At 35.1% G+C, this 41,971-nt stretch carries 30 protein-coding genes and 1 tRNA gene; 10 read left to right on the forward strand and 21 right to left on the reverse strand.

What is annotated here, in order from left to right; all coding sequences use genetic code 11:
* Together BM088_RS20825 and BM088_RS20830 are read left to right on the forward strand one after the other, a co-directional pair.
* On the forward strand, positions 1 to 313 hold a 313-nt coding region (locus BM088_RS20825), incomplete at its 5' end, for a transposase (protein ID WP_143085129.1).
* A gap of 249 nt (positions 314 to 562) precedes the next feature.
* Positions 563 to 1,528: an integron integrase gene (locus BM088_RS20830; RefSeq protein ID WP_091985804.1), complete on the forward strand. Its 966-nt coding sequence runs from the start codon at positions 563 to 565 to the stop codon at positions 1,526 to 1,528.
* 71 nt (positions 1,529 to 1,599) lie between these two features.
* On the opposite strand, the gene BM088_RS20835 is transcribed toward BM088_RS20830, so the two are convergent.
* The 5 genes from BM088_RS20835 to BM088_RS20855 are packed head-to-tail and all read right to left on the reverse strand — an operon-like array spanning position 1,600 to position 20,366.
* On the reverse strand, positions 1,600 to 3,189 hold the full coding sequence (locus BM088_RS20835) for a PfaD family polyunsaturated fatty acid/polyketide biosynthesis protein (RefSeq protein ID WP_177208121.1): 1,590 nt from the start codon (positions 3,187 to 3,189) through the stop codon (positions 1,600 to 1,602).
* Positions 3,190 to 3,241: 52 nt separating this feature from the next.
* Entirely contained in the window at positions 3,242 to 9,052 is a 5,811-nt protein-coding gene (locus BM088_RS20840; RefSeq protein WP_091989348.1) for a hotdog fold thioesterase, read from the reverse strand.
* A complete protein-coding gene (locus tag BM088_RS20845; protein ID WP_091989351.1) occupies positions 9,052 to 11,463 on the reverse strand; it encodes a PfaB family protein in 2,412 nt (803 codons plus the stop codon). Before BM088_RS20845 ends, BM088_RS20840 begins: the two co-directional genes overlap by 1 nt.
* On the reverse strand, positions 11,456 to 19,558 hold the full coding sequence (locus BM088_RS20850; RefSeq protein ID WP_091989355.1) for a type I polyketide synthase: 8,103 nt from the start codon (positions 19,556 to 19,558) through the stop codon (positions 11,456 to 11,458). The genes BM088_RS20845 and BM088_RS20850 overlap by 8 nt, the downstream gene beginning before the upstream one ends.
* Before the next feature lie 16 nt (positions 19,559 to 19,574).
* Positions 19,575 to 20,366: a helix-turn-helix domain-containing protein gene (locus tag BM088_RS20855; protein ID WP_091989358.1), complete on the reverse strand. Its 792-nt coding sequence runs from the start codon at positions 20,364 to 20,366 to the stop codon at positions 19,575 to 19,577.
* 306 nt (positions 20,367 to 20,672) lie between these two features.
* Here BM088_RS20855 and BM088_RS20860 point away from each other — a divergent pair, with 306 nt between their 5' ends.
* Together BM088_RS20860 and BM088_RS20865 are read left to right on the forward strand one after the other, a co-directional pair.
* Positions 20,673 to 21,467, forward strand: a complete 795-nt coding sequence (locus BM088_RS20860) for a 4'-phosphopantetheinyl transferase family protein (protein WP_091989361.1) — start codon at positions 20,673 to 20,675, stop codon at positions 21,465 to 21,467.
* A gap of 83 nt (positions 21,468 to 21,550) precedes the next feature.
* Positions 21,551 to 21,790, forward strand: a complete 240-nt coding sequence (locus BM088_RS20865; protein WP_091989364.1) for a hypothetical protein — start codon at positions 21,551 to 21,553, stop codon at positions 21,788 to 21,790.
* Positions 21,791 to 21,868: 78 nt separating this feature from the next.
* On the opposite strand, the gene BM088_RS20870 is transcribed toward BM088_RS20865, so the two are convergent.
* A complete protein-coding gene (locus tag BM088_RS20870; protein ID WP_091989367.1) occupies positions 21,869 to 22,432 on the reverse strand; it encodes a GNAT family N-acetyltransferase in 564 nt (187 codons plus the stop codon).
* Complete coding sequence (locus BM088_RS20875; RefSeq protein ID WP_091989370.1) at positions 22,413 to 23,600, reverse strand: MFS transporter; 1,188 nt, start codon at positions 23,598 to 23,600, stop codon at positions 22,413 to 22,415. Before BM088_RS20875 ends, BM088_RS20870 begins: the two co-directional genes overlap by 20 nt.
* A 97-nt stretch (positions 23,601 to 23,697) precedes the next feature.
* On the opposite strand from BM088_RS20875, the gene BM088_RS20880 reads away from it, so the two are divergent.
* Positions 23,698 to 24,576: a LysR family transcriptional regulator gene (locus tag BM088_RS20880; protein WP_091989373.1), complete on the forward strand. Its 879-nt coding sequence runs from the start codon at positions 23,698 to 23,700 to the stop codon at positions 24,574 to 24,576.
* A gap of 29 nt (positions 24,577 to 24,605) precedes the next feature.
* On the opposite strand, the gene BM088_RS20885 is transcribed toward BM088_RS20880, so the two are convergent.
* From BM088_RS20885 to BM088_RS20900, 4 genes are all read right to left on the reverse strand, one after another.
* The gene (locus BM088_RS20885) at positions 24,606 to 25,817 is read right to left on the reverse strand and encodes an EAL and HDOD domain-containing protein (protein WP_091989376.1); all 1,212 of its coding nucleotides are present in this window, start codon (positions 25,815 to 25,817) and stop codon (positions 24,606 to 24,608) included.
* A gap of 111 nt (positions 25,818 to 25,928) precedes the next feature.
* Positions 25,929 to 27,200 carry an Ig-like domain-containing protein gene (locus BM088_RS20890; RefSeq protein ID WP_091989379.1) on the reverse strand — a complete coding sequence of 424 codons (1,272 nt, stop codon included), beginning with the start codon at positions 27,198 to 27,200 and terminating at the stop codon, positions 25,929 to 25,931.
* Between the two features lie 13 nt (positions 27,201 to 27,213).
* Positions 27,214 to 27,732 carry an outer membrane beta-barrel protein gene (locus BM088_RS20895; protein ID WP_091989382.1) on the reverse strand — a complete coding sequence of 173 codons (519 nt, stop codon included), beginning with the start codon at positions 27,730 to 27,732 and terminating at the stop codon, positions 27,214 to 27,216.
* Positions 27,733 to 27,857: 125 nt separating this feature from the next.
* Positions 27,858 to 28,682, reverse strand: a complete 825-nt coding sequence (locus tag BM088_RS20900; RefSeq protein ID WP_091989385.1) for an arylamine N-acetyltransferase family protein — start codon at positions 28,680 to 28,682, stop codon at positions 27,858 to 27,860.
* Between the two features lie 174 nt (positions 28,683 to 28,856).
* Here BM088_RS20900 and BM088_RS20905 point away from each other — a divergent pair, with 174 nt between their 5' ends.
* Both BM088_RS20905 and BM088_RS20910 read left to right on the forward strand, forming a co-directional pair.
* Entirely contained in the window at positions 28,857 to 29,786 is a 930-nt protein-coding gene (locus tag BM088_RS20905; protein WP_091989388.1) for a M14 family metallopeptidase, read from the forward strand.
* A 220-nt stretch (positions 29,787 to 30,006) separates the two neighbouring features.
* Entirely contained in the window at positions 30,007 to 30,459 is a 453-nt protein-coding gene (locus tag BM088_RS20910) for a hypothetical protein (RefSeq protein WP_091989391.1), read from the forward strand.
* A gap of 59 nt (positions 30,460 to 30,518) precedes the next feature.
* Here BM088_RS20910 and BM088_RS20915 read toward each other — a convergent pair whose 3' ends face one another.
* Together BM088_RS20915 and BM088_RS20920 are read right to left on the reverse strand one after the other, a co-directional pair.
* Positions 30,519 to 30,830, reverse strand: coding sequence for a hypothetical protein (locus BM088_RS20915; RefSeq protein ID WP_091989394.1), 312 nt, complete (start codon positions 30,828 to 30,830; stop codon positions 30,519 to 30,521).
* 12 nt (positions 30,831 to 30,842) lie between these two features.
* Positions 30,843 to 31,655: a class I SAM-dependent methyltransferase gene (locus tag BM088_RS20920; RefSeq protein ID WP_143085130.1), complete on the reverse strand. Its 813-nt coding sequence runs from the start codon at positions 31,653 to 31,655 to the stop codon at positions 30,843 to 30,845.
* Between the two features lie 119 nt (positions 31,656 to 31,774).
* Between BM088_RS20920 and BM088_RS20925 the strand changes: the two genes are divergently transcribed.
* The gene (locus BM088_RS20925) at positions 31,775 to 32,644 is read left to right on the forward strand and encodes a GNAT family N-acetyltransferase (protein WP_091989396.1); all 870 of its coding nucleotides are present in this window, start codon (positions 31,775 to 31,777) and stop codon (positions 32,642 to 32,644) included.
* A gap of 128 nt (positions 32,645 to 32,772) precedes the next feature.
* Here BM088_RS20925 and BM088_RS20930 read toward each other — a convergent pair whose 3' ends face one another.
* The 3 genes from BM088_RS20930 to BM088_RS20940 all read right to left on the reverse strand — a co-directional run bounded on the left by BM088_RS20930 (position 32,773) and on the right by BM088_RS20940 (position 36,412).
* Positions 32,773 to 34,575 carry a M56 family metallopeptidase gene (locus BM088_RS20930; protein WP_091989399.1) on the reverse strand — a complete coding sequence of 601 codons (1,803 nt, stop codon included), beginning with the start codon at positions 34,573 to 34,575 and terminating at the stop codon, positions 32,773 to 32,775.
* A 10-nt stretch (positions 34,576 to 34,585) separates the two neighbouring features.
* Positions 34,586 to 34,969 (reverse strand): BlaI/MecI/CopY family transcriptional regulator, encoded by a 384-nt coding sequence (locus tag BM088_RS20935; protein WP_091989402.1) that lies wholly within the window; start codon positions 34,967 to 34,969, stop codon positions 34,586 to 34,588.
* A 78-nt stretch (positions 34,970 to 35,047) separates the two neighbouring features.
* Positions 35,048 to 36,412, reverse strand: coding sequence for a hypothetical protein (locus tag BM088_RS20940; RefSeq protein ID WP_091989405.1), 1,365 nt, complete (start codon positions 36,410 to 36,412; stop codon positions 35,048 to 35,050).
* Between the two features lie 275 nt (positions 36,413 to 36,687).
* Between BM088_RS20940 and BM088_RS20945 the strand changes: the two genes are divergently transcribed.
* Complete coding sequence (locus tag BM088_RS20945) at positions 36,688 to 37,089, forward strand: hypothetical protein (RefSeq protein ID WP_091989408.1); 402 nt, start codon at positions 36,688 to 36,690, stop codon at positions 37,087 to 37,089.
* Between the two features lie 46 nt (positions 37,090 to 37,135).
* On the opposite strand, the gene norR is transcribed toward BM088_RS20945, so the two are convergent.
* Positions 37,136 to 38,710, reverse strand: coding sequence for a nitric oxide reductase transcriptional regulator NorR (gene norR, locus BM088_RS20950; RefSeq protein ID WP_091989411.1), 1,575 nt, complete (start codon positions 38,708 to 38,710; stop codon positions 37,136 to 37,138).
* Between the two features lie 159 nt (positions 38,711 to 38,869).
* On the opposite strand from norR, the gene BM088_RS20955 reads away from it, so the two are divergent.
* Positions 38,870 to 39,349 carry a YcxB family protein gene (locus tag BM088_RS20955; protein ID WP_091989413.1) on the forward strand — a complete coding sequence of 160 codons (480 nt, stop codon included), beginning with the start codon at positions 38,870 to 38,872 and terminating at the stop codon, positions 39,347 to 39,349.
* Here the strand turns inward: BM088_RS20955 and BM088_RS20960 are convergent.
* The 4 genes from BM088_RS20960 to BM088_RS20975 form a co-directional block, all read right to left on the reverse strand.
* Positions 39,342 to 40,124, reverse strand: a complete 783-nt coding sequence (locus BM088_RS20960) for an amidohydrolase (protein WP_091989416.1) — start codon at positions 40,122 to 40,124, stop codon at positions 39,342 to 39,344. The two genes, BM088_RS20955 and BM088_RS20960, sit on opposite strands and share 8 nt — an antisense overlap.
* On the reverse strand, positions 40,112 to 41,266 hold the full coding sequence (locus tag BM088_RS20965) for a methionine aminotransferase (RefSeq protein ID WP_091989424.1): 1,155 nt from the start codon (positions 41,264 to 41,266) through the stop codon (positions 40,112 to 40,114). Before BM088_RS20965 ends, BM088_RS20960 begins: the two co-directional genes overlap by 13 nt.
* Positions 41,267 to 41,363: 97 nt before the next feature.
* Complete coding sequence (locus tag BM088_RS20970) at positions 41,364 to 41,744, reverse strand: hypothetical protein (protein WP_091989418.1); 381 nt, start codon at positions 41,742 to 41,744, stop codon at positions 41,364 to 41,366.
* 139 nt (positions 41,745 to 41,883) lie between these two features.
* A tRNA-Leu gene (locus BM088_RS20975) sits at positions 41,884 to 41,969 on the reverse strand.
* Positions 41,970 to 41,971: the final 2 nt, after the last annotated feature.

Genomic DNA, 41,971 nt, shown 5'->3' on the forward strand with positions numbered 1-41,971 from the left:
CCTCCCTGAATTAGGTTACATTAGTAGTAAACAAGCAAGCAGCTTAGTCGGTGTGGCACCTATGAATCGGGAAAGTGGTCGCTATCAAGGTATGCGAAAAATACAAGGAGGTAGACATCAGGTAAGAACTGTTTTGTTTATGGCTATGATGTCCGCCATTCAAACTAATCCGGTATTTAAAGCTCATTACCAAAAATTACTTGCCGCTGGGAAAGCAAAAAAAGTAGCGATCATCACCTGTATCAGAAAGATGGTAGTGATCTTAAATTCAATGCTCAGAGATGGAGTTATGTGGGAAGCACCAAAAGTTTAAAATTAGCTATTGACGCCATAGTCTCTTAATAGACCGATTTATTCCGTGTTTAAACACGGACTTTTTCCGTCTATCATGATTTTTAATAAATCTAGAATACATTTATTCAGCCATAATATCAAAGACTTTGACTACTTTTTTGTCTTTTCACCCTGCGTGAAAGACGGATTTTTTCCGCCTATCAAAGACATATTTACAAAAACAACTAAACTGTATAAATATACAGTTATAAATTAATGAGTATTTTAAATGTATCAGTCAGCTTTCTTAAATAGTATTTATGAATTTATGCTTACTCGTCGCTACGCTAAACGAACCATTGAAGCTTATATTTATTGGATCAAGCGCTATATTATTTATAACAATAAACAGCATCCATCAGACATGGGAAACCGAGAAGTAGAACTTTTCTTATCATATTTATCAAATACCGAAAACGTTGCCCCAGGAACACAAAGCATCGCCTTAAATGCATTAGCTTTTTTATATAAAGAATTATTAAAAAAACCTCTATCTTTGAAACTCAATTTTAAAAAATCAGCACGTCAGCCCAAATTACCTATTGTATTAACAAAACCTGAAACAGCATTATTACTACAATCAATCGCATCTCCTTATTGGCTAATTGCTAATTTATTATATGGAAGTGGTTTAAGATTAATGGAAGCCGTGAGATTACGTATCCAAGATATTGATCTTGATTACATGTCTGTATTGGTTTGGCAAGGGAAAGGCGGTAAAAATCGCAGAGTAACTTTAGCTGAAGAAATTGTTGAGCCCATTAAACTACAAATTGATGTGTGTAAGCAATATTTTGAATTAGATAAAAATAATCAAGACTATCAAGGAGTCTGGCTACCCTTCGCACTTAGCAAGAAGTATCCTATGGCAGAAAAAGAGCTTGGTTGGCATTATCTATTCCCCTCATCTAGATTAAGTACTGATCCCTATAACAATGTTATTCGTCGACATCATATTGACGAAACAGCATTACAAAAATCAGTCAAAAAAGCAGCCAAATCAGCTAATATTGATAAAAATGTCACTTGTCACACTTTACGACATTCATTTGCAACGCATTTATTACAACGTGGCGCTGATATTCGCACTGTTCAAGAACAGCTTGGCCATACAGATATTCGCACCACTCAAATTTATACCCATGTTATTCAAGCAGGTGCAAACGGAGTTCGCAGTCCATTATCAGACTTATAAATTATCAACATAATAAAAAAACCAGCTATAAATCAGCTGGTTTTTAAATTTATTAATCTGCTACTCGCTAATTAATCATCTGTACGATAACTAGCAAGTTCAGTTGTAAAAGTAACACCTTGTGATTTAAGCATGTTCACACGTTGTAGGTAAGCTGCACCTTTTAGCATATGTAATGCCACATCTACTGCACCGCGACGTGTAAAGTCTTCTAAGTATGTGCCTTTTACCCAGCTATTAAATGCACCTAAACTTGGGCCAGCCCAAATTTGGTAATCCATTTCACGGCCTTTTTCACCAATATTCGACCAACGAGATGATAAACCTAAGTACCAACGGAATATCAATGCCATTTTACGTTTGGGGCTGCTTTGTGCACGGGCTAACATTTCAGGATCACGCTGTTGAAAAAATGACTCAGTGCCTGCCCATACATCATCTAAATTAGAGCGGAAAATTTGCTTTTCAATTTTTAAACGCTCATCTGCTGGAATATCTTCAATTGAGTCATAAGCCACATATAAGTCGTATAGTTTTTTAGCGCGCATAGCAAACATAGAGCCGCGTTTTACAACTTGCAGTTTTACGCCCATTTCAAACATATCAGCAGCTGGGGCCATAGTTACATCGGCCATTTCAACATTAGCTAATAATTTACGCGTATATTCAGAAGCGCCCGCCTCTACACATGCTTGGTTCACTGAACCTAAAACAATATAAGCTGCGCCCATATTAAATGCAGCAAGTGCTGCTTCAGGCGTGCCAATACCACCACCTGCTCCAACGCGAAGTGCTGGAGAGAAGTTGAACTTAGCTTGTACTTCATCACGTAATGCTATGATAGTAGGTAATAAAGTTAAGAATGGTCGATTATCTGTATGACCACCAGAATCGGCTTCAGCTGTAATATCATCAGCCATAGGCACCAATTGAGATAAATCAGCTTGTTCTTGAGTGATTTTACCTTGTGCTAATAGCTTATCTAGTAACTTTTTAGGTGCAGGCTCCATAAAACGGCGGCCAACTTCTGTACGCGATACTTTTGCTATTACCTTGTGGCCAATATTCACTGAGCCATCTGCATTTTTAGATAAACCCGCAACACGATACCAAACAATGTGCTCAGTTAAACCTAAGTAAGCTGATGCTTCTACAGTTTTTACACCTAATTTTAAAAAGCGCTCTACTGCACCACGTTCAAGTGCTTCTTCCGCTGGTGCATGAATTAAATTTACTGCATATGGGCCATTTGGTAGCTCTGCTTGAATACGCTTAATTGACTCTTCAATAACATCGGGTACTAAACCTGCGGCTCCAAATGAACATAAAAAACCTGCTTTACCTAAAGCAACCACTAATTCTACTGATGCGATGCCATTTGCCATCGCGCCACCATGGTATGCGTATTTCACGCCATGCTGTTTTTTATAAGCATCATCGCCTAAATCTTCTGGATTAAGCTTTTGTGCAAAAGCTAATACATCTTCAGAGCCTGATGTTGATATGCTATTTGTTATGCCCGCTTGTGCGCCATTTTTTGCCACATATACTGGATTAGATAAATCCATTAAAGCGGCTTTTATGGCACTGCTTTGAGTTTGAATAGTTGAGTTATCAACTTTCCATGCCCAATCAATATTATTGTTATTTATATCTAACATAGTTATTCCTAAAATAGTAAAGCACTAAAACGCTGTTCTAGTGCTCAATTAATTACGCTTCGATAATGCTTAAAACAATATCTTTCACTTCGTAGATACGTAAGCCATCTTTAGATAAGTTAGCATCGCCCACTAAGCGTACTTCACCATCTGTTTTAATAATGTCAGTAATATGTACATCTAAAGACATTTGTTTGTTGATTGGTGTAATTTGACCTCTGTACTTCCATTTGACTAAGGTAGTAGGTGCAATAAATCTTGGGTTTGCAAAGCCTTTACCTAAATCATTTTTAAGAGCATAAGTTTGCATTAATTCTATTATTGCTTCTACACCTAAAGAACCAGGCATTACCGGATCTTGATGAAAGTGATAGCGGAAGAACCAATCTGTTGCATCTATCTGACGCTCTCCATGAACATAAGCAACACCCGCTTTACCACCGCCTTCAACAATAGAAACCGTATCAATAAAGTTCATTTGGCCACCCGCTAATTTGTAATGCGGTTTACCTTGTGGTGCTTGATAAAGAGCTAAGTTTTTATTAGTTAAATCGAGTTTCTCAATGTGTGATACTGGTGTTTTATTATCTTCAAACCAAGCATGGGTGATTTTACCATTATCGATACCTAACTGATTTGTGAGTGCATCTGCACCAAAGTAACCAAATACGGCAGTACCTTTATAAAATACTTCATCTTCGACTAAAAGCTCAAACGTAAAGCTTTGTACTATCATGCCACCGGCCATTGTGGTGCTTAATAATACTGATTTATTAACAATCGTTTTGCCACGTAAATCAATTTGTTTAACTAAATCACCGCTGCCATCTAGGTTACGGAAAAACAGGTCTTTTTCAGGGTATTTTAACGTTGTGCCCATGTAACCTGAAATAAAACCATTTGGTTGTAATGCAATTTCCATAATTAATGAATATGGCATCCAGCTTTCGTGGCTATTTTTAGTAAAGTACCATGCGTCTTCAGGCACATAATACTCAGCAATACAGCTTGAAGGGTTTTTAAGATCTAATCGCTTACCTTTTACTTCAACAACTTGCGTTACTACCTGTAAATCACCACAAGGTGTACGTGGTGGAATTCGGCCTTTATACACATCAAAGTCAGGACCAAAACAATTAGAAATATTACCTGTTGCAAATTCAAACATGTGCCAAGGGGTAAATGGTGCTTGATTTGGTACACGGTTTTGCCCTGCAACAACTGGCGCTTCAAAATGCTGAATAGGTGTTACACCTTTTTCTTTTGGTGCAGTTAAATCAGACTCAACACGCATTAATGGACGTTCAGGATTTTTAAAAGGGTTTATGCCTCTTTCATCTAATTGGCTTTCATCAATTTGACTTTGTTTGGCAACTTCAACACTTGTAGGTTTAACTTCAAGTAACTGTGTATTATCCGGTAAAGTTACTGGGTAGGGAGAGTTTTCATCTTGCTCTGTGATCATCACACATAAGTTTTTAAAATCTACTACCACTTTGCCATCAAGAATAATATCAATGTTCGCTTTCATAAATGGGTATGGTTTCATACCCATTTCTGTTACTTCCATGCGATAAGTCAGAGTATTATGTTGTGGTATAACTTGACCACGACAACGTACTGTTTGCGACATACCTGGCATAGGCTGAAAACGTGCATTATTTACATTAATATGCATGCCTAATTTCAGCATAAAGAACATGGCCATTTGACCACAACCTTCACTCATTAAAGAACCAGCCATTACTTGATCGTCTTTAAAATGACACGGGAAATACCAATGTTCTGGATCTAAATCTTTTTGACCTTCAAGTAAACCTAAGCCCCAATGACCGCCATGGGTATCAATTTTTGTGATACGTTCAATCATTAAGAATTTTTCTGACGAAAATTTCAATGAAGGGTTACGACCACCTTGGTTATAATTATCACCAAAACACCCTGCAACGTCACCATTAACCAATTTCATCATTTCAGTGTAATCAAATGTCGCTTGGTTATTATGCATTAGCGGCTCAAAGTACGACTTTTTAGCATTGGTTAATTGTGCTTTGTCTTTATCGTTATGAATAACACCTTTGCCGTCTGCAAGTTCTTCATCAGTGAAGAAGCCTGCACAACCATTACGCATAATAAGTACTTTTTTATCGCCAACATAACAATCGTAGTGGAAGAAAAACAATAACTGATCGCCATTTTTAGCATACGAATCGATATGAATTTCGTAGCGTAATGTTTCACCACCAAAGGCCATTTCTTCTAAGAAGGTTAATTCACAATCTAATAAACGATAAACGCGTTCGCCTTTTGCTTCAAAATCAATACCGATATATGAAATTAATAATAAATCACATTGACCTGATTCAACTGATACTGACCAAGGGATTTGGCCATCAATTAAAAATGGTGCATCTGTCGGAATATCATATTCAGTACACATATATGATTTTTTATATTCGTTTACTTTTGCATCTAGCTCAGTAACACGACTTACTAATAAATAATCTGTAGTAGGTAGGCGTACACGGCGAGAGTAGTTATCGATAATGTCGTATTCGCTACCAAATACTTTGCCGATATCCCCTTCTGCAAACTCAACTAAATCAGCAGTATCCCAAATGATATTTTTAGGTTGATTAAAACGCTCTTGAAGTTGTAGTGGCGGATAACTGTAACCCGCAGGACCTTTTATTTGAAAACCAGATGCAACTTCTTGCGCTACAGGTGCTAATGGCACTTGCTCTGGTACAACTGATAAAACAGGCTTTTTAGCAACAGTATTAACTTGACCGCCTGAAGCTAGTTTTGCCTGTATTTCTACTAATTGAGAAATATGCTGTTGTGCAGCTTGGCGCGTTTTCAAAAATGCTTCATGAGTCGCTGATTGCTGGTAAATTTCTTTACTCGCTTTACTACTCACGTTTACTGTATTCGCAATTTTTTTCGTATTTGATTGAGTACTTTTCACAGTTGCTCCAACGTTAGCAGTTTGTGCAATAACAGGTTTAACTTCTGCAACTGCTTTAATCGTATTTATCTGCTTAGGGGGTAAATTACTAATATCTACAGGACACGAAATAGGTGCCAATGTTTTAGTAATAAGATTCTGTTTGATTTGTGCAATAACGGCCGAATCATGTGATGTAATTGACTCAGCAATTTTTTGGCCGCCTAAGCTAATTTTTTTAATCAACTGAGGGCGTTTTTTAACGGGTGCTACGGCACTGCTTTGATAAGTTGTATTTGTGCCAGATAACACGAGATGTGCACTAGTCGCATCTCTACCTAGGCCACTAATTGCAATACGCGATGATTCTTGCTTATCTAAAGCAAGTGCTGATTTAATAATACTGGCAACACCAGATGCATTAAAAGTATGACCTACATTTGACTTAACACTGCTGATGTTATTACTTGCAACTTGTGTTGCATAAAGTGAATTAAAAGCAGCTTGCTCTGCGTTATCTTCAGCTATAAAACCACTTGCATGAGCTTCTACTTTTGAAATATCTGATGCAGATACATTGGCAGCTGCAAGTGCTTTTTGTGCCGCATTAAGTACTGAGTTTTCATCAATACCTGCAGAAAAACCGATACCATCAATGGTTGCATAGGTGTTTTGTGCATGTACTTTTGATTGCGGTTTAACTACAAAGGCACCTGCGCCTTCACCGACTAGCCAGTGGTTTTTATTAGCTTGTCCATCTTTTGATACAGGACCGTAATGTTGGCGTAATGTGATATTTTCAGCAGAGCCTGCTAAATCAACACTTGCAATAATAACAGCATCAATATCGCTAGTTTGAAACAAGTTTTGCGCTAATTCAACACAACGATATACTGAATTTTCTTCAGCTGACAATGTGAATGCCGGGCCAGAAAAATCCCATAACGCTGAGATGCGTGACGCCATAATATTACCAATAAAACTGGTATATTGATTAAGCTGTGCAGCAAATGCCACACCATCTTTGGCGATATTAGTCAGCTGCGTTTGTTGCTCTGATGTAAGCTCTATCCCTTGCTGTTTTAAGCTGGTTTCAATTTGCGTTGTTAAATTTACACGACCACGATATTGATGCAGTTCAAGCTCAACACCCATAGCCACTAAAACAGCAACATTTGACCCCTCTTTTAACCCTGCATCTTTTGCCGCATTATCTGCCACTTTCATCATCATAAGTTGCTGAGGAATTAAACAGTCTTGCTCGTTAGGCGGCACTTTAAAGCGTAAAAAGTCGATATCAAAATCTTCAACGTAACCACCAATTGGCGCTTTTTCTAACTGTAACGCCTGCATTACTTGGTTATCAGTTTCGATACCTTTCCAGCGATTTGTTGGCAACGCTCTAAATGTATTGTTATTAGAGTCTATTACTTTTTTAAATTCACTGAGATTTTGCGCATGACCAAAATGCGCATCCATACCAACAATAGCTAAAGGTTCGCACTTTTTAGCAACTTCTTTAATAGGCTCTAAAACTTGCGTTGGTTCTTGTAAAACTAAATGTGCATTTGCACCACCAAAACCAAATACACTGACACCCGCAGTTCTTGGCTTTTGCGCGCCATTAACTTGCGTATCTGGCCAAGGCGTTAATTCACTTGGCATTTGTTCGCCAGTTAAATAACCATTTTTAGAGCTAAGTGGTTCATTTAAATTAATTGTGGCAGGAATTTGCTTTTTATTAAGCGCCCAAATTGCTTTGGTCATGCCCGGCATACCTGCAGCCGTTAATAAATGGCCCAAATTAGATTTAACAGAACCTAATAGCGGTTTATTATCATAACGACTAAAGAAGGTATCCATTGAACCTAATTCAACTTTGTCACCTTTTGGTGTGCCCGTTGCGTGACATTCAATGTAATCAACATCTTTAGGGTTTACGTCGGCATTTTGATATGCGCGTTCATAAACTAAAACTTGGCCTTTGGTATTAGGACTTAAAACAAACTCCCCTTTACCATCGTTTGATAAACCACCGCCTTTAATAATGGCGTGAATTTTATCGCCATCACGTACCGCATCACTATGACGTTTTAAAACCATCATGCCCGCGCCTTCACCGGCAAATAAACCTTGTGAATTTTTATCAAACGGTGCGTGTATGTTATTCGCTGGGTATGCCTGAAATATAGAAAAACCCATATTTACAAACATAGGATCAGAGCCTGATACTGCGCCCGCTAACATCATGTCAGCTTTGCCTGTATGTAAATAATCACACGCAAGTTTTACTGAATAACATGAAGATGCACATGCTGCATCCAGTGCGAAGTGTGAACCACCTAGGCCTGCAGCTTGTGCTAATAACGCAGCAGGATAACCCGCTACTAATGCATTATCTGGATGCACATCTGCTTTTGGCTGGGTAAAATGACTCAGTGAAAAATCTTTATGTACTGTTTGTTTTAACGCGTTATCAACAACTTGATGATATAGCGGCATAAATAAATGGTTTGATGATTTAGTTGGAAAAGATAAGTTTCCTAAAATCAAACCACAGTTTTCAAGTACATTACTGCCCCAATAACCCGCATCTTTTAATGCTTGTTTCGTCACATAAAGTGACCATTGGTTTAAGTCATCAAGTTGTTCTAAATATTGTGGGCTAAGTGGGCTATTTTCTTGTAATACATCATCTGCATCAAAGTGAAAGTCACGTATATAACCGCCATGAATACAATAAAACTTATCTGTATCGCCTTTGTTACCATAATATTTAGCTGGATCTACACCCATTTGTTCGCTATTTGCTTTTGAGCGACAATCTTGTTGTTCTAGCAATTTTTGCCAAAATTCTTCAGGCGCTTGTGAACCTGGGAATAAATTAGCAATACCGACTACTGCAATATTTTCCATTATAAATCTCTTGTTTTATTCACGATTATCGAACCATGGAACAAATGACCCAATTCCATAATGACACCATGACTTATCAACTTTGCTACAGCGCGCATATACGTCAGTTCATCACTTGTGCCTTTGGCATTGACTGGCACTGATAAATGATTTGAATCTGCATTTTGAGTAACGTCAGTATCTAAAATTTTATCCACCCAACTAGATAATGAACGCCCAGGTCCCATTTCAATAAATACTTGTGCGCCTTTATCGTGCAAGGTATTTACTAAACGCGGAAAATCAACGCGATCACACAAGCATTTAGCAATGCTGGTTGCAATTGCTTTGCTACGTTGTGGAATAGGTAAATAACATGAACTTGAATACATTTTGGTTTTGATGCGTTCTGTCACATCCATAGTATACAGGCCTGTCATAGCATCATATTCAGAATTCGCTGGCGCACTATGTATTGCATTGGCCATGTTCAGTGCCATTGCACGAACACCCAGTTTTTTGATTACTTTTTGACATGCAGGCGGATAACCTGCAACTAATAAGCTGTCTGGTGTATTAACTATGGTGCAGAAAACTTGAGACTCATCAACACTTGCTAACTCAAATTCCTCAACAGTGGCTTTAATGGTATAAGTCTCCCAAATCACTTCTGTTTCAGAAGACGTTTTTGGCATATTCCATTGGTCACGTAAAGTCAGTAAATCACCACATAATTTATTATTAAAAGTATCTGATGCAGCTAAGCGTGCACTCATTAAACCTGGTTGTTGCCAACAGCCTAATGCAGCATACATGCTGACTTCACCCATACTATAACCAGTAGCAAAGTCGGCTTTCACGTTAAATACATTTTCAAATATTTTAGTGAAAACACATGCATAACCCACACCCGCCTCAGCAATATCAGCTAAACTGCCACGTAAAGCTAAATCTCTTTGTTTCAGCGCTTTAAAACCTAAACGATTAATGCTGCGAGGGTTCAGCAACCTATCTTTTAGTGTTATCGCAATATCATCTGCAAGTGCGGCTACACCTTGATATATTTGCGGGAATATATGAAATAAATCACGGCCTAAACCCACATAAGTTGCACCTATGCCTGGGTACATGAAGGAGATATTATCTCCCGCACCGACTGGTTTTGCAGTAAAATAACTGCCTTTAGGTGTTTTCCAATCACTATTATCTAAAAATGCTTTTGCTATACCTTGCTCAGCTAATGCGATTTCTTTACTTAACTCATCGAAAGACTCAGCCAATAATACAACAGAAAATTGCTTTTGAGCATCAAACTGCGCAAAACATGACTTAGCAAGTTCATTTATCTGCACAGATGATTGGCTATTTAAACTCGCTACATTGTCTAATAGTGACTTTTCATCATCAGCCGATAATAAAAATACTGATAAATCACTATTTGCGATAAAGCCATTATTACGTACATCTTCAGCAGGAAAACGCTCACCCGCTGTTAATGGCGTAGCCGTTAACAAGTTTTCTTCTAATACAATATGACAATAGCTACTTACGGTTTGACAACTATAAGCTGCGATATGTGCACTGCCATCTGTATTTGGATACCAAGGACGAGACTCTGTTGGTATATAAAAAGCAGAATCTTGATATTGAGATAACACATCAGACTGAACATTTTGCCAACCGCTTATCGCAGGAATATATCTTTGTTGCAGTGAAATAATACATTTTAACAAACCGGCTAATTGTGAGAACGCATCGCCCTCACCTGTCACACTTTTAGTACAACTTAATGCGGTATTTAATTTTGTATCAGTTTTATAAGCGCGTAATAAACCTTGTTCTTCAGTACTTGCTAACGCTTTATCGGCATTTGCAGATACTTCAAGTAAATCTACTTGCTCAGCCGTAACATTTGCTTTTTCAAGCGCTTGGGCTGTTGTGTGAGCAATATCAGCACCCGTAGCAAAACTTTTTATGTTGGCATAAGTATACAAAGCATTTTTAATTGCAAAGTCACTTGGTGCAATTAAAACACTCACTATGCCTTCTACTTGATTATAATGCGTAAAGCTTTCATCAAACGCCATTGTTGCCGATAAATTGCCTTGTTCAATAGGTGAGGATAATAAATTAACCCCAACTAAAACAACAAGTTTATTTGCATTAACAAAATCTTGCGTTTGCGCTAAAGCAAATGATAAATCAGTGGTTTTTGACAGCTCAATGATATTAAGCTCATCAATATTTAACTTATTCGCATTTGCTAAACGTAAAACAGATGATGTTACAAGTTCAGATTTAACTGAACTTGTCGGTAAATTTACTTGCTTAGCTGCACTGCCTTGATAAAAAGCACGTTCAACTAAATCTATATTTGAATAACCACCAAAATTGGCATCTAATCCAAGGATAGATAAATTTGTATTAAACATTTTTATCCTCGCCAGTTTTTGTAAAAAGGTTATTCAAGTTTTCGCTGATCGTTACTTCAGCTGATTTAACTTGCGCTAAAATCTGCTTTTGTTCTGAAATTAAAGCAATATCTGCCACTAACTTAGATGCTGTTTGTTCTACCACTTTTAAATCAATGTAAAACGCTTCACCTAACATCACTTCACGGTTAACCTGCCAAGCTAATGTTTTAGAAGGCAAACTGCCCATTCCAAGCTGCTTACGAACCCAAACTAACATCGCCTGATACACTAAATCATTTGCAAATATATTGTGACTTGTACTGCCGGGCTGTACAGGAAGCAAAAACTCTCCCTGCTTAGATTGCGCAATGCTTGGCACTGAACACCCTAATAATAACGATGAGTCATCACAAGAAATCACATCTGTGATCCCTTGCAAGCTTTCGCCATGAAATAAAGTGCCATTTAGGTAAAGTGCTGTAGCTTCATCTGAAATATCAGATTTCAATACAGGTAGTTCTAAAGCTGATACAGGTGTTTCATTACGGCTTCGAACAAGTGTTAACTCAGCGCCATAATGAAATACTGTTTTGCCATTTGAACTGCCATTAGAAACAGTGCTCGATATTTTTGCATCAAGCTTTAAAGTATCAGCACTCTGGGCTAATACTTTAAAATCAATGTTAACTTCATCAGCTTGCGTACCATCAAATACTAGCCCTTTAAACAATTTATAGTTTTCAAGACCTTGATAATGGTAACCAGTATAAAGTGATATAGCAGCTTCACTCATCCAAGCAATCGCACATACAGTTGGCAATACTTGATTGCCACCTATTACATGATCAGCTAGAAATGCATTCGTAAAAGTACCGTTAGTCGTTTTTAATGCTTTTGTTAAACGACTAACTTGTGGCTTTTTTACATCAGTACCTTCAACTTCAGGCGCTTGATCTTTCGACAAGTCATTACCAACAAGAATTTGTGCACAACGATTATCTGTTGTAGCCAGTTCACTTACTAATAATTGCGCTCCAGCATCTAGCGGTATGATATATACACCTCTGGCATCAAACATACGTTTAAGCTCAGGCGTTACCATGCCACCATCCCAAGGACCCCAGTTAAAGCTTAATACTTGAGCTTGTGGATTTAACGCTTTAAAACGGTAAGCTGTTTTATTTAAGATATCGTTAGCAATTGAATAGTCAGACTGTCCCGGATTACCGTAAAAGCCTGCAGCAGATGAGAACAATACTAAATGCTTAATATTTGATGCCTCAGTTACAGACAATAATGATGTTAAACCATCAATTTTTGTACGGTATACCGCATCAAATTCAGCTAATGTTTTTTGCTCAATAAATTTATCAGCTAATACACCTGCACCATGAATTATGCCTGTCACCTGTAATGAACCATCACCAAGTTTTGCAAGTGCTGGTTTTACAGCAGTTTGTACGCTTTCACTATTAGTCACATCAGCAGAAACGTATTGTGCTTGGCCACCAGCTGCTTCAATAGCAGCTAATGTTTGCGCAATTTCACGATTTGCCAATACTGGGCGAATAAACTGAGATACTTTAACCGGTGTTGGTTTATCACCCGCATCGATTAAGGCTTGCATCGCTGCTTTTTTTAGCGCTACTTCATCTTTAATTCCATTTGCCCAACTAGGTTCATTTACATCAAAAGATGAACGTCCTAATAAAACAAATTTAGCTTGGTATTGTTTTGCAATTTCAATCACACAATGTGCTGTTACGCCCTTTGCACCACCACTCACTAAAAATACAGAGTCTTTATCTATGCTATTGCCAGATGTCAGTGCGTAGCTATCAGTTACTTCACCTATTAAAGTTAAACGGCCAGTTTCGTCATAACCCACTTCACTCAGTACAGTATCTACATCAGCTAATTCATCAGTGATAATGTTTGCAACTGTTGTTGCTGATAAGCTTGATGCCACATCAATTGCGCGACAGAATACGCCAGCCTCACTCCACTCATGAGATAATGTTTTAACTAAACCGTTTAAACCACCTTGGACTAAATCAGTATGTTTACTAACAACAGCGCCATCATTTGATTCAAAACCAATTTGTCCACCTTGGTGTGTTACCACCATAAATGAAGCACGTGCTACTTTTGCAGCTTTAACGTTGCATAATTTCGCTAAGATGAAAGCTAACTCTAAACCTTGTTTTGACGCTTGTGGATAAACAATGCTGTCAATTGTTGATTCTGGATGTAAATAAATCACAGAATCTAATTGCGCGTTTGTTGCAATAATCTCACTAACTTGAGCTTCATCAACACTTGAAATAGCAATTTCATTTACCCTACTTGGTAGTGTTTTACTTGATTGTGTCGTAACCCAGCTAGGATTTACAACAGTCACATTCCAGCCACTGTTAATTAAATTTTCACTTAGTTCAACTGCTGCATCAGTGCCATCATTAACGACTAATGCATTTGCACCTTTTGTATTCTGGCTAATTTTATTTACCGCTGTTAGCCGTGAAATTGCCACTGTGGCACTGGGTGCACCTGCAACTTTAACTACATCACTTACTTGCGCTTCAGGCTTTTTTACAGCAGATACCTCTGACGTTGTGCCACCCGCTTTACTTTGCATATGCGTTACGATTTCACCTAAAGTACGCAGCTCTGCTAAGTCTTCTGGGTTTAAATCTGGTAAGTCAGTAATTGTTTCTTGAACCGCACCTAAAATTTCAACACGTTTAATTGAATCTATACCTAAGTCTGCTTCCATATCCATTTCAAGTTCTAGCATTTCAACAGGGTAACCCGTTTTATCTGCTACGACGCTCATCATTACAGACTGCACTTTACCCAAAGAAAGGTGGTTCAAATCAATGCTTGGTGCAGCTTGTACATCAGCATTTGCAGATGAAGCAACTGGCGCTGCTACTTTAGATTGCATGTGCGATACAATCTCACCTAAAGTGCGAAGTTCTGCTAAGTCTTCTGGGTTTAAATCTGGTAAGTCAGTGATAGTCTCTTGAACTGCACCTAAAATCTCAACGCGCTTGATAGAGTCAATGCCTAAATCAGCTTCCATATCCATTTCAAGCTCTAGCATTTCAACAGGGTAACCCGTTTTCTCTGCTACCACTGTCATCATCACAGATTGAATGTGATTTAAGTCAATACTTGGTGTAGCTTGTTCTGCTTGTACGACTGGCGCTGAAACAACAGCTGGTGCAACTGCTACTTTAGACTGCATATAAGAAACGATTTCACCTAAAGTGCGTAGCTCTGCTAAATCTTCAGGGTTTAAATCTGGTAAATCAGTTATGGTTTCTTGTACAGAGCCTAAGATTTCAACACGTTTGATAGAGTCTATGCCTAAGTCCGCTTCCATATCCATTTCAAGCTCTAGCATTTCAACAGGGTAACCCGTTTTCTCTGCTACCACTGTCATCATCACAGACTGCACTTTACCCAAAGAAAGGGGGTTCAAATCAATGATTGGTGCAGCTTGTTCGACCGGCGCTGAAACAACTTCTGATGTCGTTACAGGTGCAGCTGATACTTTAGATTGCATATATGAAACGATTTCACCTAAAGTACGTAGTTCTGCTAAATCTTCAGGGTTTAAATCTGGTAAGTCTGTAATTGTCTCTTGAACAGAGCCTAAGATTTCAACACGTTTAATAGAATCTATACCTAAGTCTGCTTCCATATCCATTTCAAGCTCTAGCATTTCAACAGGGTAACCTGTTTTGTCTGCTACCACTGTCATCATCACCGATTGTATATGGTTTAAATCAATACTCGGTGCCGCTTGTGTAACTGGTGATAAAGTAACAGCTGGGGCAGCAGATACTTTAGACTGCATATAAGAAACGATTTCACCTAAAGTACGCAGCTCTGCTAAATCTTCTGGATTTAAATCTGGTAAGTCAGTAATTGTTTCTTGTACAGAACCTAAGATTTCAACTCTCTTAATAGAATCTATGCCTAAGTCTGCTTCCATATCCATTTCAAGCTCTAGCATTTCAACAGGGTAACCAGTTTTGTCCGCTACCACTTCCATCATGACAGATTGCACTTTACCCAAAGAAAGGGGGTTTAAGTCAATGCTTGGTGCTGTGTTAGTGTCAGATTCAACTAAATGTAATGCAGGTGCACTTGATACAGTCGTTGGTGTCGCAGCTTGTGCTTTTGACTTCATATAGTCAACGATTTCGCCTAGTGTACGTAACTCAGCTAAATCTTCAGGATTTAAATCTGGTAAATCAGGGATCATTTCTTGAACTGAACCTAAGATCTCAACACGCTTAATAGAATCGATACCTAAATCGGCTTCCATATCCATTTCAAGTTCTAACATCTCAGCTGGGTAACCTGTTTTATCGGCTACCACTTCTAACATTACAGTGTTTACTTTATTTAAGTCAAAAACGGCAACAGTTTCAACTTGAGTTTTAACTACTGGAGCAGCTGTTACAACTTCTGGTGCAATAGCAACCGCTGTGGCAGCTGTTTGTACTGGCGTAATGCTTTTTGCAACAGTTTTAACGGGTGCTGGCGTAACAGGTGTATTAACTTTGGCTACAGGCTTAACTGGTACTGATTTAGCAGTCACAGGCACAGTTGCTTTTGCAACAGGAGCCGTTGTTACTGTTTGTTTAATATCTACTGAAACAGGTGGTGCTTCTTGTACATCATTTAGCATTGCTGACATATTGTCAGTTTGATTATTTAGGTATTGCTCATGAACACGTAATGTTTCTGATTGGAACTCATGATACATGCCTAAAGTACGATCTAAGCTTTCAGGCAATTCGTTACCTGTTTGTGCTTCAAGTACATTTTGGAAAGTTTTAGCATACTCTTGTGGCCCTTGCATATATTGTTCATGCACATTTAATAGTTGCTGTTGATGCTCAACAAACTGACCTACACTTCGCTCAATGCTAGACGCTAATTCATCTGCGTTAGGTGCTGAATTTACAGCGTTTGGCGTACTTGTGTGACTGCCATCTGCTTGTACGTAAACAATTTTCTCAACTACTTTTTCTACTTCAACAATCTTTTCTACTATTTTTTCTACAACTTTAGGTTGTGGTACTGCGACTGGTTGCGCTTTAGCTTGCTTGATTGTCCAACCATCGGTTAATGCATCATCAAATGCTTTTTTAGTTTTAGGGCTTACGTAAGATGCACCCGTTAACTTCATTGCTAGAGGTGACATTTTAACAGCTTGTGTAGGACGTTTAATTGCTGAGTATGGGTCAATCTCTTTTAAATCTAGGCCTAATACCAACATCTGCATTGCAGCTTGGCGCATTTGTAAATCTGCAGATTTTTTAGGATTAGCATTTATTGCAATTGCCGTTACATCAGACTTTTCAGTCAAAATGTTTTCAACAAGTTTTGTTAAAACATTTTTAGGACCAAATTCGATAAAGATACGACCGCCCGCGTCATATAAATTATCAATTTCTTCATTAAAATGAACTGATTCTAAAATATGGTTTTTTAAGCTCTTTTTAATCTCAGCAGCTTTATTTGGGTGGGCTTTACCTGTGCCATTAGCAAATACAGGAATACTAGGCTTAGTAAATTTAGCGCTATCAATTGCTTTTGCAAATGGTTTTTGTGCATGACCAACAAGCGGCGTATGAAATGCAGCAGAAACTGGTAAAGGCACAACTTTATAACCTTTAGCTTTTAGTTCGCCAATTGCAATTTCAATTTGACTCGTTACACCCGCTACAACTACTTGATTATTTGAATTGTAATTAGCAATTGAGATATCTTTTATGTCTTTAATATCATCAGCTACTTTAACTGGGTCGCCTACAACCGCAATCATAGTACCTGGGTCAAAAGTACCTGTATCAACGTTTTCATCCGTCGGTGCTGCCATTGCTTGTCCACGACTACGCGCTAACATCATGTAGTCATTATCATTTAATACGCCAGCAGCCCACAAAGCTGTTAACTCACCAAAACTATGACCTGCAGTGAAGTCTGCAGCAAAACCTGCTTGTTTAAATGTATTGTATAAACCAACACTAAAACAACCAATTGCAGGTTGTGCGTGTTGTGTTAAACGTAATGCTTCATCTTGTGCTTTACGATCCGTATCATTAAATACTGGAATTGGGAAAGTAACATTTGATAAATGAGATAAACCAGCAGATGCAAATTGTGCATCCATATCTGCAGCACTTTGCATCACACTTGGGAAGTTACATGCTAATTCATTGCCCATATTCACATACTGTGAACCTTGACCTGAGAATAAAGCAACCACTTTACCTTTTGCATCAATACCCGATTGGCGATAATAAATGCCTGTTGGTACAGACCATTCAACGTCACCCACTTTAGCCTTAAATTGTTTAAGCGCTGCGTTGATCATATCAATTGCTTGACTTGCATTTTTTGCAACAAAACCACAACGCGCCAATTCTGTAGCTGGCTTAGTAGCTGCACATTGGATAACTAAACGATTGAATGCAAAAACTTGCGCATCTGCATCAACTGATAATTGTGTTAGATGTTCATTTAATTGTGCAACAATGCCAGCTTCATTTTCAGCAGTCACTAAAATAGACTGTGGTACTGCCGTGATACGGTATTCGCCTTGCGCTTTAGGTTGGTATTCTTCCAATACCATATGGTAGTTAGTACCACCAAAACCAAATGAGCTTACACCCGCTCTACGAGGCAAACCATCTTCTCTTGGCATCCAAGGTCTAGTTTGGCTGTTTAAATATAGCGGGCTGTTTTCGATATCTAAGTTGGTATTTGGTTGATCAATATGAAGTGTGCCTGGCAATACTTTATGATGTAATGCAAGAACAGCTTTGATCATACCCGCAGAACCTGCAGCAGCTTTAGTATGGCCCACTTGTGATTTTACTGACCCTAACGCAATATGTTGCGTTTTATCATTATCAGCACCAAAATGTTTTGTTAATCCAGCAAATTCAGCGGCATCGCCCGCTTTAGTACCTGTACCATGCGCTTCAATTAAACCACAGGTTCTTGGATCCCAACCTGCATCGTCATAAGCACGTTTTAATGCTTTTGCTTGACCATCTGGACGAGGTGCATAAATAGATTTAAAACGACCATCTGAAGAAGTACCAATACCTTTAAGTACAGCATATACTTTATCGCCATCACGTTCAGCATCTTCAAGACGTTTAAACGCCATCATACCAATGCCTTCACCTATCATCATGCCTTTTGAATCATCGTCAAATGGACGGATATCATCATTAGTTGTAAATGCAGGTGTTTTAGAAAATGACATATACATAAATGGTGAGTTATCACAACAAACACCACCTGAGATCATCACTTCTGATCTGTATTCTAATAAGTCTGAGATTGCCAATTTAATTGCAGCTAAAGAGCCAGCACAAGCAGCATCAACAACACAGTTAGTGCCACCAAAATCAAAACGGTTCGCAATACGACCTGAAATCACGTTTCCTAACATGCCTGGGAATGAATTTTCTTCCCAACCGATATAAGCTTTTTTGAACTTTTCGATGATCATCGCACGATCATCGGCATCAACGCCTGAGGCTTTTAATACCTTTTCAAGTACGGGTCCTTGTAAACGTGACGTCAATGGAGAAATTTGCTTTTGACCACCGCCTACACCTAAAGTGATACCCACTTTATCGCGGTCATAACCTGAACCATCACCTATGCCTGCATCATTGAGTACATCACGGGCTACCACTAAAGATAATAACTGAGCGATATCAGTTAATTCTAAAATATTTGGCGGCAGACCAAACTCCATTGGATCAAAGTCAATTTCAGGTAAAAAACCACCACGTTTGCAGTAAGTTTTATCTGCGGCAAATTTATCTTCAGAGTAATAATCGTCAATCGCCCAACGATCAGCTGGCACATCTTTGATTGAATCAACAGATTCAAAGATATTATCCCAATATTGATCTAAGTTTGTTGCATCAGCAAATACTGAAGCCATGCCTACAATGGCAATTGGACATTCTTGTAAACGGGAATTAAATTGTTGTTCATCAACTAGTGCATCAACGTCTTTAACCGTTTTTGCTAAAGCAGGTTTTGCCTGGCTTTTATTCGACATTCTATTATTACTCCAATTAAGATTCGGTTGCGTTTTGTACATTAGTATCTGAATCTAGTTCTGCATCTAACATGCGAAAACGGCTTAAAAATTCGGTATAGTTTCCAGCCAAAATACGGCGGATATGAAATGGGGCTTTAGTAAGTACATGACTCATATAACGGCTGGCTGCGGCTTTTTCATCGCCATCATAAATATCGACATAAACCCATCCTGATGCGGGATCATTTGCAATTAATAAACGGCGCTTAGTTGTTTCATCATCAAATTCAGGTAATTGTGTTACCTTTACTTGCACCACTTCATCTTCTGATAAAGATTGTGTTTGATTTAAAACTTCACGCATGGCTTCAGGTGAAACATCAGACAAGACAATATTCTTTTCTTCTAAATTCTGTATAGGTACTTGAATGGCAGCATGATTAGGGCTATCAGCATCGGTTGCTTCCCCACTTTGATCCATGTCTGCTAATCTTGAAACACCGTGGCGCTTTAAACACCTTTGTAAGCCCGCTCTAGATGTTTTCACATTAATAAACTCTTTACTCACAGCAAGTAATTCATCTAATGAAAGTAAAAGTCGAGTTCTCAGTTCAACAACAACATATTCTTGCGCTGGGCTTAAAGTAGTATTGAGTTGTTTTGGTGTATGAGATTCATCATCCACTGTGTCACGTTTTCGCCATTTGCGAACGGTAGATTCAGATATTTTAAGTAAGCGCGCTAGAACAGCAGTGGGTAAATCAGACTCATGAATAAATGCACGCATTTCAAGCGTTGTTGTTGCATTTGCATGTTGTTTTGGCATTCCATTGTTCTTTTTTATTTAATTGACCGCGATAATATACACAGGTTTCAAACCCAGTACAATCACCCGATACTCTATTTAACTTCAATTTAAAATAATTGAATACAAGATGACTTAGATCAAGCAAAAAAGTACTACACATTGAGCTTTTACTCTATAAATTATTGTTTTTAGGTAAAATAGCTTAGCGCATTGCATCATTATTGAGGTTTTAATAATAAACAATATGATAAAATCATATTATGTAGAATATATAAAAAAGCAAACTTTTGAGGAACAACGTGGTGATACTGATAAGGAGATTTAATGCATAACTCGATACAAAAATTAAGTTTAGAAAAAAATGAAATACATCTATGGTATGTTTATCCGAATAAAATTAAACAAATCGATTTATTAAATGCATATCACGCATTATTAACGCCAGATGAAACACAAAAACAACAAAGGTATAAATTTGAAAAAGACAGGCATAGTGCATTAATTACTCGTGCTTTTGTGCGTGACTTATTATCTCAATATGTACAAATAAAGCCTGAAAGTTGGCGCTTTGAAAAAGGTGAATATGATAAACCTGAAATAAAAGATCCACCATTACCTTTGAGGTTCAATCTGAGCCACACCGATGAACTCATTATTTGTGCAGTAACATTACAAGACGATATAGGCTGTGATGTAGAAAATATGACACGTGATAATGATGTTTTAGGCATAGCTGATAGATTTTTCTCTAAAAAAGAGTCTGAGGAGTTATTTTCCTTACCATTAACACAACAAAGAAATCGATTTTTTGACTATTGGACTTTAAAAGAGTCTTATATTAAAGCCTGGGGATTGGGGTTATCAATCCCATTAAAAGACTTTAGTTTTGATATTGGTGTAAATGAAAATAATCAGGTTAATCACAATATACAACTCAGTTTTGCACAACACCGTATTGACCATGCTAATGTTTGGCGTAGCTGGTTATTTTATCCAAATGATAAACATCGCATTGCACTTTCTGTACGCGCTAAAAATAATAATCAGAATAGTCAGTATAAAATGCGTTTTTTTAATTCGACTCCTTTAATCTCATATAAAGAATCCACAGGGTTTTAATGGGACTTTCTTTGTTTAAAATCAAAAATTGAAAACTGAGTTAATATATAGTTCCATATATTAACTCGATGAAAGTTATCAATATGAAACCTAAAACACCATTTCAAAAAATCTCTTATGTTTTTTCAATCTTATTTTTTATCGGTGCTGCACTTTGCACACTTTGGATAATAATATATGGGGAAAGCACAAGCAGTGTTTATAAAGCAAGTTTTGCAGCATCGGCTTTTTTTTGTTTCACATCAGCCCTTGTATTGATCACTATGGCAAAAGCTAATCTACCTAATTTAAAGTTTGATACCAAAGATAAAACTAACCTCTAATACGCTCATCAGTCGTATCTAAAGCATTCTTTGATAGGTATCCATTTTAATATGATACCTATCAGGTTAAATTTGCAACTAGGCTGTTTTTTCATCGCTTCTTTTCATTATCAGCTCAAATTCTTTTACTAAAAGAGCATAGCTATAACCATCAAACCATTTATCTACCACTTTAAAATGGTCACGATAAAGCGCTTCTCTCTTCATGCCCAGTCTTTCCATTAAACCCCAAGAAGCATTATTCTTTGTAATACATACAGCAGTAATTTTATGCAAATCCAATTGCTCAAAAAGATGTGTTATTAAGGCACTGACAGCTTCATAGGCATAACCTTTTTTTTGATAATTGGTATTAAGCCTATAACCTACTTCACCTATATTACTGCCTATATTCGTATGCTTATACATTAACTCACCAATTAATTTACCTTGTGATTTAAGTTCTATCGCTAACCCCAACTTCTCATGCTCATTCCCTTGCCAAGGTTTAACTGCTTGATCTAATCTCTCTTTCGTTTGTTCAAACGTTAAAGGTTCTGATATAAATTTACTGACACTTGCGCTACCTCTATGTTCATAGCTATCTTCCAAGTCATTTAATTTCATATTTCTAATGATCAACCTAGGTGTTTCGATATACATATTTAACCTTATTATTATTTGTTTTTTTCAAACTAAACTTCATTAATAACCAACATAAAAGTAGAACAAATGAAAATGCGATATATATAAGAGCAAGTGATAGATAACTCGTAATGAAAAATTTATTAATAAAGATTGCCAATATAGAGAAACATAAAAGCTCAACGGCACCAACCAAGGCACTTGCGGCTCCGGCATATTTTTTAAATGACGTCACAATCAAATGGATACAACATGGGTAGTAAGTACCAAATGCAACCATCAATAAACTATAACTCAAAAGCGCTGAAAATAAGCTAAATGGCATTGCATATAATACAATGCCAGAAGCTAATATTAAGGGCCAAAATACAAGTAATATCTTGTTATAGGAAATATATTTTTGCAGTATTTTTGCCAGCAATGTGCCCAATACTAACCCTGCCGTAGGGATCATCATGGCTTTTCCATACTCAGCAGCTGATAAGTTAAATTTTTCTTGTAGTTCAAAAGGAAAATAAATTTGTGATGTTAAATATAAAAAAGTGGGGATCCATTTAAACATCGCAATGCTGATAAATTTTTGTTGAATCAACAATTGCATGTAATTGCGTAATGTATTTTTGAGTTTAAATTCTACAACCCCAGTTTCATGTTTTGCTAAAAATACATATCCAATAAACCAAGTTGTTATGAAATAAACGGTCAGTACAAAAAATAATATTTGCCAATCATAATGTGTGGTGATCAATCCACCAAACCAAGGTGCAACAACAGCAACTAAACTTGCAGCAATAGACAAACTTGCTGTCGCACTTTTTAAAGCTGAACCTTCTAATTCTGAACCGAGTAAAATTCGACTGATCAACAAAGGTGCTGCGGCACCAAACCCTTGTAATACACGTCCTAATGCAAATATATTTTCATTAATAGCAAGACCTGCAATACATGTTCCTAGAATAAATGAGATTTGGCCTACTAAAAATACTTTTCTATTGCCAAACGAATCACATAAAGGCCCTACTATTAATTGTGAAAATCCCAAGCTAATAAAATAATACATCATAACTTGTTGTAATTGACTTTTACTAATATCTAAGGCTATTGCGATATCAGGCATCGCAGGTAAAAAAATTTGACTGGCGAATTGTGAACAAGATAAAAATAAGATAGCTAAAAAAAGTGGCATTACCTTCTCCTAAAATTGATATTTAGCACTATATTATTTATCTCTTGGAATAAAAATGCTGTAATAGGCAAAACATTACTTCCAAATAGGAATTAATATGGACTGGTTAACTGCCACAAAAAGTTTCTGTGCCTTGGTAGAACATAAAAGCTTTACACAAGCTGCTAATTCAATTGAAGTAACACCTTCAGCTGTAAGCAAACGAATTGACTGGCTAGAAAAGCAATTGGGATTAAGTTTATTTATTAGAACAACACGCCAGGTAAACTTAACCGAAGCAGGTCATGGGTTTTTACCTCGAGCAAAAAGCTTCATAAATCAATTTAATGTCATGGTAAGTGATACACAGCAAGAGGCTTCACATCCAAGAGGCCTCATAAAAATTGCAGCGACTCTCGCCGTTGGCAGTACATTATTAATGCCACATATAGAAGCTTTTTTAGCAAAGTATCCCCATGTTAAAATTCAATTAAATGTTCTAACACCCGGTGAATTACCAGATCTGGAACATGATTTAGTGTTAACTCGAAAACATGAAGAGTTTGATTCCACGGCTCATAAAGGCACTAAATTAGTTGACTATCAAATGAGTCTATTTGGTTCACCTGAATATTTAACAACACACCCTAAAATAAATTCCATTACAGACCTATCACACCATAAAATGCTATTAAGTAACTATTATAGAAAGCAAGGTGGACTTGAGCTTGAAAATGGCGATTTTTTTGAATTTACAAATTTTAATTTTGTCACAGATCATCTTGAAGCTATTTTAATCGCGGCAAAACAAGGCATGGGTCTCATATTTATTCCTGAAAACTATATACAAAGAGAAATAAATAAACAGCAATTAATTCCTATTTTACCTGATATCAAATCAGCAAAAAAACAGCTGTGGCTATTTTTTCCTAATACAGCGTTCATGCCATTAAAAACACGTTTATTTATTGACCATTTGAAATCTCAATTAAAATAAATTCACATGAATACAATTTTGAGGGGGACCTAAGATGTTTTATAACTATTAGCCCAAGAAATTGATTCTGTGTAATATTTAGCAAGAGAGTCTTCATCTAAGTTTAGTTTTTCACAGGCTTTTTTCATTGCCCACCAACTTGCTTTTTCATAAGCTTTTTCAACTTCTAAAATATTAAGGAGTATATTATTTTTTCCTAATAGCGCATCTTTGATATTATCTGATATAGGTAAAGTCAGTAATATATCTTCCATTGGTTTATCTAAAATTGCATCTATCAACGAAAATAAACCTAAGATAAATGCATTATTACTCATGCCAGGTGATACTTTTATTGCGATAAGTTCACAAAACCTTGCCCTTACAATTGATAACTCCGTTAACTCAGAAGGTTTGCTCTGTGCAAGATGCGCCGTAATTATCATACAAACAAACTTTTTAACGCGCTCTTCTCCTAAATAAACCAAGGCTTGCCTAAGAGAGCCTATCTCTTCTTTTACCGAAAATAAACCAGAGTTTATAAAACGTAATAATTTATAAGACAACGCCGTATCATGTTCAAAATGACTCGCTAATTTTTCATAATTCATGTTTTTTCGTAAAACTTCATTATAAAGTGCAAGAATAGCAGCCTGGCTATTATCAACATCTTTTTGTTCTATGATCTCTGGTTTACAAAAAAAATACCCTTGATAATAATCAAAGCCCATTGCTTTTGCCTGTAAAAACTCATCATTTGTTTCTACTTTTTCTGCAAGTAATTTTAACGATTTATATTGCTTTAGTTTTTCAATTAATGGCGCAACTGTATCTAATGGGGTTTCCATGATATCAATTTTAATAAGACGGCAAATTTTAATGAAAGGTAACCAAGGTTTACTGTAAACAAAGTCATCTAATGCAAGTTTATAGCCTTTATGAAATAAGGTTTTACACGCTTCATAAACTTGCTCTGTGGGTCTAACATCTTCTAAAATTTCAATGATAACTTGATCAGGCGGTAGTAAGCTGGGAAGTAAATCTAGGAGTGCTTTTTCAGGGAAGTTTATTAATGCTTTTTTTCCAGATGTTATGACTTTAATACCTTGATTAAATTGACTATCAAGTAAAAGTTTGGCCGTAGCCTGATTGCTTTCAATATTGGGAAATGCATTACTCAGTCCATCTCTAAAAAGCAATTCATATGCAACAACATGTTTTTTACGATTAAATATTGCTTGCCTTGCAGTGTAAACTTTCACTCAAGCTCCAGAGGCTTTTGCAATTGCCCAATCTACAAAACTGGACAATTGCGCTATGTATTATTCAATAATATAAATCATAGTTAGCATATTGCTTTTTGGCTAAAAATTTTACTCAATAATAATTTTTACAAATTTAGTTATACCATCATAACTGACTGTTAATACAAGCTCACCAACTGCAGACTTGCTTGTTAATTTATATTTCGCTGCACTGGTACCCATAGACACTAACTCTTGTGTTAATAATGTTGTATCACTAAAGTGCCAATCAGCAAACTCTGATATATTTACTGGAGCAGTCGTGTTTTTAAAACCTGCCGTGACGGTTAATTCTATCGACTCATTTGCTTTTAGTGTAATCGTTTCTGCGCCATCGTTTATTGTCAACGATTCAAATGTTTCTCCTTTTATTTCAACTGTTGCAATGCCATTTACACCACCACAACTTGCATATAATTGTGAAACACCCGGTTTTAATGCGACTAAACTTCCTTTGTTTACTCCTGAAGCTGTAATACCAGCTAAATTAGCCGTACGTAGCTCCCAGTTAATATTTGTATCTATATCAAAAAGTGTTTTTGAAATAGTGCTTACTAGTTTTGCCTGAGATTTCACTTTGACCCTATCGCCTACATTAAGTGAAATAATACTGGTCGCTTTATTATCAAGGAGTACGCTTATGGTTTCCAAGTTCTTAGGGTCTGCATTAACGGTTAGTTGATTTGAAATGGTGCCTATTTTTCCTGTGATAGTTGTTGCTTCAATTTCACTATGAGTAGTATGTAAGATACCAGCAGTTTCATCAATTGTAGCAGTCGTTGTATTATCAACACTAAATACAATACCGTTTGTAACATTGAGAGACTTATAATTATCTTCATAAGTAACATCAGCTAATATTTGTGTATCAATACAGGTTAAAATATCAGTTGATAAACTTGAGTCTTGCTTTAATACCAATGAAGAAATGCCAACATCACTCACAGATACTTCTGCTTGTGCAGAAATATCATTAATAGTTGTGCCTTTAATTATAACGATGCCAGAGTTTTCAGTGGAACTTGCTACAGCTGTCACTAAGCCTTTATTACTGACAGTTGCAATACTTGTATCACTTGAAGTCCATTGTAATTCACTAGTGACATCTCTTTGATCATTATTTGTATCAATACCTAACGCTGTTAGCTGTTGTATTTCACCGGCCTTTAAACGTGTTTGTCCTCCACTAATGGTCACTGATTCTATAATTGTACCTTTGGCTCTTTGAGACTCTAACGCCACAGCTTTAGCTAAAGCTTCTGAGTCATTATCTGAATCACATCCTGCTAATAAAACACTTGAAGAAATACTCAATAAAATAACTAATTTTGAAAAGCGCATTCAATAATTCCTTTTAGAAATGATAATTAAAACCAAGGGTAATACCATTAATACTAATATCATGGTCATTATAGAGTGATTGATAACCCAGTTTTACCTGTGCATTCTCAAACGAAGGTATTTGTTGATAAAAAGATACACCCCAAGCGAAACCATTATAATCATCTGTGCCATTAAATGTATTTTCAGGACCTGTGACTGTAAGCTCACTACTAGCATAACCTAATGAAACATCGAGGCTAAAACCATTTACGGCAGTTGACTGCAGCAATAAAAAAAGTGCTTTACTATTTTCTAAGTCAAATTCCATATTATAAATGTTGTCAGATTTATTCGAAATTGAATACTGTGCCTCAACAGAGATTTGCTTATAAACAGTCGTTCCTAATCTAAATGATGTCATGCTAGGTTTTGCTTTTTCATCAGAAAATTTAATCTCAGAAAAAACATAATCTAAACCAATATAAGTAGAATCGGCAAAACTAGGCATTGATGCGCAAGCTAAAAATAAAAGAGAAATTGTTTTATTCATGGGTACCTAAATAATATCCTTTTAAAAGAGTCCGCATCATATAGAGAACCTACTTGCATTACCATATTAATTACAATTAATAACATTTTCAGTTTCTTATGCAATAAGCCTTGATTCAGCAGACTTCAAGCTGCTAATTTTGTTAAATATTTATTTTGATGTAAAAATAATAGTTCGGCTTCTTTATCGGTAATATTGATATTAAAAGTATTTAGTAAGATTTGTTGTAGCGCATTCGCACTTGTCACTTTATTGATATGTTCAATATTATTTAATTCATCAAAATGTGTAAAAGTCAGGTTACGGATCAGATAACGTTGATTTTTTTCTATACGAGAAACAACTAGATGGTTCACAAATGCCGCATTTTTGTGTTTATGACTATAAAAGTGTGAAATATCGCAATCTGTTTCAGTACTTTCAGATAAATCGAGTCTATACAAAATGACAGGTTTAATATCATCAGTTTTGATAACCCGATAAGTATCACTTTCATCAAATTCAACCTGATATTTAGCAAAAGGAATTTCTAAACTGGCACCTTTTACTAATGGAATTAAAGTCCTGGGTGTCATAACACCAAAACCTACATCTATTATGTACTGCTGTTTATTGAGTGTTAATAAAGTCAGTCTGTGGCTTCGACCATTTTCAGGATCACCATTTAGCATTACGCGGGCTATTAATGGTCGAACATCAAAACCAAGATGCTTTAACGCCAAATGAAAAATTTTATTATGCTCAAAACAATAACCCCCTCTTCTTTTGTTTATGACACGTTTAAAAAGAGCTTCGGGTTCCAAGCTTAACTCTTCACCAAGGATCACATTAATACTGCTAAAATTAAAAAACTTAATATGTGCTTTGATCATATGTTCAATTAAGTCATGATCATTTAAATTAAAAGGTAAATCTAACGAATTTAAATAGTCTGTTATATAGGTTGGCAATTCAAATCTCCAATATAATATAAGTTGTTTTTATGTTGAGGCCACTATAAAACCTCAACTTAACCTTAGGTAAAGTCTTTTCTACTATTATTTTGTATTTATCTCAACCTGCTTGCTTAAATTAAAACGCCCGTTTATTCTTCTTTGTTTAAGTACATGCAATAAGGTAACAAAATGAGTGGTTCTGCAGTTTATACAATAGGAATACCAGGTCAAAAATGGGGAAAAAAAGAAAAAGAAACTTGGTTATCCAAACAATCTATTAAACGCTCTTACCAAGATGAAGTTGTTACTAAAATTGAAAAACTTAAAAACCAATTTGATATAGCAACATATGGCGCGATTTCTTATGATGAAAATAAATATCCGCTTTATGTTATTACAAGCCTAAACTGGGATGAAACTAAACCAACAGTGTTAATTACAGGCGGTGTTCATGGCTATGAAACAAGTGGTGTTCATGGAGCATTAGGCTTTGTGAGTAGCCAAGCGCTAAATTATACCAATCAGTTTAACCTTATCATCACGCCTTGTATCAGCCCTTGGGGATATGAAACAATTAACCGCTGGAATCCTAATGCAGATGATCCCAATAGATCATTTTATGAAAATAGCCCAGCAGCAGAATCAGCGGCTTTAATGAAATATATTGCCTCACTCAATACAAAAATAACTGCACACATTGACTTACATGAAACAACTGACACAGACAATACTCAGTTCAGACCAGCGCTTGCTGCCCGCGATGCAACTGTGCATGATAATTGGAATATTCCAGATGGGTTTTACTTAGTAGGCGATACGTTAAATCCTGCGCCTGATTTTCAAGGCGCAATCATAAATAAAGTCAAAAGTATTACTCATATTGCTCCAGCTGATGGGCAAGGTAAAATAATCGGCTCTCCACTTGAACAAGAAGGTGTTATTAATTACCCAACTTCCAAACTTAGTCTATGCATTGGATTTACCCAGGCGACTTACTCAACCACAACGGAAGTTTATCCAGATAGTGATAATGTAACAGATGAAGAGTGCATAAATGCTCAAATTACTGCTATTACTGCTGGTCTTGATTATATTTCAGAAAAAAACAACCATATTTAATTAGTCTAAACTTATGCAATTTTTTTAATATTGCATAAGTTTCAAGAGATTAAATAAAACATTCTATTTAACAATTGCATAATTTAAATTAAATTTAAGTAATTATTACTGAGAATTAATTATTCCAACAAGATGAAGTTATACAATCTCCCTATAGTAATTCTGCGTTCAACATAAATTATCAGAGGTAGTTTTGATAATGAAAACATAGGATTATTTAATGGCCTTATTTTTAACAAGTACACTATTATCATTAGCCACGTTTTTTACGGTTTTTTCAGCAGCAGCAAAACAAAGTTCATATATAACAAATCTTAAAAATATGAATTTTGATCAACTGAGCGCTCATAACGATATTGCATTTGAAGGTGATCAAATTTGGTTTAAAGGTACGGCTGTTTCTATGCTAAATACTTGTATGTCAGACTCAAAAACATTAAGAACAAATGAAAAGAAAACCATTGAAATTTTAGATGAGGAAGACTTAATCATTACAGGTTTTGACTACTTATATACACCGATTAGTACCACTAAAGCGATTGTGAATGGCGATACTGTTATTTACACAAAAAACCAAATTAAAACTCAAAAAGATATATACATTGTCACTAACGATGATGATATGGATTCTGATTTCTTATTTTCAAAACAATTTACAGTTCCATACTGCTAGTCATCCTTAGAAATAACCATCTTAAAAGATTAACTTATTCTCTTGAGATGGTTATTGAATCAATCACAAAATCCTTTACGTAAAAAATCACTTTTACATTGATTATAGTTTTCCTCAGTGCAATTAATATATTTAATCGCTAAAAGATATTGTTCTTGCAAACATTTTTCCTCTTTTGCAAGTTCATATTCATTCATGACGATATGCATCGCCTCTATCGTTGCCTCAGTTTCACCTAAGCCAATATCTACTTCATCAGGTTCAAAGTTATCAAGCATCCAAATTTGAAGTTTTTGAATTGAAATCTCTGATTCCCCCCAAGATGTTATAATATTAATCAATGCCGATTTTGTGATTTGATTTTTATGCATGTTTATCTCTATTTATTCTCTTTTCTTAAATTTATATATAAAACGATCCGTTTTACCGCGAAGTTTATCTTCAAAAACACTCATAGATAAGTCGTCTTCAGGATTCGCTAAATAAAAAGCTTGTTCAACTAATACAAAGCCAGCCTCTTCCAGTTGATATTTTACAATATTTGAGTCAATACGATGCACTGAGTTTGGCGCTTCTAAGCCAGATCCCTTATGAGCATGGTGATCAATAATAATAAAAACACCATCATCTTTAAGGCTTGCCTTAATTTTTGCTAAAGCAGCTTTATGATCAACCTCAGCTTCACGAAATATCGTCTTTTTACCGTCAGAAATATCATAAGTAAAAAACAAATCGTGGTAATTAAGTGCTGTGAAAGCAATATCGATACTTTTTTCTGGTATGTTTATATCTGGAAGATCAATTTTATCTAATCTAGTAAGGTTTTTTAGGCGGTTGTTTTTTGTTCTTTTTTCAATTCGCTTTTGTGCAAAACGCCAAATAACACTGTCATTTTGTACATATACTTTACCCTTATCTCCAACAGCCATTGAAAATAATTCAGAGTACCAACCTCCTCCTGCAAATATATCTAATATATGATCTCCTTTTGCAATACCAGAAAAGTGCATTATTTGAGCTGGCTTTCTTGATTGATCTCTTTGGCTATCATTTTCTTGTCTGTTAGGAGCAGCCAAATAAGCATTTAACTGTTCTAATGTTAATGCTTGCTCCTTTTCATTCGCATGTAACCTATCAATACTTGTCACTAAAATTAGTAAAAATAGTATTTTAAAACCAAAATTAAATTTTATCATTTGCGCACACTTGTTATTATTAGAGTAATACATATTAAATCTATAAATAATAAAAATCATTAATTTAAAGATTTAATATACACAATTATTTCTTATATCACTTGATAACGGAATTTTGTATGGACAATAAATATTACATTCGATCATGCTCACAAAAAGAGCTTCATACAATTTTAAAATGGGCAGAGTTAGAAGACTGGAACCCAGGTCTTTACGACTATGAAAGTTTTTATGCTGCTGACAATATGGGATTTTTATTAGGGATTTTAAATAATCAACCCATAGCGTGTATTTCTATTGTGAAATATCCTGACAATTTTTCATTTTTAGGTTTTTATATTGTTAAGCCTGAGTTTAGAGGTCAAGGCTATGGTTTTCAGTTATGGCAGCATGCAATAAAACAATTAAGTAAATATAATATTGCACTTGATGGTGTTATTGAACAGCAAAATAACTATAAAAAGTCAGGGTTTAAATTTGCTTATTCAAATATTCGTTATCAAGGCATTAGTAAAACGAATACAATTAACACAGAGAATTCACCTCAGTTATTAACTGATTTATTACACTACAAACCTAACATTGTTAATGAAATTATCTCTTATGATAAAGATTTTTTTCCCACTGATCGTCGTATTTTTTTGAAGGCTTGGTTAAATCAAACTAAAAGTAAAGTGATTATACAATTAGAAAAAGGTAAAATCTCAGGTTATGGTGTTATCAGGCCGTGTATTTCAGGTTATAAAATAGGCCCTTTATTTGCTAATTCACCCAATATAGGTGAATCAATTTATGTGTCATTAATTAATCAGGTAGAAAATAATAAAAAGTGCTATCTTGATATTCCAGAAACAAATGCAGATGCCCTCACTTTAGCAAAAAAGTATAATATGATAAAAGTTTTTGAAACGGCTCGTATGTATACTCTAAACGAACCTGAAATATCCTCTTCACGTACCTTCGGTGTCACTACATTTGAGTTAGGCTGATCTCTTATTGGATAAAGTAATCTTAACCTATTATTGTGCATTACTTTTACATTTATAACACAATACAATTTAAATAATACTTATTAAATTGCTTAATATTATCAATCTTTTATTGCACTAAAATCATCTTACATACGACGTGATCTAGAAGAAATTCTGCTACCAGTCCTAATTTTTGTATTATTTAAGTTAGGGTTAACAAATGAAAATAATTTAGTTTCTCTCATCACAATTTCATTACCGTTAACTTTACCTGGAGTAAAGCGCCATTTTTTCATCGCTTTTCTAACTGATTTTTTTAAATAACTTTTAGTATCACCCATAAATTCTATATCGGACGCTTTTCCATCTAAGTTAACATTAAATGAAATAACAACATCGCCAACATATCCTTTTCTTTGCGCAACTTCAGAATAATCAGGTTTAATCATTTTTAAAGCTTTTGGTGGGATCACTAAAGGTTTATATTCATTAGAATCAACAACTGCAATTTTATTTGTAATTAGTGGTAATGTTTCAATTTTAGAATTTAATTCAGCAATTTTTTCTACTGGTTTATTTTCTCTGTTCTTTGTTTTTACTGTTATTTTTTTTTGTTCTGGAGCTACTTCTAACACTAGTTCAGTTTTATTCAATAAAGAAGGCTTTTGGGTTTCTCTATGCTTTTCTACTATGACTTGCTTCTTTTCCAAAACATCATTTTCAATACTTGGTGATTGATTAAGTATAACTTTTTGTTGCTTTTGTATTGGAATATCGACTGTAGTTAATTTTTTAGCTCCTTGCTGTTCCTTAGATTTGTCAGGGGCTATTTGAACTGAAATATCATTTAAGTTTTCTTTAATTTCAGGCTTTACAAGCATAAGTTGTTTATTTTTTAAAGTCTCTAAATACTCATCAGTTACAGTATTACTCATTCCAATTACTTTATGAGTACTAAATAATAAACATACGACAGCTAAACCAATTAAACCTGCCATACCACGGTTTGCATATTTAGGGGTACATGAGTGCTCACCGACTACTCTTGAAACACGGCTTCTTAAATGTCCACCTGTAGCTGCCATTGCCATTAAAGGAATTGTTCTTGGTCTCAGTTCTTCTGCATGTAAAAGCGCTTTAGCATAAGATATTTTTTCACAGAAATGTGTTGCGGCAATATCATCACAACAATACTCACGGTCGATTCTGATTTGTTTTGAAATCCATTTGACCCCAGGATGAAAAAATAAAAATACTTCAACGAGTGACTGTATTAAGTTTACAAAATAATCATGCCTTTTAACATGCGCTAATTCATGCGCAATCAGTAACCTTAACTGTTCTTCTGTTAACCCAGTGATCATATTTAATGGTACTAAAACAACGGGTTTAAGCCATCCAATCACCATAGGAACATCGACTATTTTAGACACTCTTAAGGTTACATTTTGTGAAATCGATAACTCTTCTTTTAAAGATAAAAACAGTTCACTCAGCCACCGTTGAGGTTTAGAAACATGTGACTTAGGTAATTTATAAACTGAAAAAAGCTCTTTGCAATAGCCAATACTGAAGTAAATAACTCCCAACATCCATATAACAGATAACCAAGGTAATAAATTTTTAATATCAAACTCTTGCATATTAAACAATACAGAAACAATTTCTGGTTCAGATAATAAAGGCGCTGCATGTGATATTGAAGCATTAGATATGGATTGTGGTTCATTTATAATTAAAAAAGTAAGAACCGGAGAAATTAAGCACAATACCAATACAAAAAGGCTGACGTTATATCTTAAATTTGAATATTTATTACTGATTAACTTTAAAAATGCAGCTAGAAATACAGCTAATACAGATCCTTGCCATATAAAATGAAGTAAGGTTAGTGATAATGTTTTAAAAACAGGATTACTTAAAAAAGTATCAAAAAAGAAAAAGTCCATTTAGTTGTCTCTATTTTTTATTTTGTTCTTCTAATGTATTGAGCAGCTCTCTAATTTCATTAATTTCGTCTGAACTTGCTTTTTCGCCTAATGCGCTCACAACAAGGTCATATTTAGAACCACCAAATGCTTTTGATAGTATGTCTTTTATTAATGAATTTTGCGTTTTTCCAGATGACTCTTTAGCCTTATATAAATGCGCCCGACTTGACTCATCTCTTTGAACTAGCCCTTTTTCATGCATTACCTGCATTGTTTTGAGTGTTGTAGTATAACCAGTTGACTGAGTCAAAGATAAAACTTCATGAACTTGGCGTACGGTAGACGGCTGAACCTTCCATAAAATATTAAGAATATTAAGTTCAGCTTTTGTTGGTACCGTTTTTTTTGTCATTCTTTCTTGCCTATTTTTTTAAATAAAGTTCACATGCCTAATATACGAAATCAATCGTAAATAGCAACAATTAATTTACTATTGAGACATAATTGATTGTCTTACTTGGTAACTTTGATGGTTTTTCAAACTAACCCCACCAAAATAAGATTTATATATACCTAGTTTTTCCAATACCGGATTTACATTTGGAAAACTTCGATTTAAAGCTTCTTGATATAATAGCTTAGTAAAAATATTAGTCCCTGATAAAGAATCCAATTTAGCTGTAAATTTTTCAGCAGACCAAGGGCCTTTCTCAGTTATACAACATTTAACAAACTTGTTTATAATATCAAATAAGCTTGTCTTTTTGCGCTCTCTCAATGCGACATCTACAATAAGAAAATATGCAGCACCTCCCCAGTAATAATGCATTGTTTCATTTGTTTGCCGTAAATTAAGGCCATTCTCATCACGCATACCACGTTCAAATCCATCCAGCATTTTCTCCCAGCCTTCTAAATCGTTTGTAAAACCAGCTCTTGCTCTTAATACAACCTGATAATAAGTCGCTAACCCTTCTGATAACCATAAATCTTCAGTATTAAATTTAGGTAAATATAAATGACTTAGTTCATGTACAGCAGTCCAATCTTGATAAAACGTTTCTATTTTAAGGTTCTTATCTACATAAAATTGAACGGATGCACCACCTCCTCTTTGAACTTCCGCCCATGGAACAGGCCCATTGTTTGAAGAAATTTCTGTGATCAGTATTTGCACTGGCCTTTGTGGAAATAGCCCAGTGTGTTGGTCTAAAATATTTGCCATATCTTGAACCCATTTTATATATTCATTCTGTCTTTTATGATTATTTAAACCAATGAGTGCTAATTCCAATTTCGCATTACCAAATATAAGACTTTCTAACCTAATATTTCCTATAACAGTTTTACTTTCATATTCGATTGCATTTCTTTTCAATATAAATGTGACATCATTTTTAATTTTTTTCGCCTTAGGAAAAGGGGTTGATATTTGATGCTGTAAATTATTTAAATTAAACTTTATATATACCTTTTGCTCATTTTTTGGGTAAAACAACCAATCTCGATTATCAATAAAGACTGTATTTTTAATTGCATACTTTTCAGCTTTTTTTAAACTTTGATTTAGATTTACTTGATAAGCTAAGCAATCACCTAATTTAGTATTTCCAATATAAAGCTTGTTACTATAGAGATTTAAGCCTCTTCTATCACCACTTTTAGATATGATATTCAGTGAAGTAATATTAAACAGCGCGTTTGAACGACCTAATTCAAATAGTGAAGGCAAGACTGTAGATGAGCAAATATCAACCTTAATGTTTTTTAAATCTTTAGATATATCAACAAAGTAATCTATTTTTGCAAAAAGTATTGATGGAAAAAACAACATGAAAACATAAAAACAGTGCATCAGACTTCCTTTATTTCACTTTAATAACCAAATCCAACAATTTATAAACTGAATTCAAATAGCACATCAATTACACTTAATAATCTATCCAAAAAGTAGACCGGGGTTTTTCTATAATAATTACGAAGCGTGGCTAAAATATTAAAACTCTCCAAGGTATTGTTTTATAAAACATCAATTAACCCGCTTATTTTTTATTCGGTAATGAGTTAAAAAAAGATTGTTGCATTTAGAAGGATAATGTAAACTTGCGCAAAATTTGTACTGGAGAGCTTATGCATTACCCTAAATTCATTTACGAAGCATTACCATATTTATATTTTTGCGCTGGCATTATTCTTATACATGAAAATACTCATTTTATATTTTCAATTATTGGATCTTTGCTTTTTTTATTTGGTGCAGGAATTTGGATAGTACGTTCAAATCACCGTCGCATAGATATAACAGGGCATTTTATTAAAAGCGAACTGTTACAAGACTTGTCTCAGAAATTATATGAATTTAGACCTTTTGTCTGCCTTCTCATATCTTTGCTTAGTGTCGAGTATATAGATACATCTTGGGTTGAGGGGCCTTCAATTATTTTATTGATCATTGCCATTTGGATTTTAACATTACGTATATCGAATAGGCATTTAAATACTAAAAAGAGTAAAGACCTCACTTCTTACTAAGAAAGATTAGGGCATATTTTTCGAATTTTAAAACCATTTATATGCTCTAAATAACAGACTTAATGACTTTTATATTTAATCTTTTTGCAACACGATTTAAATTTGCCCTATCTGTTTGTAACCTTCGAGCTGTTGCAGCCCAATTGCCATTTTCTTCAGATAATGCATTTTTTATTAACGCTCTTTGAAAATCATCCGTTGCTTCTCTTAGATTAACTTGTATTTTATTCTGGATAACTTGTGTTTCATGGGGTGAAACTAGTTTATCTTGAAGTTGAGTTGTTATTAAAGAACCGCAATCTTCTTTTTCAATCGAAATTATCGCTTTATTTTTTTGTCGTGCCCGTGCTTTTAAAGCAGCACGACTGATCACATGCTCTAATTCTCTCACATTACCAGGCCAGTTATATTCATTAAGATAACTCACCGCACCAGAATCAATTTTTAATTGATTCAAACCCAGTTTACGCCCCACTTTTCCAACAAAATATCCCGCTAGTAATTGAACATCCCCATAACGTTCATTTAATGCCGGTACTCTTACTGGGTAAACACTTAGCCTATGATATAAATCGGCACGAAAACGATTACCATCAACCTCTTCTTGTAAGTTTCTATTTGTTGCAGCAAATATGCGTACATTTACTTCTTCTACATTATCTTGACCAACTGGCTGGATTTCATTATTTTGAATAGCACGTAAGATTTTACTTTGTGCAGCTAATGGCAATTCACCAATTTCATCTAAAAATAAAGTGCCATTATTCGCAATTGCAAATTTTCCAGCTCTATTTTGTTCAGCTCCCGTAAAAGCACCTTTAACATGACCAAATAGCTCACTTTCAATTAAGTTTTCTGGTAATGCAGCGCAATTAACATACACTAAAGGTCCGTTTGATCTTAACGATTTTTGATGTAAAGTTCGGGCGACGAGTTCTTTTCCCACTCCAGTTTCACCATAAATCAAAATGTTAAAATCAGAAGCTGCAACAATATCAAGCTCTTGCTTTAGCTTTTGCATAATATTGCTTTGACCTATCAGCTCTCCCCCATCTCGCATTAACGCTTCTTCCGTTAATTCAGCAACCACTTTTTGTGAGTGTATTGCTTGAGACTCTAGCTGATCTATCATCAAAGCTGTATTTAATGTCGCAGCAGCAATTGCTGATATCATTTCTAACGTTCGATTTGGAATATTTTCAAATAAATGAGGGGTTAAACTGTCAATCGTTAATAACCCTAATAACTTATTATCAAAATACAGGGGTAAGCCCATGCAAGAATGTACGGGTAAGTCACCCTCTTTATCTATCAATAAACCATCGTATGGATCGGGTAATGGGCTATCAGCAGCAAATCGAATCGGGATAGTTGAAAGACATAATTGCTCAAACCTCGGATGTTCGTTAATAATAAACCGCCGACCTAAAGTATCTCTACTTAACCCTTGTAAAGCTAATGGTTTAAGTACATCTTGATGATAAGATAATAAAGCGACTGCATCACACTGAATTGTCTTTCTAACGGTATCAAGTAAACGATCAAATCTGTGCTCTGAAGTTAAACTTTTAGCTAAATCTAAAGCTAATTCAATTAACGCTGAAGAGGTGATTTCATTCATATTTATGCATATTCAAGTATTTTTTCAACAATACCTTAGAGTCTTTATGACTACAAGATTTAGATCAATCATTTAATTTATAATGAACATACATATGTATCATCGATTTTTAGTTTAAACCCCGATAAAATACAGTAAAACACAATTAGATTAAATTTGATGAATACAGCATTTTCTTTTTCGACAAGTTATATTTTAGATCACACTCATTTTAGTGAATGTTATTCACAGTCAGTGACCATTGATACAAGCATTAAAGCTTATTACAAATCAATCGGTATTTTTTTAGCCGGATTCATTTTAATATTCACCGAATTAAATAAATACCTAGCTTGGTTTATTTTATGTTTAGGTGTCATTGAAGCGCTCAATGTTTATTACAATAAGGCTTGGTGGTTGATGCGCCAAAAACTCAGTAAAGCCGCGGGTAATACTGTTAATTTAACAATCAATGAAACAGGTGTGACTGTCAAATCTATCTATATTGATTCAACAACATTATGGATTGATATAAATGAGATACAACAAACTGAAAAAGGTTTTTTGCTTAAATTAACAAATAGCACCAGTTATATTTCTAATCGATGTTTATCTGATGATGCAAAAAATTACATCATCAAAAGAATAGATATTAAATAATTTCAAAATTGTCAGCATCTAAATAAGCTGGAAACTTTGCTTTAAATTGAGTCAGTTCATCTATATTTAACTGCATCCTTACAACTTGCTCTTTATTATTTTTCGCACAACTTAATGTTTCTCCTGAAAAATCATATAATGCAGTCCCCCCACAGTGAGCGACTGCATTACCATCTTCCCCAACTCTATTAACACCAATAACATAAGCTTGGTTTTCGATTGCTCTGGCCATTAATAAAGTATCCCAAATCTTCCTTCTTGCACTTGGCCAATTTGCAACATTAACTATTAAATCATAATCTTGATTATTTCTAGCCCAAACAGGAAAGCGTAAATCATAACAAACCAAAGGTAATATTTTTACACCTTTAATTGTGATTACCTTTCGCTCATTTCCTTGTAAGACATAATCACCTTCATTGCCTAAACGAAATAAATGGCGCTTATCATAGAACTCGACTCTACCGGATGGAAATACCCAGTAAAACCGATTTACTTTTTTCTGTGCATATTTAACTAAAACAGAGCCTGCCATTACAGCATTATATTTTTTAGCACTTTCTTTCAACCAATCAAGTACTTGGCTACTTTCCTCAACTTCTTCAACATCAGGCTTATTAATGCAAAACCCTGTAGAAAATGTTTCAGGTAGTAAAATTAAGTCAATATTTGTATTAATTTCAGTACGAATAAGATCATCTATGTGGGATAAGTTTCTTGTTTTATCAAGCCATTTGATATCAAGCTGCACTGCAGCAATATTTAAAGTTTGCATAATATACTCGCGGCTTTTAATAAAGTTTCATCATTTTTAGCAAAACATAAACGAATAATTTTTTCATCATAATCACCTTCATAAAAAGGGCTTAAAGGTATAGCAGCAACACCCACTTCCTTGGTAAGCCAATGACAAAAATCCTTATCACTTAAGTCTGAAATATCTGAGTAATCTAGCAAAATAAAATATGTACCTTTTGATATAAAAGTTTTAAACCTTGAATGAGATAAAGCGTTTAGCAATAAATTACGCTTTTTCTGATAAAAAGCACCCAGCTCGTTTATATGCTCAGGGTGAGTTTCTAACATATTCGCAACCGCAAGCTGCGCAGGTGTAAAACTTGAAAAAGTGACATATTGATGAATTTTTCTAAATTCATCAGCTAAAGGCTTAGGTGCAATGCAGTAGCCGAGTTTCCAACCGGTGCAATGGAATGTTTTACCAAAACTAGAGATAACAAAAGTTCTTTTAAATAGTTCAGGATATTTAAGTGCACTTTCATGTTGCTGTCCATCAAAAGTAATAAATTCATATACTTCATCGCTAATGACATAAAAATTATGTTTATGTGCCAACTCACTCAAAACAATTAAATCATTTTCACTTAATAAAGTACCTGTAGGGTTATGCGGTGTATTTATAATAATGGCTTTCGTACTTGCTGTAATAGCATTTTCAACATCATTCCAGTTTATTTTATATTCTGGAGAAACTAAGGGGATATGAATACATTTTCCTCCAGCTAAAGAAACAGCTGGTTCATAAGAGTCGTAAGCGGGATCAAATACAATAACTTCATCACCATTATTTACAATCGTTTGAATCGCTACAAATAATGCTTCTGTCGCGCCACTGGTAACACTGATAGATTCTAAACCATTTAAAGTCGTATCATAACGACGATAGATCAACGCCTCTATTTGCTTCAATAAATCCGGCATGCCATTTGATGGTGAATACTGATTATTACCCGACCTAACCTCATTTGAAATGCTATCTTTTAAAAATTCAGGTGTATCAAATTCAGGAAAACCTTGAGATAAATTAATCGCATCATATTGGTTTGCTAATAATGACATTTCGGTGAATATGCTTGTCGCGAGGTTTGGTAATTTACTTTTAAAATTATTTCTTTGCATGACTTTAAAACTCATTAAATAAATATAAACGTATTTTATAATGCGTTTTATCATTTATTTCATAGAATCCCAATAAAATAGTCAATAATATTTAAAATTAAGGCTTATTTTCATTAACCCAATTTCGCATACATACAATATCCATATCAGCATAAAGTTTAATTAAATTTTCAACCTGGATAATTGTTAAATTTTGACGTTTACAATGCTGTCTTAAGTCTGGATGTTCTGAGTCTTCAAAAGCCATTAATACAGAAAATGCAGCATCATTTATTTTACCTATTTGTAAAACATGGCCTTCAGAAGTAGAAAAGGTCATATACGGTGCATGGTACTTTTGTATTTCACTTTTACATGAAATTAAAGGTTTCCAATTAAAGCTTCTAAAAACATCTAAGTATGCGTGTTTATCTGATATTTTTAATTCATCACTATAAGAGACACTTACAGAAATATTTTGTTCGGATACAGTTTTCATCTTTTCCTAAAAATAAATTTTTGACAACTTTATATCAATTCTAATTTAATAACTGTATCAGATGAAATTAATATGGATTTTATTACAAAGAATAAATATAAGAAGATTAATGATTGTTTTTTGAATTTAACTTTTAAAATGGTGCCCGAGGCCGGACTTGAACCGGCACACTCTAAGAGCGAGGGATTTTAAATCCCTTGTGTCTACCAATTCCACCACTCGGGCAT

Origin of the sequence: Pseudoalteromonas denitrificans DSM 6059 (assembly GCF_900112265.1) — a bacterium.
In the GTDB taxonomy this organism is placed as follows: Bacteria; Pseudomonadota; Gammaproteobacteria; order Enterobacterales; family Alteromonadaceae; genus Pseudoalteromonas; species Pseudoalteromonas denitrificans.

Excerpts from the sequence above, each read along its gene's own strand:
- BM088_RS20830 (WP_091985804.1), top strand. The coding sequence starts at position 563 with ATGTATCAGTCAGCTTTCTTAAATAGTATTTATGAATTTATGCTTACT.
- BM088_RS20835 (WP_177208121.1), bottom strand. The coding sequence starts at position 3,189 with ATGTTAGATATAAATAACAATAATATTGATTGGGCATGGAAAGTTGAT.
- BM088_RS20840 (WP_091989348.1), bottom strand. The coding sequence starts at position 9,052 with ATGGAAAATATTGCAGTAGTCGGTATTGCTAATTTATTCCCAGGTTCA.
- BM088_RS20845 (WP_091989351.1), bottom strand. The coding sequence starts at position 11,463 with ATGTTTAATACAAATTTATCTATCCTTGGATTAGATGCCAATTTTGGT.
- BM088_RS20850 (WP_091989355.1), bottom strand. The coding sequence starts at position 19,558 with ATGTCGAATAAAAGCCAGGCAAAACCTGCTTTAGCAAAAACGGTTAAA.
- BM088_RS20855 (WP_091989358.1), bottom strand. The coding sequence starts at position 20,366 with ATGCCAAAACAACATGCAAATGCAACAACAACGCTTGAAATGCGTGCA.
- BM088_RS20860 (WP_091989361.1), top strand. The coding sequence starts at position 20,673 with ATGCATAACTCGATACAAAAATTAAGTTTAGAAAAAAATGAAATACAT.
- BM088_RS20865 (WP_091989364.1), top strand. The coding sequence starts at position 21,551 with ATGAAACCTAAAACACCATTTCAAAAAATCTCTTATGTTTTTTCAATC.
- BM088_RS20870 (WP_091989367.1), bottom strand. The coding sequence starts at position 22,432 with ATGTATATCGAAACACCTAGGTTGATCATTAGAAATATGAAATTAAAT.
- BM088_RS20875 (WP_091989370.1), bottom strand. The coding sequence starts at position 23,600 with ATGCCACTTTTTTTAGCTATCTTATTTTTATCTTGTTCACAATTCGCC.
- BM088_RS20880 (WP_091989373.1), top strand. The coding sequence starts at position 23,698 with ATGGACTGGTTAACTGCCACAAAAAGTTTCTGTGCCTTGGTAGAACAT.
- BM088_RS20890 (WP_091989379.1), bottom strand. The coding sequence starts at position 27,200 with ATGCGCTTTTCAAAATTAGTTATTTTATTGAGTATTTCTTCAAGTGTT.
- BM088_RS20895 (WP_091989382.1), bottom strand. The coding sequence starts at position 27,732 with ATGAATAAAACAATTTCTCTTTTATTTTTAGCTTGCGCATCAATGCCT.
- BM088_RS20905 (WP_091989388.1), top strand. The coding sequence starts at position 28,857 with ATGAGTGGTTCTGCAGTTTATACAATAGGAATACCAGGTCAAAAATGG.
- BM088_RS20910 (WP_091989391.1), top strand. The coding sequence starts at position 30,007 with ATGGCCTTATTTTTAACAAGTACACTATTATCATTAGCCACGTTTTTT.
- BM088_RS20915 (WP_091989394.1), bottom strand. The coding sequence starts at position 30,830 with ATGCATAAAAATCAAATCACAAAATCGGCATTGATTAATATTATAACA.
- BM088_RS20920 (WP_143085130.1), bottom strand. The coding sequence starts at position 31,655 with ATGATAAAATTTAATTTTGGTTTTAAAATACTATTTTTACTAATTTTA.
- BM088_RS20925 (WP_091989396.1), top strand. The coding sequence starts at position 31,775 with ATGGACAATAAATATTACATTCGATCATGCTCACAAAAAGAGCTTCAT.
- BM088_RS20930 (WP_091989399.1), bottom strand. The coding sequence starts at position 34,575 with ATGGACTTTTTCTTTTTTGATACTTTTTTAAGTAATCCTGTTTTTAAA.
- BM088_RS20935 (WP_091989402.1), bottom strand. The coding sequence starts at position 34,969 with ATGACAAAAAAAACGGTACCAACAAAAGCTGAACTTAATATTCTTAAT.
- BM088_RS20940 (WP_091989405.1), bottom strand. The coding sequence starts at position 36,412 with ATGCACTGTTTTTATGTTTTCATGTTGTTTTTTCCATCAATACTTTTT.
- BM088_RS20945 (WP_091989408.1), top strand. The coding sequence starts at position 36,688 with ATGCATTACCCTAAATTCATTTACGAAGCATTACCATATTTATATTTT.
- norR (WP_091989411.1), bottom strand. The coding sequence starts at position 38,710 with ATGAATGAAATCACCTCTTCAGCGTTAATTGAATTAGCTTTAGATTTA.
- BM088_RS20955 (WP_091989413.1), top strand. The coding sequence starts at position 38,870 with ATGAATACAGCATTTTCTTTTTCGACAAGTTATATTTTAGATCACACT.
- BM088_RS20960 (WP_091989416.1), bottom strand. The coding sequence starts at position 40,124 with ATGCAAACTTTAAATATTGCTGCAGTGCAGCTTGATATCAAATGGCTT.
- BM088_RS20965 (WP_091989424.1), bottom strand. The coding sequence starts at position 41,266 with ATGCAAAGAAATAATTTTAAAAGTAAATTACCAAACCTCGCGACAAGC.
- BM088_RS20970 (WP_091989418.1), bottom strand. The coding sequence starts at position 41,744 with ATGAAAACTGTATCCGAACAAAATATTTCTGTAAGTGTCTCTTATAGT.